The sequence below is a fragment of the Limnohabitans sp. Bal53 genome, assembly GCF_003063355.1.
In the GTDB taxonomy this organism is placed as follows: Bacteria; Pseudomonadota; Gammaproteobacteria; order Burkholderiales; family Burkholderiaceae_C; genus Limnohabitans_A.
Genome location: NZ_NESH01000007.1, coordinates 57,153 through 111,585, shown reverse-complemented (window position 1 = coordinate 111,585; position 54,433 = coordinate 57,153). Strand labels below are relative to the sequence as shown.

Here is a 54,433-nt window from a genome sequence, read left to right as displayed (position 1 = left end):
CGCCAGCGAGACGCCGTAGTTCAACGCGTCACCGGCGAAATCAATGGCGTCGGCGAGCAGGGACAATGAGCCCGACCTGAAGCCTGCGCCCAGTTCGACCAGGAACATGGCGGCATTGACGATGAGTGCCACCCACAGCACGCGGCGGTAGCGTGCCAGGTTGACGATTTGACCGGGGGCGGGGCATTCGTGTTCACAACAGTTGGAAGACATGGAAACTCCTTCAGAATGCTGTATTGAAAACCCTGGAGCCACTTCAGGGTCAAGCCCTTGTCCCAGTTGAACAGAGAAGACTTCATGCGCATCAAAGCACTCGCCCATGCCACAGGTGTGGAGGTGGACACCATTCGGTACTACGAAAAACAAGGCCTCTTGCCCGCGCCGGCTCGCCACGGTAACGGCTATCGCGACTACGCGAGAACCCACCTGGAACGCCTGGCTTTCATTCGCCATTGTCGAGCGCTTGAGATGCCGCTTGCTGACATTCGCCGACTGTTGACTGCGCTGGACGCGCCGGGCGAGCCGCACCCGGATGTGGACGGTCTGGTCCAGGGACAGATCGATAAAGTCAGGGCACGTCTCCAGAGTATGCGAGCGCTGGAGAAACAACTGGTGCTACTCAAGGCCAGTTGTGGCCGTTGTGACACCGATGGCACAGACTGCGGCATCCTCAAGGAATTGGTGGCGGCCGCCCATGGCGAGGCCTGCGCGTGCCATCCCCATCTTGCGCGCTGACCGACCATGACCACTTTTTTGCTTTACGTCGCCACCGCGTTGGCCGAGATCGTTGGTTGTTATCTGCCCTGGTTGTGGCTGCGCCAAGGAGGCTCAGTTTGGTTGCTGCTGCCGGCAGTGGTCAGTCTGGCGCTGTTCGCCTGGCTGCTCACCTTGCATGGTGCGGCCACGGGGCGGGTGTACGCGGCCTATGGTGGCGTGTACATCGGCGCAGCCATCGCGTGGCTGTGGGTGGTGGATGGTGTCCGACCTTCAGCCTTGGCCGATGTGAACAACCCGGAAAAGTACGAAAGTCAATGGCCCGCCAATGCTGGCTACGGTGCCGGCAAGCGCCCGCGCTCGGCCACCATCGTCATCACCAAAAACGACGGCGGTTTGATCGGGGCATAAATTTGGTTTGCGTGGATTGAAGCCCGCTTCGGCGGGCTTTTTTGGTTGAATATTTCCTGGTCTCGCCTTTAACCCCCGATGTAGCTCATCTCAGGCTTCGGTATGGCAGCCCTGTCGGGAAGTTCGGCCCATGGTGTTCGCAGTTGCGAATAGCGATCTGAACGCCGTTGCCACACAGTGGCGATTTCCCTGGCGAGTTGTTCATCTTCTGCTGTGGCCGCGCTTCTAAGAAGCTGGCGCAGATCGAAGCCTTGTCCTGCGAAGAGGCAGGTGAACAGGCGACCTTCAGTGGACAGTCTGGCACGATTGCAATCACCGCAGAATGCCTGGGTGACGCTGCTGATGACGCCGATCTCGCCCAGAGATGGAAGGTATTGACCGTTTGGCCCTGCATAGCCCCAGCGTTGCGCGGTTTCGCCCGCAGCGCTGGCGGGGAGGTGAACCAGGGGCATGTGTTCGGCGATAGTGCGCACCACTTCTTCGCTGGGCAGCACAGCGTCCATGTTCCAGCCGTTGGTGGAGCCCACGTCCATGAATTCGATGAAGCGCAGCGCCACGCCAGTGCCCTGAAAGTAGCGCGCCATCGGCAACACTTCGTGGTCGTTAACGCCGCGCTTGACCACCATGTTGACCTTGATATTGGTGATGCCGCTGGCTTGCGCTGCTTCGATGCCTTCCAGTACCTTGGCCACCGGAAAGTCCACATCGTTCATGCGCTTGAACACCCGGTCGTCCAGTGCGTCCAGACTGACTGTGACGCGGTTCAGTCCTGCGGCTTTGAGCGCCTTGGCTTTGCGGGCCAGCAGGGAGCCGTTGGTCGTCATCGTCAGGTCGATCGCCTCACCCTGAGAGGTACGCAGTTCGGCCAGTTGGATCAGGAGCGCTTCCAGGTTTTTGCGCAACAGCGGCTCACCCCCGGTCAAACGGATCTTCCTGACGCCCAGGGCGACAAACTGCCGAGCCACCCGGGTGACTTCTTCGAAACTGAGCAGCGACGAATGGGGGAGGTAGGGGTAGTCGGATCCAAACACCTCTTTGGGCATGCAGTAGGCGCAACGAAAGTTGCAGCGGTCGGTCACGCTGATGCGCAGATCGCGCAAGGGTCGTTGAAGCCGATCTTGGACATTTCCTGTCGGCAACGGATCCGCGAAGGACTGTGCCGACTGCTGTTGGGCGTACTGGCGATGGTCTATCAGGGGGAACACCCGTGCAAGCAATGGCTCACCCATGGCACGGCACCAGTTGGGAAACCGAGGGACCTTGTGTCTGCAAAAGCGTGGAGGTCACAGCGTGCTCACAAAGCTGTTCACTTCGGGGTGCAGTCTCTGGGTCTTGCGTTTGGAGACGGTGCCGATATTGAGAAAGCAGACCGCTTCTTCGCCCGCATCAAGACCAAACAGCTGGCGCATGCGAGGGGACTGCATCGCCTGCCCACTGGTGAGGCTGCTGCCGAAACCCTGCCCATGTGCCATCAACAGCATGTTCTGCACGGCCGCGCCCACCGACACCATGCGTTCCAGCGCGGGAATGGGCGGCTCGCAGGCGCCCAGCCTGGCTACCACGAGCATCAGCAACGGAGCACGGTGCGCCTTCTCGCGGGCGGTCTCTATCTGTTCCAGCGTGGCACCGGTGTCGCGGTCCACCAGCGCCAGCGCGAAGACTTCGGCCAGCAAGGCGCGTTTGTCCGCCGGCACGATGACAAACCGCCAAGGTCGGACCAACCCGTGGTCGGGCGCGGAGGCCGCGCTGCGGAAAATCGGCTCCAGCTGCGAAACGTTGGGGCCGGGCTCCACCAGGCGTTTCGGTGAAATGTTCTGGCGGGACGTGATCCAGGCCTCGGCCAGGTGGTCAATCGACGCATTGCGTTTCAGCGGATTGGTCGGCGGGGGCCAGGTCATGGGCATGGATGAAGCAGCGCGCATGGTGATCTCCTGTCTTCTAGGTCAGCAAAAAGGGTGGCCGAAGCCACCCTTTCTTCAAACGCTCAAACGAACCGGCGGTCCTTGAACGAGATCGACTTCTTGTAGTCGTCCACGCTGCCCACGCGCTTGACGCCGCCCCAGGTGCCCTTGTAGTACGGCACCACGTTGCGGTCCACCCAGGAGGTCACCACGTCACCAGCCACGCCCTTGATGTAGCCGAATAGCATGAAGGTCTGCCCCGGCTTGATCGCCTTGAGCGGGTAGGCCATGGCGTAGGTGCTGCCGAAGTCGTTGTAGATCTCGACCACGTCACCTGCCGCTACACCCAGTGCCTTGGCATCGTCCGGGTTCATCTCGATGTAGGCCATCGGATAACGGTCGCGCACGAAGCTGTTGTATTGGTCGTGGTAGGCGGTCTGCCAGACCTCGTTGGCGCGGCCCTGGTTGATCCAGAACTTGTACTTGGCCTTCTGATCCGCCACCATCTTGGGCAGGCCGTTCCACGGCGCTGGCTTGAATTGAGCCTTGCCGTCGCCGGTGCTGAACTTGCCATCGGCGTATTCCATCTCGGTGCCGATCAGCTTGCCGTCCTTGACCTCCTTGATCGGTAGCTGCACGCCGTTGTTGCCTGCCTTGCGCAGCAGTTCGTAGGTGGCCAGGTAGCCGGTGGGGCCACCCTGGCTATCAATAGGTTCCACGCCGGGGCGGCCCGCGCGGCGGAAGCCGTCGTTGAAGGCGTCTTCTTCGGTCTTCCAGTTGAAGCCGTCGAAGCGCTTGGCCATGTCCGCCTTGCCGTCTTTCTGGTACATCGCCTTCAAGGTATTGGCGATGTCGGCGGCGATCAGGCAGTCGGGCTTGGCCGAACCGGGCGGGTCCATGAATTTTTCAGACAAACGCATGCGACGCTCGCCGTTCATGGAGGTCAGGTTCATTTCACCCGGGTGGGTGGCCGGAAACAGCAGGTGTGCGTCGTCAGCGAGCTGCGTGGGGTAGAGATTCATGGCTGCCACGAACATGCCGCCCTGGTTCTTGCAGGCGTTGTAAATCACCTCCACCATTTGTTCAACGCTGGCTCCACGGGCGCGGGCCATGGCCTCGTCCACGATCTTGGCGCGCTTGCTCAGCACCATGCGGTGCTGCTCTGCATTCAGCGTGGTCTGGTAGGGGTTGGTGCCCCACAGTGTGTACATCAGGCCCTTGCCGTTGATGACTTCCTGGTCCAGGTAGATCTTGCCCTTGCCCGGATACGGCGGGCGTGTGTAGCCCTCCTGGTGACCGCCCAGGCGGCACACGCCGGTGCCACGGCGCCCGACGTTCTCGGTTGCCAGCACCAGACTGACCAGCGCACTCTGGATGACGTAGTTGTCATTGCCCCAAATGATGCCCTTCTCGTACGGGTGGAAGGTGCGCGGGCGGTGGCCGCTGGCCTTGGGTTTGTAGGCCCAGTCGGCGGCCTGCTGGATCTGGGCCACGGTCAGGCCTGTGGCCTTGGCGCCGTCTTCCAGGCTCATGTGGTTGGTCTTGACCGCATCGTCAAATCCGCTCGTGTGTTGGGCGATGAACTCCTTGGCGGTCCAGCCCTGTTGCACCACGTAGGTGAACAGCGTGTTGAACAGTGCGGTGTCGGTGCCGGGCTGGATGTCCAGGTGCAGCACGTTTTCTTTGCCCGCTACCTGCTCGCAGATGGCGACCGTGGCCGAGCGGCGTGGGTCCACGATGATGACCTTGGCTGCAGCGGCCGACTCGCCCGGAAACCACTTCTTCTTTTTGTCCACCGTGGAGCCGGAGAGGTTGGCCACCCAATGGTTCAGGAAGTAGTTGGTCTGGGTCTCATAAGGGTTGGCGCCGGTGACCAGAATGCAGTCGGCGAGCTGGGCGTCTTCATAGCTGTTGTTCAGCTCGCCCACGCCCATATCCCGGGTGGCGTGGCACTCGGAGTTGTAGGCCGGTCGGTTGTGGATGCGCACCATCTGGGTCTTCAGTGCGCTGAACATCAGCTTGCCGGTACCCCAGGTGTTCTCGAATCCACCACCCGCACCGCCGTGGTCGAAGCAGTCGTAGAACAAGCCGTCCGGGCCATCGGTGTCGAGGATCTTTTTGGTCAGGCCGGCGTACAGTGCCAGGGCCTGTTCCCAGCTGGTGTCCAACCATTGGTCGCCGCGTTTCACGCGCGGATTCTTCAGGCGCTCGCGCCCTAGGCCGTCGTGTGTGTACATATAGCTGGCCATCTTGCCGCCGCGGGTGCTGGAGAGGCCGCTGTTCACTGAGCACTCCTTGTCAGGAACGATCATGATGTTCCACTTCTTGCCGCCCTTGTCGGTGATGGTGTTGGTCATCGCCCGGGTCAAGGTGGTGGCGAAGGGAGGCAGCTGGGTGCGGAAGTCCAGGCCCAGTGCGTTCTGGTCCGGGGCGCGGCCGCCTTCGGTGTTGTGGTCCCACTTGTAGGCGTGGTAGCCACATCCGACGATGCAGAAGTGGCAGGTCATGTTAGTCTTTTGCGCGTCCTTCGGGGGCAGCGCGATGCGGTCATTGATCTGGGTGGTCATGCTGCTCTCCTTACAGGATGTTGGACTGGCGGCCGTAGATCAGACCGTCGACACCGACGGCGTGCACGCTGTCGGTCTTGGCGTCGTATTCCAGCAGGATGCGCGGCAGGTCTTCGGTGGCCTGGCCGGTCACCATCTGACCGCTGTTTTCGGGATCGAAGATGGAGAAGTGACAACCGCATTTGAAGGTCCTGGTGCCTGGCTCGTAGCTCACTGGGCAGCCCATATGTGTGCAGTACGAGCTGTAGGCCACGATGTCGCTGTTGGGACCAACGCCGCCGGGTACTGGCGAACCCATTCGAATGGCCAGACATGGCGAGCTGTCGTCGGGGTAGGCAAAACTCACCGCCTGGTTCAGCGGCAGCCCCTTGATCGAACCGACCGCCTTCTTTGGGTAGGGCAGGGTTGTTTTACCGGGCGCAGGCGGGGTGGCAGCACTGGCGTTGCGGATGGGAATGATCACCGAACCAGCTACGGCCGCAGCGGCGCCACCGGACTTCAGAAAGAAGCGGCGGCCAATTTTGACGTCGTCCATGTTGTCTCCTAATTTTGAACAAAAGGCGACACCTTTATGCAATGGCCGTGCCAAGACTGAAACCTTTTAAAAACAAGGGCTTGCACACTCAGGGTTTGTTCTATGGGTGGTTTTCGTAACCTTGTCAAAAATCAAGGTTACGAAAACGTAACGCAGGAATGCCCGTGAATCGAAGACGTTGTCTGACCACATGCCTTTGCGGCGCAGCCACGGCCGCGGTGTCCTTGCCGAGCTGGGGGGCGGACCGGCTGCGCATCGGTCTCACGCCCGTGATCCTGGCCGATCAGGTGGCATTCCTGTCGCGCTGGGGGCGCTACCTGAGCAGCCGGGTTGGTATCGAGGTCGAGTTCGTGGCCCGCGAGTCTTACCAGAGCATTCTGGACCTGCTGTTCTCGGGACAGGTCGACGCAGCCTGGATCTGTGGCTATCCCTTCGTGCGCTTCGAAAGTGAGCTGTCCCTGCTCGCCGTCCCGCTGTACCAGGGGCAACCGTACTACCAGGCCTATCTGATCCGCTCGAAGACGCCTGCCCCGGAGGTGCAGGGCTGGGCCGACCTAAAAGGGCGGGTACTGGCCTATTCCGACCCTCTGTCCAACTCGGGCTGGTTGGTGGCGCAGGCGCAGCTGGCCAAAGCCGGTGTCTCCACACGCGATCTCAAGCGGGGCTTCTTCACCCATGGGCACCGCAACGTGGCCGAAGCCGTTGCGGCACGGCTGGCGCAGGCCGGCTCCATCGACGGCTATGTGTGGGAGACCATGCGCGCTCAGGGCATGCCTGCTATTGCCAAGACCGAGGTCATTTGGAAATCAGAGCCCTTCGGATTTCCTCCGCTGGTCGTTCGACGGGAGCAAGAGCGTCCCCAGATGCAAACGCTGCGCCGGGCGTTGTTGCGCATGGGCGACGACGAGGTCGGCCGGGACCTGTTGTCATCCCTGAACCTGACCGGCTTCGCGCCTGGTGAAGCCAGCCTCTTCGACTCGATTCGCCGGCAAGCTCAGCAGGTGCCCGGCAGCGGGGTGGGGGGCTGATGCTCCGGCGTTTGCCCTACCGGGTCCAGATTCCGCTGGGACTTTCCCTGGCCGTGCTGCTGGCGGCCCTGCTGGTCACGGCCATTACCGCGCGGGTCCAGGCGAACAACGCTCGCCGCGACACCCTGTCTCTGCTGGACCGTGCCGTGGTTCTGGTCATTGCCCAGGTGCGTCCTCTGTTGGCGGCCGACGACACCTGGCGGGTGTTCGCGTTGTTGCGCGACACGGCCCAACTTGTGCCGGGTGCGGACGTCGAACTGGCCAGACTTGCCATCCTCGCTCCGGATGGCAGTGTATTTGCCGCTTCGGATCCGGTGAAGCTGGCGACCGGGCAGCAGGTGCTGGGTGAGCCATGGCGCGAGCAGCCTATGCTGTTGGCGATGGAGGTCGATCGGCGGCAACAGCTGGATTTGCCCGATGGTTCGGTGGTGCTGCTGGACCCCATCCGCAGCGAGGACGGCCAGACACTGGGCTTCGTGTTCACCGAAGTGGAGTCGGCCGCATTTGCGCCGGACTGGTCATCGCTGGCGCGTACTGCGCTGATTAGCATTGTGCTGGCCGTCACCTTGCTCGGGCCGCTGGGATGGTGGGTGGGCAAGCGAATGGCCCGCCCCGTAGGCCTGCTGGTGGCGGTGATCGAGCGCATCGGTCGTGACGATCGAAGCGTGTTGCGCGACGAAGTGCCCAAGACCACAGACCCTGAACTGAGTCGCATCGGCGATGCGGTTGAGCAGCTGATGGGTGAACTCGAACGCCGCAAGGCGGCAGAGGAGCGTGCCCTGTCGGCAGAACGCCTGGCTGCCGTAGGCAAGATGACCGCCGCCGTCGCGCACGAGATCAACAACCCCCTGGCCGGCATGCTGACCGCCACCCAGACGCTGCGCCTGCACGGCGGCACAGAGACGATCCGTTTACGAACCATCGACCTACTCGACCGTGGTCTGCAGCAGATCCGCACCACCGTGGCTGCTCTGTTGCCGCAGGCCCGCATCGAAGACCGGCCGCTGGAGCCGGGCGACCTGGAAGACATCGTGACGCTGGTGAAGGGCACGGCCGACAAGCAGAGCGTTGTGATTCGATTCCAGGTCGAGGTTGAATCTGCGCTTCGTGTGCCATCAGCGCCGCTGCGTCAGGTCATGCTCAACCTGTTGCTCAACGCGATCAAGGCGGCGGGGGACAACGGCACGGTGTTGGCTCGGTTGCAGGCCGACGAAACCCGGGTGCGGTTCTGTATCAGCAACAGCGGTCCTTTGCTGAGCCAAGAGCGTTTCAAGCGCACGTTGGCCGCCGAGAGTGGCAAAGACCCGCGCGGCTTCGGCCTGTGGGTGTGCCAAGAACTGGCCAGTCACCTGCGAGGTCGGTTCGAGCTCGACACCTTCGAAACACAACACACCTGCCTCCTGTTCGAAGTGCCGAACCGGGAGGCGCCAGAAAGCCAGTCATGACCACTATTTTGTTGATCGAAGACGACCCCATCATGGGCGAATCATTGTTGCAACGATTCGAGCTGGAGGGCCTGCAAGTGACCTGGTGCCGCCGGCTCAGCGAGGCGCGCGAAGCGCTCGACACGCTGCCTTCGGCCGTCGTCAGTGATGTCCGACTGCCCGACGGACTGGCGACTGAATGGTTCGTGGCTTTGCCGGCCACCGTGCGGGCATTGCCGTGGTTCTTTCTGACCGGGTACGGGAGCGTCAACGATGCCGTGGCGGCGGTTCGTGCCGGCGCACGGGAGTACCTCACCAAGCCCTTCGATATCGAAAGTCTCATTTTCAAGATCCGTACCGCCGCGAACCTGTCGGTCGCCCACGATGACGAGGCACTTCTCGGCGTGTCCGTGGCCATGCGCCGTGTGGAGGCCATATTGCACAAGGTGGCCGTCCAGAAGGTGTCGGTGCTGCTGACCGGAGAATCCGGCGTGGGCAAGGAGGTGGCGGCTCAACTCATCCACAGCCTGGATCCCAAGGCAGTCAAGGGTGCGTTCGTGGCGGTGAATTGTGCGGCGATTCCTGAAACCATGCTGGAGGCGGAGTTCTTTGGCTACGAAAAGGGCGCATTTTCTGGAGCCGTGCGCACGCACAAAGGATATCTGGAGCGCGCTCACAATGGCACCCTGTTCCTGGACGAGGTGGGCGAATTGCCGGCCAGCATGCAGGCCAAATTGCTGCGCGCATTGCAGGAAAAGTGCTTCTTTCGCATTGGGGCGGAGCGCACCACCCAAAGCGACTTTCGCATCCTGGCCGCCACCAACCGCGACCTGTATGCGGACATGAACGCGGGCACCTTCCGGGAAGACCTCTTCTATCGGCTGGCGGTCATCAAAATCGAGCTACCGCCGCTGCGCGAGCGGCCGGAAGACATCCGCTGGCTGACCGAGAAGCTGCTGGCACAAATCGTGGTGGAGCAGGGGCGCCCTCTGGCCATGTCCGAACCCTTCTTGCGCGACCTGATGCGTCGGGAGTGGCGCGGCAATGTACGGGAGCTCCGTTCGTTCCTGGAGGAAACAGTGGTGCTCAGCGACGGAGGGCTGCTGGATTTGCCTGACGGTCACGCTTCAAGTTCACAGCAGGCCGCCGAAGCTTCAGAAGGTGGGATCGTGTCGTTGCAGCGCGTGGTCGAGAAGGTGGAGCGTTCGCACATTCAGAAGGCTTTGCAGCATTGTGACGGCAGCGTTGGAAAGACCGCCGACGTGCTGGGCATCAGCCGCAAGACACTGTGGGAAAAAATGAAGAAGCTGGCCATCCAGTCCTGAATAGGCGGGGCGTGGATTCAATGGAATGGGATGAATCACTTGAGACAATGCTCGGCAACAATGGGCACGCATTGGAATTGCAACCAGATTGAACGATAGGCACGCTATGAACAACTTACTGCTCCTGTGGGCGCGGCATGAAACCGAGGTTCGCCGCTGGCTTCTTTCGCGTGCGCCCGCTGCGCAAGAGGTCGACGACATATTGCAGGATGTGTTCTTGAAGGCCCTGCGGCAAGGTGCTGGGCTCGAGCAGGTCGAGCACCCCCGAGCCTGGCTTTTTGAGGTGGCGCGAAACACATTGACAGACCGGTTGCGGGTTGGCGCGCGCCAAGTGCCCCTGCCGGACGACATTGAACAACTGGCGTTGCCCGAAGTTGCCGTCGACAGCGTCGATGCACTCGCACAGGCTTGTCTGCCCAGAGTGCTGGATGAACTCGATGCCCAGGACCGAGAAGCCATCGAATTGTGTGACTTGCAGGGCATGGACCAGGCGACCTATGCCCTCAGTCAGAATATTTCCCTTTCTGCAGCCAAATCGCGCATCCAGCGAGCGAGAAAAAGGATGCGTGAACGCATGACGGTGGCTTGTCAGGTCCGCTTTGACGACGCCGGTCACGTGAGCGATTTTGTCCCGAGAAGCTCTTCGATCTCTGGCGCTGGCTGAGGCTCAATGGCGCCTTTGGGCGAAGCCTGCGACTGATTCCGGGAGGGATTTTCTCTGGAGCAAGAGGCCTGCCGCGTGCCGTTGCCATTGCCGTGGTGGTCCTTCACCAACTTTTTTTGTTGAAGTCTGCGTCCTTTTGCGTACCGCATCGTCTTCTGCGGTATGAACACCTCGACTACTCCCTTGCCTTCGCTGAGTTGGCCGCTTCGTCAACCCGTTTGGTTTCTCACTCTGGCTGCGCTCGTTTGGCTCGGCCTGTACCAGACTTTGTTGCCTGGATCGGAAGCAATGGTCGCCGCTTTGCCTGTGGAGCGCGACAGTCATCTGGGCGGCGCGCTGCAGTTTTTCCTCTATGACACACCCAAGGTCTTGATGTTGTTGACCGGTGTGGTGTTTGTCATGGGCATGGTCAACAGCTATTTCACGCCTGAGCGCACCCGCGCATTGCTGGCGGGGCGCACCGAAGGCGTGGCCAATGTGATGGCCGCATCGTTGGGGATCGTCACGCCTTTCTGCTCCTGCTCGGCCGTGCCGCTGTTCATCGGCTTCGTGCAGGCGGGCGTGCCGCTGGGTGTGACTTTTTCTTTCCTGATTTCCGCGCCCATGGTCAACGAGGTAGCGCTGGCGCTGCTGTTCGGCATGTTCGGCTGGAAGATCGCCGCGCTCTACCTGGGCCTGGGCATGTCGGTGGCCATCGTGGCAGGCTGGATCATCGGCCGGCTGAAGATGGAGGCGCACCTGGAAGACTGGGTGCGCGACATGCCCAAGATGTCGGCCGGTTTTGAAGCGGCCGAAACCACGCTGGCCGACCGTGTGCAGGCCGGTTTTGCCTCTGTGCGCGAGATCGTGGGCAAGGTCTGGCCCTACATCCTGGCCGGTATCGCCATCGGTGCTGGCATTCACGGCTGGGTGCCGCAGGACTTCATGGCCAGCTTCATGGGCAAGGACGCCTGGTGGTCGGTACCGCTGGCGGTGCTGATCGGTGTGCCCATGTATACCAATGCGGCCGGTGTCATCCCGATCGTGCAGGCCCTGCTGGCCAAGGGCGCAGCGCTGGGCACGGTGCTGGCTTTCATGATGAGCGTGATCGCATTGTCGCTGCCCGAAATGGTCATCTTGCGCAAGGTGCTCAAGATCCGGCTCATTGCCACCTTTGTGGGCGTGGTCGCCACCGGCATCCTGATCGTGGGGTTTGTGTTCAACGCTGTGTTGTGACCGACCTCTGTGCCCACCGACCGTTGCAACAACGAAGGAGACACATGACAACTGCACCGAATCGGGCCACTTGGCGACCACTCTTCCTGGGCGCCCTGGTGGCGTTCGCGCCGCTGTGGGCCAAAGCGCAAACCGCCGACTCGGTGTTCAAGACCGTGAAAGTGGGCGAACGTGCCTACGCGCTGGTGGGGGAACTGACGCAGCGTTCACCGAGCAACCTGGGCAACAACATGACCGGTGGCTTCATCGTGGCCGACGACGGTGTGGTGGTCATCGACTCAGGGGGGTCCAAAGCCGGGGCCGAAGTCATCGTGCAGGCTGTGCGTGCGGTGACGGACAAGCATATTCTTTGGGTGGTCAACTCCGGTGGGCAGGACCATCGGTGGCTGGGCAACGACCACTTTCAGAAGGTGGTGGGCGCACGGGTGATCGCGTCCGATGCAGGCAAACAGGACCAGAAAGCGCGCACCTTTCAGCAATTGGACATGGCGCAGCGCAACGTGGGCGAGCGTTTTGCAGGCACCGTGGCTGCCTACCCCGACGAGACCTTTTCTCGCCGTTACCGGCTACCGGTGAAGGGCGTGCAGATAGACCTGATTGACGTGGGCGGCGCTCACACCCCTGCTGATCTCATCGTGTGGTTGCCGCAGGAGCGCATCGCCTTTGCGGGTGACGTGGTGTTCCACGAGCGTTTGCTGGGCATCCAGCCTGGCCTGGGTCTGAAATGGATCGCTGCGCTGAAGCTGCTGCGCGACGACCTGAAACCACTGATCGTGGTGCCCGGCCATGGGCGACCCGGTCCGCCTGAGAGGGTGATTCCCGATAGCCTGGGTTACCTGGAAATGTTGCGCGACGGCGCGAAGAATGCATTCAAAGCCGGCGCATTTGATCCAGTGGAGGCCGCGTCTGCCATCGATCAGTCGGCCTTTTCTGACCTGGAGCGCACCGTGCACTACGTGTCGCGTGTCGGTCTGGACTATGTCAAGAAGCGCATTCTGGAAGATGCCGAGGGCCGCAAAGCCCTATGGGAGCAGCTGCAGTTTGCGTTGGACGGCGAGCCTGATCCGTGGTTTGACTTCGAGGAGGCGGCAGTGGATACGCGCCAGTTTGAAGCACTGCCGTCTTGATGGGGGCTGTTGCACCATATTATTGGTAAAATAGGCCTCTATCCCCCGTGAACACTGCGTATGCAGCTACAAAAGGAATAGCAAAATGAATGAATGGACCACCATCTGCCGCGTTGAAGACATCCCCGTTCTGGGCTCACGGCGCGTGGCGCGCACCCAGGGATTGGACGTGGCCGTATTCCGCAACGACAACAACGAAGTCTTCGCCCTGCTGGACCGCTGCCCGCACAAGGGCGGACCCTTGTCACAGGGCATTGTGTTTGGCACCAGCGTGGCCTGCCCGCTGCACAACTGGACCATTGGCCTGTGCACTGGTCAGGCCGCAGCTCCGGACGAAGGCTGCACGCCGAAATTTGCGGTCAAAGTAGAAGATGGACAGGTGTCGCTTAATGCCGCCGAGCTGGCGTGTCACGCCATTGACGAGACACGCCCCGTGGCCGGACCCAAGACCAGCTCCGATTGCGCAGCCGCCTGACACTGCGACAACTCTTTGCGAGCCCCCCACCGCCATGACCGTACTGCGGCAGACCCAATCGACTTGCCCGTATCCGCCAGGTCATGGACGGCACACAGCCCTAGGCCATGTCACTCTGGTCGGCACATCAACTCATGAATTTGGACTACCTTGAAGCGGGTATTGGCGGCCGACCGGGTTGATTTCGCCCAGCACCTTGCAGTACTCAGCCACCGCCGCCACGCCTGTGCCAGCAGCGGGAACAACGACGGCACTTGTGACAACCGCGCCTGTGGTGGGCATGCCAATGGCTTGTGGCGCAATCGCGATACCGTTCAGCCCGGCGCAGGCGGTCGGGCTTGAGGGTGGCGCGGGCAAATTGCTGGCACAGCCGGCCGCAGTCAGTGCGGCAAAGGTTGCGGCCACATAAGCCGCGCTTCGTTTCATTGAAAATTTCATGGTGTATCCGGTGTATTGGCGTCAAACCGAAACCCGAAATTAACACAAGCAAGGCGACGAAAACGAGGGGCAAACCCTTAAACCGGGAGTGTGTTGTCAAACTTTGCCCATGACTGGTTCGAGCCCCAAGCCAAGCGTCTAACTTTTCACCAGCAGAGTGACAGCGCCGACTGCAAAATCTACGAAAGTGCTGGAAAAATTGTAATTTACAATTTTTGGTCAATTACACGAAATATTACACGTTCAAAATTTTCACTCATAAGTCATTGATTTATATAGGTATTCCACGAGCCTGGATTTCTGTTAATCCGTAGGTCCCTGGTTCGAGCCCAGGTTGAGGAGCCACTCGGTTCATGACGAGAAAACTGCCAGGAGTGGTAGTTCAGTTGGTTAGAATACCGGCCTGTCACGCCGGGGGTCGCGGGTTCGAGTCCCGTCCACTCCGCCAAAGTGATGTTTGCGGGAATAGCTCAGTTGGTAGAGCGCAACCTTGCCAAGGTTGAGGTCGCGAGTTCGAGCCTCGTTTCCCGCTCCAGATCAAGCCCCTCAGGTTTCGGCCTGAGGGGCTTTGTTTTTGGGCTGAGCCTTTTGGATTCAAGCGTCGTGCAACACGCCACCCACCTCTTGCATGGCACCGCTGCGCGTCAGCTCGGCCAGCATCATGTCCAGCCAAGTCTGGAGGCTGTGGTCTTGGCCAAAGCGCTGGTGGAGCTCGCGCATGTAGGGCACCTTGGTGGCCCAGTCGCTGAATTCGGCACGCGAGATTTGGCCCCATTCGAGCAATTTGAATTTGAGCAGGACCTTGGTTCCGTAGCGTGCATGTCGCTCGGGGTTTTGCGCAAAGCTTTCGAGTTTGCTGCGGGCCAGGGCCAGTGCAGGAGCCACTTCGGTGAAGACCGCGCCGTGTCCCGGGATGATGGTGGCCGGATCGAGTTGCTCGATCAGGTCCAGTGTTTTTGCCACCTCGTCAAAGGCGGCCACGCCCGCCAATTCGGGAAACACCACACCAAAGCCGTTTTGCCAGAGCGCATCGGCCGACATCAGCAGGCGGTGTTCGGGCGCAAACAAGATCACCGAGTGCGGGTCATGTCCGGGAGCGGCATGCACTTGCCAGTCCATGTCGGCCCAGCGGTGGGTACTGCCCGGATGCAGCAAACCGGTGAAGGCAAAGGCGGGGCAGTTCTGGCCAGTGGGTTGGTAGCTCAGCTCGTCCTCGCGCCAATGCTGCACAGCCAGTGACAGGCCCGGCGGGATCCAGGTTTTCAGGGCCGGGTAATGCGCTTGCAGGGCCTGGTTGCCGCCGCAGTGGTCGCTGTGCAGGTGGGTGTTGGCCAGTTGGTCCAGCGTTCGGCCCTGCAGGGCGTGCTGCACCAGGGCCAGGGTTTGGGCCTGGTGGGTGACGTAGCCGCTGTCGACCAAGGTGGTGCTTTGCGCGTCCGTCAGCAGCACATTGTTGGCCGACAGCCAGCCGCGTTCGAACACGCGCACGCCTGGCGGCAATGTGCAGGATGAGCTCATTTGGCGCTGCGCAGCTCGCGGCGCAGGATTTTGCCCACGTTGGATTTGGGCAGCTCGTCGCGGAACTCGATGTATTTGGGGCGCTTGTAGCCAGTGAGTTTGTCTTGGCAAAAACGTGACACGGCTTCTTCCGTCAGCATCGGGTCGTTGCGCACCACAAACACCTTGATGGTTTCGCCTTGCATGCTGTCGGGGATGCCGACGGCCGCGCACTCGACCACGCCAGGGCAGGTCGAGATCAGGTTTTCCAGCTCGCTGGGAAAGACGTTGAAGCCGCTGACGATGATCATGTCCTTTTTGCGGTCCACGATGCGGGTGAAGCCTTGCTCGTCCATGATGCCGATGTCGCCGGTGCGCATGAAGCCATCGGCGGTGAAGGTCTTGGCGTTTTCGGCGGGCTGGTTGTAGTAACCGGTCATGACGTTGGGGCCGCGAATGCAGATTTCACCGGAGCTGCCGATGGGCAGGCTTTGGCCATCGTCGTCCTTGATCGCGATGTCGATGCCCGGCAGGGGCAGGCCGATGTTCCCGCTGAAGGTTTTTTGTGTGACCGGGTTGTTGGTGCCAATCGCGCAGGTCTCGCTCATGCCCCAGCCCTCGATCATGGCGCTGCCTGTGGCTTTTTGCCAGTGATGGGCCGTGCCTTCGGAGGCGGCCATACCGCCAGCCTGGGTGAGCTTGAGCGAGGAGAAATTGATGGTCTTGAACATCGGGTGCTGCATCAGCGCGTTGAACAGCGTGTTCACCCCAGGCAGGACGTGAAAGGGGCGCTGTTTGAGGACTTCGATGAACTTGGCAAAGTCGCGCGGGTTGGGCACCAGCGTGATGAAAGAGCCTTGTCGAATGGCCAACACGCACAGCGTCAAGGCGAAGATGTGGTACAGCGGGAGCGCTGCCACGTTGTTCACCTTGCGCAAGTCGGGGATGTCGGCCAGGGCTGGCGAGAACCAGCCTTCGGCCTGCAAGATGGCCGCCACCACGTTGCGGTGGGTCAGCACTGCGCCTTTGGACAAACCGGTGGTGCCGCCTGTGTATTGCAAGAAAGCGATGTCGTCCATGCTTTGCGCTGTGGGGCGCAAGTTCAGGGCGCGACCTTGGGCAATGGCTTTGTTGAACGGGGTGACGGTTCGCCCACCGCTCAGGGGCAGTTCGAACGGGGGCACCATTTTGGCCAGGTGGCGCACGGCAAAGCTCAACCAGCGGCCGTTGATCGGACCCAACAAATCGCCAATCGAGGCCAGCGCGACATGCTGCACCGCGGTGCGCTCGATCACGTCCTGCAAGGTGGCCGCGAAGTTTTCCAGAATCACGATGGCCGTGGCCCCGGAATCCTTGAGTTGGTGCTCGAGCTCGCGCGCAGTGTAGAGAGGGTTGACGTTCACGCAGGTGTAGCCGGCCCGCAAAATGGCCGCCATGGTGACCGCAAACTGGGGCAGGTTGGGCAGCATGATGGCCACTCGGCTGCCGGGCTCCAAGCCTTTGTTTTGCAGCCAGGCTCCCAGCGCGGTGGACAACTCGTCGAGCTGCTTGTAGCTCATCCATCGGTTCATGCAGACCGAAAACGGGCTGTTGCCGTGCTCGCGGAAAGAGCGCTCCAACAAGTCGGTGAGGCTTTTGTACTGAGTGGTGTCGATGTCGTGAGGCACACCGGGCGGATAATTCTTGAGCCAGATACGTTCCATGCGCTTGTCTCCTGTAGAGCTGCATTGTCACCAGCTCCCGCAGTGGCCAACACAGGGCAAGTCCTGAGTGGTGGGCTTGGCGGTCTCACAGGCGACAAAACCTGTGTGGTTCAGGGCCAGGCAAATCGGTGCAAAATGGGGTTAACCCTAGGCGTCGACATGAACTCCCCTTCTGACACGCGTACCAACCGATTCACTTCGCGGCTTCGCCAGCTTTGGCGAAGCGTGTTTGACGCAGCCCATAAAGGGCCGTCAGCAGCAGGGGGCCGCAAGAGTTTCAGCTGGGTGCCTATCCGCTCGCTCTCACCGCGTCATAAGCCGCGCATCGTGCGGCATTTGCAGGCCCTGCCCACCCAAGACCGTTATCTGCGCTTTGGCTACGCCGCCACCGACGAGCAAATTGACCGCTATGTGCAGGGCCTGAACTTTGTGCGAGACGAGATTTTTGGGGTTTTCAATCGCCGCCTGGAGCTGGTGGCCATGGCGCACTTGGCCTATTCGGTCGACCCGCAATGGGCCACTTGCGCCGAGTTTGGCGTGTCGGTCTCGCCTCGCCAGCGTGGCAAGGGCCTGGGGGCCAAACTGTTTGGCCATGCGGTGATGCACGCGCGCAACCAGGGGGTGAACCTGTTGTTCATCCATGCGCTGAGCGAAAACGTGGCCATGCTCAAGATCGCGCGCCACGCCGGTGCCGCCGTCCAGCGCGATGGCAGCGAGAGCGAGGCTTATCTGTCATTGCCGCAAGCGACACTGGACAGCCAGCTCAGTGGTCTGATGCAAGAGCAAATGGCCGAGTTGGACTACCAGCTCAAAATGCAGGCCCACCAATTCCGCCAGTGGTTGGCCACGGTGCAAGAAATCCGCCAGGGCGTGCGCGATGCCCGCCACACCTCGCGCGGGCCTTGAGCGATTGGGGTGACGGCCGTACGCAGGCGGGGCGTCGGTGGCCTGTCATCCAAATCCGCTATCCTTGGCATTTGTTCACTACAGCATGTCCTGCCAGCCTAGACCGTGTCTGACCCTTACCCTGCGCGCCACGCCGAGCGCGAAGACAAGCGGAGTTTTCTGCAAAAACTGGCGGAATTCATCCATCCCGGACCCGATTCGGCCGATGAGCTGATCGAGACCCTGGCCGAGGCCGAGGACAACCAGATCATCAACGCAGAGAGTCGATTGATGCTCGAGGGCGTGATCCGCATGGCCGACATGACCGCAGGCGATGTGATGCTGGCCGCCCCGCGCATGGACCTGCTTGACATCGAAGACCCCATGGACGAGTTGCTGCACCAGGTGATCGACACTGGGCATTCACGCTTTCCGGTCTACGAGGGTGAGCGCGACAACATCATCGGCATCTTGCTGGCCAAAGACCTGCTCAAACTGCAGCGTGCGCCCGAGTTGAATATCCGCGCATTGCTCCGCCCGGCGGTTTTTGTGCCTGAGAGCAAAGGCCTGAACGATCTGCTGCGGCAGTTCCGTGACAACCGCAACCACTTGGCCATCGTGATCGACGAATATGGCCGCACGGCCGGGCTGATCACCATCGAGGATGTGCTGGAACAAATCGTGGGCGAGATCGAGGACGAGTTCGATATCGCCGACGATGCGGGCGATATTTTTGGCTTGCCCGACCGCAGCTTTCGGGTCAGCGGCGACACCGCCATCGAGCGCGTGGACGAAGCTTTTGGCGTGGATTTGAGGCAAGCGCGGCAGGCCGAGGACGAACACGCTTTCGACACCCTGGGTGGCTTGATTGCCCATGAGATGGGCCACGTCCCGCACCGTGGCGAAAGCTTCGAACTGGCGGGCTTGCGCTTTGTCGTCTTGCACACGCGTGCCGGCGCGGTGCGCTGGTTCAAGGTGTCGCCCTTGCCCGCGCCAGGCGCAGACCAGCCCAGCAGCTCGGGCAGCATGCCTGTCCCCGGATCCACTGCATGAGCAGCCTGCGGCCAAGCGGGCTGGGTTGGCAGACGGTTTGGCCCGCATTGGCTGGTGCCGCACAAGCTGCGTCCATCGCCTGGCCGGGCAGTGGGCAGGCTTTGGGTTGGTTGCAGGTTTTGAGTTTGACGCTGTTGGCGGCAGGCTTGGCGCGTCTTGCTCACGCCTCTTTCTCTCGGGGCCGTGAGGCCCATCCCCTCAAACGAGCGGCCTGGTTTGGTGGCGTGTTTGCCACGGCCTGGTTGGCCGGCAGTTTTTGGTGGCTGTATGTGTCGATGCACCAAGTGGGGGGCTTGCCCGCACCTTTGGCTGTGCTGGCCGTGCTGGCGCTGGCTGCGGCGCTGGCGCTGTATTACGCCGCTGCGTCGGCGGTGTGGGTCAGCCTGGCGGTTGGCCTGGTGACCAAGCGGCCGGGTTGGGCCAGCGTTTTGTTTGCGGCGGTATGGACTTTGGCCGAACTCATGCGCGGGCGATGGCTCACGGGTTTTCCGTGGGGGGCCGGGGGTTATGCCCATGTGGACGGCACTTTGGTCGCCTTTGCGCCTTGGGTGGGGGTGTACGGCATGGGGGCTGTGGCCGCCTGGCTGGCCATGCGCCTGGCGCTGGCAGGGTGGCGCTTGCGGGCGCTCAAGCCGCTGATCGGCGTGGGGTTGGCTGCTTGGGCTTTGCAGGCCTTTGGGCCGGTGTTCACCACATCGGCGGGCACAGCGCAGGTGCAATTGCTGCAGGCCAATATTTCTCAGACCGACAAGTTCCAGGCCGCTAGTGGCGTGCGAGATGCCCTGCAGTGGTACGACGCGCAGTTACGCGCCAGTCAGCAGCCCCTGGTGGTGGCCCCCGAGACCGCGATTCCCTTGCTGCCGCGCCATTTGCCAGAGGGCTATTGGTCTGACTTGCAGACCCATTTTGCGCAGCCGGATCGACCGCTGGCCTTGGTGGGCGTGCCTTTGGGCAGCCTGGACGAGGGCTATAGCAACTCGGTGGTGGCGCTGGGGCCGCAGGGCGTTGCCCCCTACCGCTATGACAAGTCGCACTTGGTGCCCTTTGGCGAGTTCATGCCGCCGGGTTTTGCGTGGTTCATCCGCATGATGAACATCCCTTTGGGCGATTTCAAATCGGGCGGCTGGGACCAGGCTTCGCTGGCCTGGCAAGGCCAGCGCCTGGCCCCCAACGTGTGTTACGAAGACCTGTTTGGCGAGGAATTGGCCCTGCGTTTCAAAGACCCGAGCACCGCGCCCACAGCCTTGGTGAATGTGAGCAACATTGCCTGGTTTGGCGACACGCTGGCAGTGGACCAGCACCTGAACATCTCGCGTTTGCGCGCCATGGAGTTGGGCCGCCCCATGCTGCGCGCCACCAACACAGGGGCGACCGCCATCATCGACCACACCGGCCGCGTGACCGACCAGTTGCCCCGCTTCACCCGGGGCAGCCTGACGGGCGCTTTTGAAGGGCGTCACGGCCTCACGCCCTTTGCCCGTTGGGCCAGTGCCTGGGGTTTGGGCCCCCTGTGGGCGCTGTGCTGTGCGGTGGTGGCTTGGGCTTTTTGGCAGCGGCAAAGGCCGTAAAATCAAGGGTTCGCGCAAAACTTGCGCCCATCCCTAACCCTGGCCAGCTCGCTGCTGGCAATGCTTCGGCCATGTTGACCTTCCAACAAATCATCCTCAAATTGCAGCAGTACTGGGACGCCCAGGGCTGCGCACTGCTCCAGCCCTACGACATGGAAGTCGGTGCGGGCACCAGCCACACCGCCACGTTCTTGCGCGCCATCGGTCCCGAGCCGTGGAAGGCCGCCTATGTGCAGCCCAGCCGCCGCCCCAAAGATGGCCGATATGGCGAAAACCCCAACCGCTTGCAGCACTACTACCAATACCAAGTGGTCCTCAAGCCCGCACCGGCCAATATCTTGGAGCTGTACCTGGGTTCGCTCGAAGCACTGGGTTTTGACCTGAAGAAAAACGACATCCGCTTTGTCGAAGACGATTGGGAAAACCCGACCTTGGGTGCTTGGGGTCTGGGCTGGGAAGTCTGGCTCAACGGCATGGAAGTGACCCAGTTCACCTATTTCCAGCAAGTGGGCGGCATTGACTGCAAGCCGATCACCGGCGAGATCACCTACGGCCTGGAGCGCCTGGCCATGTATTTGCAGGGCGTGGACAACGTCTACAACCTGCAGTGGACCGATGGTTTGACCTACGGCGATGTGTACAAACAAAACGAGGTCGAGCAATCGACCTACAACTTCGAGCACAGCGATGCCGAGTTCTTGTTCACTGCTTTTGGCGCGCACGAAAAGCAGGCCCAGCACCTCATGGGTGCACAGCTGGCACTGCCCGCTTATGAGCAAGTGCTCAAAGCTGCGCACACCTTCAACCTGCTGGACGCGCGTGGCGCGATCAGCGTGACCGAGCGCGCCGCCTACATCGGCCGCATCCGCAACCTGGCCCGCAGCGTGGCCCAGAGCTATTACGAAAGCCGCGAACGTCTGGACTTCCCGATGGCTCCGCGTGAATGGGTTGCCCAAATGCCCAAGAAAGCCGCGTGAGGGAGAACGACATGACAACACAAAATTTGCTGGTTGAACTGTTTGTAGAAGAGCTGCCGCCCAAGGCGCTCAACAAGTTGGGTGCGGCCTTTTCGGGCGTGCTGGCCGAACAACTCAAGGCACAGGGCCTGGCCGCTGCCGACGCGGTGGTGACGGCCTTCGCCTCGCCTCGCCGCTTGGCCGCCCATGTGACGGGCGTGGCCGATCAAGCCGCCGACAAGGCCGTGCAGCAAAAGCTGATGCCTGTGGCCGTGGGCCTGGACGCCGCTGGCAACGCGACACCTGCGTTGCTGAAAAAACTGCAAGCGCTGGGCGCTGACGTGAGCGACCCGGCTGCTGCCGTGGCGGCGCTCAAACGCGCACCCGACGGCAAGGCAGAAGCACTGTTCTACGACAGCCTGCTCAAAGGCGCATCGCTGCAAGCCGGTTTGCAAAAAGCCTTGGAAGAAGCGCTGGCCAAGTTGCCCATCCCCAAAGTCATGCAGTACCAGCTGGAAACCGATTGCGAGCTGCCAGGCTGGAGCAGCGTGAATTTTGTGCGCCCGGCGCACAGCCTGATCGCCTTGCATGGTGCCACCGTGGTTCCGGTCAAGGCGCTGGGCCTGACGGCAGGCAACAGCACCCAAGGCCACCGCTTTGAGGCCAAGGTCTCGCCCGTGGTGTTGTCGCACGCTGACCAATACGACGACGTGCTCAAGCGCGACGGCTCGGTGATCGCCAGCTTTGCCGAGCGACGCGCCGAGATCGTGCTCCAGCTGCAAGCGGCGGCTGCGAAAGTGGGTGGTGGTTGCCAGCCGATTGAGGATGACGCCCTGCTGGACGAAGTGACCGCCCTGGTCGAGCGCCCCAACGTGCTGACCTGCCAGTTCGAGACCGAGTTCTTGGGCGTGCCGCAAGAGTGCCTGATCCTCACGATGAAGGCCAACCAGAAATACTTCCCGTTGATCGATGCGTCGGGCAAGTTGACGAACCGTTTTTTGGTGGTGAGCAACATCACCCCCGACGACGCGTCGTTTGTGATCGGTGGCAACGAGCGCGTGGTGCGCCCGCGCCTGGCCGATGCCAAATTCTTCTTCGACCAAGACCGCAAAAAGACGCTCGAATCGCGCGTCGAAGGCCTGTCCAAAGTGGTCTACCACAACAAGCTCGGCACCCAAGGCGAGCGCATGGCGCGGGTTTGCGCCATTGCCAAAGCCATCGGCCAGCAAGTGGGCGGCGATGCGCTGGCGCAGCAAGCCGAGCAGGCAGCCCGCCTGGCCAAGACCGATTTGCTGACCGACATGGTGGGCGAGTTCCCCGAGTTGCAGGGCATCATGGGCGGCTACTACGCCCGCCACGACGGCCTGTCCACCGAAGTGGCCGAGGCCATTGAAGACCACTACAAACCGCGCTTTGCGGGCGACGACTTGCCGCGCAACAACGTTGGCCTGGTGGTGGCTTTGGCCGACAAGCTTGAAACCTTGGTCGGTATGTTCGGCATTGGCAATGTGCCTACCGGTGACAAAGACCCGTTCGCGTTGCGCCGCCACGCCTTGGGCGTGATCCGCATGCTGATTGAAAAAGACGTGGCGCTGGGCTTGCCCGAATTGCTGGCCCTGTCGATGCCCGTGTTCGGCGACAAGATTTCGGGCAACGCAGAGGCGCTGATCGACTTCATTTACGACCGCCTGGCGGGCAGCCTGCGCGAGCAAGGCTTCAGCGCGCAAGAGGTCGATGCCGTCATGGCCCTGCGCCCGGCTCGTCTGGGCCAGGTCAACCAGTTCCTGTCGGCCGTGCGCGCCTTCGCTGCACTGCCCGAAAGCCCCGCTTTGGCCGCAGCCAACAAGCGCATTGGCAACATCCTGAAAAAAGCCGGCGAAGTGGATGCGCATGTCAACCCTGCTTTGCTGCAGGAAGAGGCCGAGAAAAACCTCTACGCCGTGATGCAAAAGTTTGTTCCCGAATCCGAGGCGCAGTTCAAAGCCGGTGACTACACCGCCAGCCTGCAGACCCTGGCCGCGCTGCGCGCCCCGGTCGATGCCTTCTTTGACGACGTGATGGTCAACGCCGAAGAAATGGACCTGCGGCTGAACCGCCAGGGTCTGCTGAAAAGTCTGCATGTGGCCATGAACCGCGTGGCCGACCTGTCGCGTTTGGCGGCCTGATCGGCCGACCCGAGACCGGTCCCTCAACGAGCGCGCATGAACACCCATTTGAAACTTGTCATCCTCGACCGCGACGGCACCATCAACCGCACGGGTGACGAGTTCGTCAAATCGCCGGACGAGTGGCAACCCTTGCCCGGGGCGCTGGAGGCGATCAGCCGCCTGAACCACGCGGGTTTTCATGTGGTGCTGGCCACCAACGAGTCGGGTCTGGGGCGCGGTCTGTTTGACATGGCCGCCTTCAACGCCGTGCACAGCCACCTGATCAAGAAACTGTCGGCTGTGGGCGGGCGCATCGATGCCTTCTTCTATTGCCCCCACTCGGCCGATGAGGGTTGCGGTTGCCGCAAACCTTGGCCGGGTCTTTTCTCGCAAATTGCCGAGCGTTATGGCGTGGACTTGACCGGCGTGCCCTGCATTGGCAACAGCCTGAGTGACATGCAGGTGGCCGAAGTGGCGGGTTGTGTGCCGCACATGGTGCTGAGCGGGCGGCACCCCGAATGGCTGGGGCAGGCTTTGCCGCTGGGTTTCCCTGCCGGCACACAGGTGCATGCCGATTTGGCCGCTTGTGTCGATCATTTGCTGAGCTCTGAATCGGGCTCGCGTTCACCTTTGACAACGTCGCCAACATGAATTTCATTCGCTCTCTGGTCCATGTGTTGTGGATGGCCATCACCGTCATCCCTTGGGCCCTGTTTGTGGTGCTGATTTCTTACTTCGTCAGCAGCACGCGGCTGTACTGGATTTGTGTGGGCTGGCTGCGCTTGGCAGTGAACAGCGGCACCTGGATTTTGGGTATCAAGAACCGCATCCAGGGCCTGGAAAACTTGCCTTTGGGTACCAAGGACCCTGCGGTCTTGTTGGTCAAGCACCAGTCGACCTGGGAGACCTTTGTGATGCCTGCGATCATGCCGCACCCGCTGGCCTATGTGTTCAAGAAAGAGTTGCTGAGCGTGCCCTTTTTTGGCTGGGCCATGGGGCGTCTGGACATGATCCACATCGACCGCAAGCAGCGCTCACGTGCCTTTGCCAAGGTGGTGCAGCAAGGCCGCCGCCTCATGCAAGAAGGTGTTTGGGTCATCATGTTCCCCGAAGGCACACGCATCCCGCGTGGTCAAAAGGGCGAGTACAAAAGCGGCGGCGCGCGCTTGGCCATCGCCGCTGGGGTGCCCGTCATCCCGATTGCCGTGACCTCGGCGCGCTGCTGGCCCACGCGGGCTTTTGTCAAAAAGCCGGGTGTCGTGGACATCTCGATTGGCCGCGCCATTGCGAGCGAAGGCCGCAGCGCCGACGAACTCATGCGCGAAGTTGAGACCTGGATCGAGTCCGAAATGCACCGCCTCGACCCTGAGGCCTACCCCGAGGCGCACTCTGAGGCACACCCTCGGGCCGCCGCCGCTGCCTCCGGTCATTGAGCCAAGTGCGGGCCAGCATGCGCGCGCCTTTGCAGTTTGTGCTGGACTTTTTCACCGGGGGTGACCCGGTCCAGCCCACAAGCAGTCCTCCATCCACCGCTTTGACCCCACCCGCAATGGACGCGCAGTCTGTCGCGCCAACCCCGCATACCGCGACAGCCCCGAGCTCAGGCGACTCAAAAGGCGCTTTGCCCCAGCCGCAAGCCAGCCCTTGGGGCTTCACCCACCCCGCGGCCAACCGCCATGCCCAGTTGCAAGGCGTCACGGTGTCTTACCGTTTTGAACGCTCCCGGCGCAAGAGCATTGGTTTTGTGGTGGGGGCGGATGGCCTGGTGGTGCGTGCGCCAGGCTGGGTGCCGCTGCGCGAGGTGGACGCGGCGGTGCAGGAAAAAGGCACCTGGATTGTGGCCAAGCTGCAGCAACTCAAAGAGCGACAGACCGAGCAGTTTCAAAAAGCCATCGAGTGGCGGCATGGGGCCGAGGTGCCGTATCTGGGCCGCACGGTGCAGCTGTGTGTGATGGAGCGCGGTGTGGGCCGCGTGCAGGGGCAGGACATCCCGCCCGATCGGTTGTTGCCGGTGACAGTGCCGCCGGGTGCCAGCGTGACGCAGGTGCGTGATGCCGCGCAGGTGTGGCTGAAAAAACAAGCCAAGGTCTTGTTTGAACAGCGTTTGACGCATTTCGCGCCGCAATTGGGCGTGCACTGGCAAAAGCTTAGCCTGTCGAGCGCCAGCACGCGCTGGGGCAGCGCCCGCAACGATGGGCACATCCGCCTGAACTGGCGACTGATTCACCTGCCCATCAGCCAGATCGACTACGTGGTGGTGCACGAGCTGGCCCACCTGCGCGAGATGAACCACAGCCCACGATTTTGGGAAACCGTGGGTGAGGTCATGCCCGACTACGCCCAGCGCCGCAAAGCCTTGCGCCAGGCCCCGGTGGACTTGAAAGAAGATTGAGGCAGGCTTGGCCTGAAGGTGCGTGCCTAGGGGTGGGTGCTGAACCGGATCACGCCATCGGCCCCACGTTCGCGGCGCATCTGGCCGGACAGCCACAGCAGGTTCAGGTGTGCCACGGCTTCGCCCAGGGCGAAGGTGGTCTGGTGAACATCGAGGGAGCGTTTGAACAGCACGGGCAAGAGCTCGTGGGCGCAGCACGCTTGCGCACGGCAGGCTTGAAGCAGCTCGGCCAGGCGCTCGGCGTGGTGCAACTTAAGTTGCGCAATGCGGGTGGTTGCGCCTAGAAACGGCCGCCCGTGCGAGGGCAGCACCAAGGTGGTGCCCGGCAGGTGAGCCATTTTTTCCAGCGAATCGAGGAACCACTGCAGCGGGTTGCCATCGGGCTCCATGGCATAGACGCTGACGTTGGTGGAAATCGACGGCAGCAGCATGTCACCGCTGATCAGCAACTGCTGCTGGTCATCGAGCAAAGCCATGTGTTCGGGCGAGTGGCCGTAACCGCTGATGCACTGCCAAACACGTTCGCCGATGCGCACCTGCATGCCCGCCATCAAACGCACATAAGCGCCAGGGATCTGCGGCACCATGCTGGGGTAATAGCCCACCCGCGCCTGCACCTGGGCCAGCTCTTCGGGTTGCTGCCAACCGTGTGCTTTGAAAAAGGCCACCGTGGGCGCGCCCCCAAAATTGGACAGCCCGCTGCAAGCGAGCAGGGCCGACTGGTACTCGCTGGTGCTCATCCACAGTGGCGCTTGCCAGCGCTCGCACATCCAGTGCGCCAGGCCCATGTGGTCCGGGTGCATGTGGGTGGCCAGCACGCGCAAGATGGGCAAGCCCTGCAGCACCTGCGCCTCTACGCCCTGCCAGGCTTGGCGGGTCGCCGGGTTGTCGATGCCGCAGTCCACCGCCGTCCAGCCCTCGCGCAGCACGTCCGGCTGGGCGGGGTCGGGCAGTCGGTCGCGCAGCAGCCACAGGTTGATGTGGTTGAGCGCAAAGGGCAGCCCCATTCGCAACCAGAAAACACCGGGGGCCACCTCGATGGCCGCACCCGTGGCGGGCAGCTGCTCGCCCAATGGGTAGTGCAAAGTGGGGCCGTCGACGCGGGCGCTGGAAGTGGACATCACGCGGTCTGGGGGCAAGGTGGACATGCGTCAGGGGCTTTGGGTTAGCATTCGAACATTTGACGTTGACGTTAACGTCAAAGATGAATTTTCATTTTAGGGGCGGGTTTTTTGCAGGCCTGTCCCGGTTGCGCAAGCTCAGGGGACCCCACACCATGGCGAACACCTTCTCGATCAGCGATTTGGCCCAGGAATTTGACCTGACCACCCGCGCGATCCGCTTTTACGAAGACATGGGCCTGCTCGAACCTGAGCGCTCCGGCCCGGGTGGGCGCAACCGCGTGTATTCCTCGCGAGACCGCACCCGCCTCAAACTCACCTTGCGGGCCAAGCGGCTGGGCCTGTCGCTCAACGAGGCCAAAGACCTGATTGACATGTACGACAGCCCCCGCGACACGGTGCCGCAGCTGAAAAAATTCCTCGTGGTGCTGGCCGAACACCGCCAGCAACTTGAGTCGCAGCTGGCCGACCTGGAGGCCACCTTGGACGAGGTCAAAACCCACGAAAAAGAAACCCGCAGTTTGCTGAACAAGGCCAACAAGGCGGGTGTTGGCGCCTGAAAGCGTGGCCAGATGGCCGCTGGTTTTGATTGACGTTGACGTAAACGTCAATTACAGTTCGACATGACCTTAACCACCGGATGTGATGTGACTTTAGCCCTGACTCCCCATGAACGTGTTGCCCAGAGTTTGGCCCGTCAGGGCATGATGAACCACTTGGGCGTGCGCCTGCTGTCAGCCACGGCAGGTCAGGTCGAACTGGCCATGCCGTACAGCGACAAGGTGACCCAGCAGCAGGGCGGCTTTCATGGCGGAGCCATGGGCGCATTGGCCGACATTGCGGGTGGTTATGCTGCCTTGACGGTGGCCCCCGAAGGCATGGAGGTCACCACGGTGGAGTACAAAATCAACTTCCTCGCCAGCTTTCAGGGTGGCGAGATTCACGCCATTGGTCGCGTCACCAAGGCGGGCAAGCGCATCATCGTGACCACCGCCGAGCTGGTGCACATCGATGGCAGCGGCAAGCGCTCGGACTGCGCCTTGATGCAGCAAACCCTCGTGCCTGTGACCAAGACCTATTGATGTACGGCGTTTGGTACCCAACGCATAGCCCCCAAAGGAGAAACCATGAACAACTTGCCCGGCCTGAATTTCCAACTCGGTGAAGACATCGATGCCCTGCGCGACGCCGTGCGCGACTTTGCCCAAGCCGAAATCGCCCCTCGCGCTGCTGAGATTGACCGCAACGACCAGTTCCCCATGGGCCTGTGGCGCAAGATGGGCGACTTGGGTGTGCTGGGCATCACCGTGGGTGAGGAATACGGCGGCGCGAACATGGGCTACCTGGCGCACATGATCGCGATGGAAGAAATCTCCCGCGCCTCGGCCAGCGTAGGCCTGAGCTACGGCGCGCACTCCAATTTGTGCGTCAACCAGATCAAGCGCAACGGCACGCCCGAGCAGCGCGCCAAGCACCTGCCCAAGCTCATCAGTGGTGAGCACGTTGGTGCCTTGGCCATGTCGGAGCCCGGTGCGGGTTCTGACGTGCTGAGCATGAAGCTCAAGGCCGAAGACAAAGGCGGCTACTACTTGCTCAACGGCTCCAAGATGTGGATCACCAACGGCCCTGACGCCGACACCCTGGTGGTGTACGCCAAGAGCGAGCCCGAGTTGGGCGCGCGCGGTGTCACCGCCTTTTTGATCGAAAAGGGCATGAAGGGTTTTTCGATCGCACAAAAGCTCGACAAGCTGGGCATGCGCGGCAGCCACACCGGCGAGCTGGTGTTCAACAACGTCGAAGTGCCCGAGGCCAATATTTTGGGCGGCCTGAACAACGGCGCCAAGGTGCTGATGAGTGGCCTGGACTACGAACGCGCTGTGCTCACCGGTGGCCCGCTGGGCATCATGCAGGCCGTCATGGACAACGTGATCCCCTACATCCACGACCGCAAGCAGTTTGGGCAAAGCATTGGCGAGTTTCAGCTCATCCAGGGCAAAGTGGCGGACATGTACACCGTGCTGCAAGCCGGTCGCAGCTTTGCCTATACCGTGGCCAAGAACCTCGACCTGCTGGGCGCTGAGCATGTGCGCCAAGTGCGCAAGGACTGCGCCTCGGTCATCCTCTGGACCGCCGAAAAAGCCACTTGGATGGCGGGCGAAGGCGTGCAGATTTTTGGTGGCAACGGCTACATCAACGAATACCCGCTGGGCCGTTTGTGGCGTGACGCCAAGTTGTACGAAATCGGTGCGGGCACGAGCGAAATTCGCCGCATGCTGATCGGCCGCGAGTTGTTTGCCGAAACCTGCTGAGCAGGCGTGTCATCCTGCGGTAGGCCAGTCCAGCGACAATCCCACCATGACCACATCACTGCAAAACCTTCTGGACAACAACCGCCAATGGTCGGCGCGCATGGTGCGCGACGACCCGGAATTTTTCACCCGCCTGGCCAACCAGCAATCGCCCAAATACTTATGGATCGGCTGTTCCGACAGTCGCGTACCCGCCAACCAGATCACCGGGCTGGACCCGGGTGAGGTGTTTGTCCACCGCAACGTGGCCAACGTGGTGGTGCACTCCGACCTGAACGCGTTGTCGGTCATCCAGTACGCGGTCGACGCCCTCAAGGTCGAGCACATCATGGTGGTGGGCCATTACGGTTGTGGTGGCGTCTTGGCCACACTGCGGGGCATGCGTGTGGGCCTGGCCGACAACTGGCTGCGCCATGTGCACGATGTCAAGGTGCGCCACCGTCGCCGCTTGGACCACCTGCCCGTGTTGGTGCAGGAAGACGCCTTGTGTGAGATGAATGTCATTGAGCAGGTGGGCAATGTGGCCCTGACCAACGTGGTGCAAGACGCTTGGGCGCGAGGTCAAAAGCTGAGCGTGCACGGCTGGTGCTATGGCATCAAAGACGGCCTGGCCAAGGACCTGGGCGTGAGCATGAGCGGCGCGCACGAAGTGGTCGACGTGTTCCGAAGCGCATTCAAACGCTATCCCCGCGGCAGTCTGTGAAGGCTGGTACGGACCAACGCGCTCTAGATCCTCAGGCTTATTTGTTTCGCTGATTCCCAGTTCTAAAGTAGATTTCTTTTTGATTTTCTGGAGAAAACCATGTCCGACCCCATCGTCATCGTCAGCGCTGCCCGCACTCCCATGGGCAGCTTCCAAGGCGACTTTTCTGCGCTGGCCGCCCACGACCTGGGTGGTGCCGCCATCAAAGCCGCCGTTGAGCGCGCAGGCATCAGCCCTGAGCTGGTCACCGAAGTGCTGTTTGGCAACTGCCTGATGGCCGGTCAGGGCCAGGCGCCAGCGCGTCAGGCGGGCTTCAAGGGCGGTTTGCCCAAGAGCGCGGGCGCGGTCACTTTGTCCAAAATGTGCGGCTCGGGCATGCGCGCGGCCATGTTCGCGCACGACATGCTGGTGGCCGGCACACACGATGTGTTGGTGGCCGGTGGCATGGAAAGCATGACCAACGCGCCCTACCTCATGCTCAAGGGCCGTGGCGGCTACCGCATGGGCCACGACCGCATTTTTGACCACATGATGCTCGACGGCCTGGAAGACGCTTACGAGCCCGGCCGCAGCATGGGCACCTTTGGTGAAGACTGCGCGGCCAAGTACAGCTTCACCCGTGCCGAGCAAGACCACTTTGCCACCACCAGCGTGCAGCGCGCCAAGGCCGCCACCGAGTCGGGTGCCTTTGCCACCGAGATCACGCCCGTGACGGTGAAAGACCGCAGCTGCGAACGCGTGGTGTCCATCGACGAAGGCCCGGGCAAAGTCAAGCTCGACAAGATCACCAGCCTCAAGCCCGCCTTCAAGAAAGACGGCACCATCACCGCCGCCAGCAGCTCGTCCATCAACGACGGCGCGGCGGCCATGGTGCTGATGCGCGAGAGCACGGCCGCCAAATTGGGTTGCAAGCCCCTGGCCCGCATCGTGAGCCACGCCACCCACGCACAAGAGCCCGAGTGGTTTGCCACAGCACCGGTGGGTGCGACCCAAAAGGCGCTGGCCAAAGCGGGCTGGAAGGTCGAAGACGTGGACCTGTGGGAAGTCAACGAAGCCTTTGCCGTGGTGCCCATGGCGCTCATGAAAGAGCTGAACGTGTCGCATGACAAGGTCAACGTGAACGGCGGCGCTTGCGCCTTGGGTCACCCCATTGGCGCATCCGGAGCCCGCATCATGGTCACGCTGATCCATGCGCTCAAGGCCCGAGGCCTCAAGAAGGGCCTGGCCACGCTGTGCATCGGTGGTGGCGAAGGCACGGCCGTGGCGCTGGAGTTGGTGTAATTTCAAGGCAGGAGCGGTCTCTGTACGCGCTATTGAATGCCCGTCTTTCGCGGCCGGAGGCCGCTCCTACAAAAAAATACCCATGACCACCATTCTTCTCATCGGCGCATCGCGCGGCATCGGGTTTGAACTGGCCAGCCAGTTCATCGCAGACGGCTGGCGTGTGATCGCGACAGCGCGCAGCGATGAGGGGCTTGAACGCCTGAAGGCCTTGGGCGCACAAACCCTGCGCCTCGATGTAGCCAACCCGGCCAGCAACTCAGGCCTGGCCTGGCAGCTCGACGGCGAGAAGATTGATATCGCCGTTTACGTGGCAGGCGCGATGGACCGCAACAGCGCCAGCACACCCCCCACCCGCGACAGCTTTGACGCGGTGATGCACACCAACGTGATGGGTGCGATGCAGGTCATCCCCCAGATCGTGCCCATGGTGCAAGAGACACGCGGCGTGATCGCCTGCATCAGCTCCATCATGGGCAGCCAGCAAGAAACCACGAGCGGCAACGCCGCGCTTTACCGCGTGAGCAAGGCCGCCCTCAACATGGTGGTGCGTTGCACCCAGGCCGAGCAGCCAGACATCACCGTGCTGGCCATCCACCCCGGCTGGGTGCAGACCGACATGGGCGGACCCACAGCACCGCTGACAAGCGAGCAAAGTGCGAGCAGCCTGCGCCAGACGCTGAGCCACGTCCTTGAACAACGCGACCCGAAACACCGTGGTGCATTTTTGAACCATGACGGCAGCACCCTGCCTTGGTGACCCGATAAAGAAAGACCGACATGCTGCTGAGCCCCGACCAGGAAATGATCCGTGACGCCGTGCGTGACTTTGCACAGCGTGAGCTGTGGCCCCACGCCGCCGAGTGGGACAAGAAGCACCACTTTCCCAAAGAAGCGCACAAGGGCCTGGCCGAGCTGGGGGCGTACGGCATTTGTGTGCCCGAGGAGCTGGGCGGCGCAGGTCTGGACTATCTGACGCTGGCGCTGGTGCTCGAAGAAATCGCAGCCGGTGACGGCGGTGTCAGCACCACCATCAGCGTGACCAACTGCCCCGTGAACGCCATCTTGATGATGTACGGCAACGCCGCGCAAAAAGCGCAGTGGCTCACGCCGCTGGCCCAAGGCCAGATGCTGGGTGCGTTTTGCCTGACCGAGCCGCATGTGGGCTCGGACGCCTCGGCCTTGCGCACCACGGCCGTGAAAGACGGCGACGAGTACGTGATCAACGGCGTCAAGCAGTTCATCACCAGCGGCCAGCATGGCGACGTGGCGGTGGTGATTGCGGTGACCGACAAGGGTGCGGGCAAGAAAGGCATGAGCGCCTTTTTGGTACCCACCAGCGCCCCGGGTTATGTGGTGGCGCGCTTGGAAGACAAGCTGGGCCAGCACAGCAGCGACACCGCGCAGATCAACTTCGACAACTGCCGCATCCCTGCCGAGAACCTGATCGGCCAGGAGGGCGAGGGCTACAAGATTGCCCTGTCGTCTTTGGAGGGTGGGCGCATCGGCATTGCCGCGCAGAGTCTGGGTATGGCCCGCAGCGCGCTCGATGTGGCGATTGACTACGCCAAGCAGCGCGAGAGCTTTGGCACGTCCATCCTCAACCACCAGGCGGTGGGTTTTCGTTTGGCCGACTGCGCCACACAACTCGAAGCGGCGCGCCAGCTGATTTGGCATGCAGCCAGTTTGCGCGATGCGGGTCGCCCCTGTCTGAAAGAAGCGGCCATGGCCAAGCTGTTTGCCAGCGAAGTGGCCGAAAAAGTCTGCTCCGCCGCCATCCAGACGCTGGGCGGCTACGGCTATGTGAGCGACTTTCCGGTCGAGCGCATTTACCGCGATGTGCGTGTGTGCCAGATCTACGAAGGCACCAGCGACGTGCAGAAAATCATCATCCAGCGCGCGCTTTGAGCGCCCAAATAGCCCTTTTGAGCCACCGCTCACGTATCATCCCGGCCCATGAACATCATCATCCTAGGCGCTGGCCGTGTGGGCGAAAGCGTCGCTGAAAGCCTGGTTTCCGAGCAAAACGACATCACCGTCATCGACCAGGACCCGGCTCGCCTGCGGCTGCTCGAAGAGCGCCTGGACCTGCGCGGCGTGGTGGGCAATGGCATTCAACCGTCTGTCCTGCGTGAGGCCGGTGCCAAAGATGCCGACATGGTGATTGCCTGCGCTGCGGCCGACGAGTCGAATCTGGTGGTTTGCAAGATCGCCCACGATGTCTTCAACGTGCCCACCACCATCGCCCGCCTGCGTTCGCCCGAGTTCAACGAGGGCGACGAGTTGCTGGGCAAGTCCGGCTTTGCGGTGGACCATGTGATCTGCCCCGAAGAGTCGGTGATGCGCTACATCGAGCAGCTCATTGAGTACCCCGAGGCCTTGCAGGTGCTTGAATTTGCCGACGGCCGCGTCAGCCTGATTGTGGTGCGTGCGGCGGCCGACAGCCTGCTGGTGAACCACACCATCGCCGAGTTTCGCGACCGCTTGCCGCATGCCGAGATGCGCGTGGTGGCCCTTTACAGGCAAGACGCGCTGGTGGACGCCTTGCCCGAGACCCGTATCCTGCCTGGCGACGAGGTCTTTGTGCTGGCCGACACCCGCAAGATCCGCATCGTGCTGGCCGGCATCCACAAAACCGACCAACCCGTGCAGCGCCTGATGTTGGCTGGTGGCGGCAAAGTGGGCTTGCGTCTGGCGCGCAACCTGGCCGACACCTACCATGTGAAGCTGATCGAGCGCGACAAAAAGCGTTGCGAATACCTGGCCAGCCAGTTGCCATCGAGCACCCTGATCCTCAACGGCGACGGCGCTGACGAAGACCTGCTGCACGAAGAGAACGTGGGTGAGATGGATGTGTTTTTGGCGCTGACCAGCGACGACGAGGACAACATCATGTCGGCCATGCTGGCCAAGCGCATGGGCGCGCGCCGCGTCATGGCCCTGATCAACCGCCGCGCTTATGCCGACATGATGCAAGGCAGCACCATCGACATCGCGATCTCACCCGCGCAAACCGTCATTGGTGAGTTGCTGGCGCACCTGCGTCGAGGCGACGTGGCGGCGGTGCACAGCCTGCGCCGGGGCGCGGCAGAAGCCCTGGAGGGCATTGCCCGCGGCGACATCAAGACCTCCAAGCTGGTTGGGCGGCGTGTCGAGGAAATCAAGCTCCCCAAGGGCGTGAGCATGGGGGCCATTGTGCGCGGTGAGGGCAAAAAATCCGAAGTGCTCATGCCGCACCACGACACCCTGATCGAAGCCGACGACCACATCATCTTGTTCATTCCCAACAAGCGCGATGTGCGTGCGGTGGAAAAACTCTTTCAGGTCAGCGCGACCTTCTTTGGCTGATGTACAAGACTTTTTTCCCCGTGCTGTCACTGATGGCGCGCATCCTGATCGCGTTTTCGGTCACCTTTTTGGTGCCCGGCATCTGGGCTTGGTTTGAAGACCACCACGACCTGCAGTGGATCTGGCTGGCCGGTTTTGGCCTGACCGCTGCCAGCGGCTTGGTGCTGGCGGCCATCACCCAGCGCCATCGGCGCGAATTGCTGGCCAAAGACGGCTTCTTGTTGGTCAACCTGGTGTGGTTGGTGCTGCCCGCTTATTCGGCTTTGCCACTCATGTTTTTGGTGCCCGAGATCACTTGGTTCAAGGCCTACTTTGAAGCCATGAGCGCCTTGACCGCCACCGGGGCCACGGCCTTGTCGGGGCTTGACCATTTGCCGGTGTCGGTCAACATCTGGCGCTGCTTTTTGCAGCTGATCGGTGGCCTGGGCATCATGCTGCTGGTGGTGGCGGTGCTGCCCATGCTGGGTCTGGGTGGCATGCAGTTGTACAAAGCCGAAACGCCGGGTCCCATGAAAGACACCAAGTTCACCCCCCGCATTGCCGAGACGGCGCGGGGCTTGTGGGGCGTGTACTTTTTGTTTTCGGGGGCGTGCCTGCTGGCTTACCGCTGGGCTGGCATGAGTTGGGCCGATGCCTTCATGCACATGTGCACCACCATGGGTCTGGGCGGTTTTTCGTCGTACGACGCCAGCTTTGGGCACTTCAATTCACCCACGATCGAGTGGGTCGCCATCGTGTTCATGACCTTGGCGGGCATCAGCTTTGTGCGCTACTTTGTGGTTTTGCGCAGCCGCTCCATCCTGCCCATCAGCAACGATCGCGAGATCCGCACGTACTTGGGTGTCCTGTTGGCCTCGACCTTGTTGGTGATGGGTTTGCTGCTGGTCCATGGTGTTTACGACGACGGGCTCGAGGCCTTGCGCATCAGTGCTTTCCATGTGGTGTCTTTGGCCACCACCACCGGCTATGCCGCCACCGATTACGCGCAGTGGCCGGTGTTTGCCCCGATCTTGTTGATGTTTTTGGGCTGCTTTGCATCGTGCGCTGGCTCCACGGGCGGCGGCATCAAGATGGTGCGCATGGTGTTGTTGATCAAGCAGGCCCGGCGTGAGTTGGTGCGCATCATCCACCCCCGTGTCATCAACCCGGTCACCTTGGGCGGCGCTGTGATCCCCATGTCGGTCATGACGGCGGTGTTGGGCTTCATGCTCATTTATGGCGGTGCCACCATGGGCCTGAGCATGCTGCTCTTGCTCAGTGGCATGGACATCGTGACCGCATTCTCGGCCGTCATTGCCACCGTGAACAACATCGGCCCCGGCTTGGGTCAGGTGGGCCCTTCCGGCAACTTCGGTGGCCTGAATCCTTTTCAGTTGAGCGTCTTGAGTTTTGCCATGCTGCTGGGCCGACTGGAGCTGCTGTCGGTACTGGTCTTGTTCAGCTCGCACTTCTGGCGCAAATAAAACTGACTTTTTTCACGTCAAAACAAGGAGACACGCATGCCCATCACCAAAGGATTCCAAGCCCTCGTTGACGAGGCCATGGCCCAGGTCATCACCCACAGCGTGGCCGAGGTGCAAGCGCGTCTGGCCGACCCTTCTGTGCAAATCGTGGACATTCGCGACCCACGTGAGCTCGAGCGCGAAGGCACCGTGCCCGGCGCTTTGCTCGCGCCTCGGGGCATGCTCGAATTCTGGGTGGACCCAGCCTCGCCCTACTTCAAACCCGTGTTCGCAGACGAGAGCAAGCAGTTCATCTTGTTTTGCGGCGCAGGCTGGCGCAGCGCCTTGGCCACCAAAACCCTGCAAGACATGGGCATGACCAATGTGGCCCACATCGACGGCGGTTTTGCAGCCTGGAAAAAAGCAGCGGCGCCCATCGTCACCATGGAACAACACAAAGCTGAAAGCGCTGCGCGCAAAAGTGCGTGATGGCGGTGCCATGCCCCTGCGGCCGCATCACCCCCAAAGGCCAAGCGCTGAACTTGGACACTTGCTGCGGCCCGTACCACGCCAACCAGAACGCCCCCGACGCCGAGCGTCTCATGCGCTCGCGCTACAGCGCCTTTGTGCGGGGTGACGTGCCCTATTTGCTGGCCACCTGTCACAGCAGCCAGCGCCCTGCCGAGCTGACGCTTGAAACAGGAGGCAAGTGGTTGGGTTTGGAAATCAAACAGCACCGCGTCACTGGTGCTGACACCGCTGAGGTTGAATTTGTCGCGCGCTTTCGGGTGGCCGGTAAAGCGGTGCGCCAGCACGAACGCAGCCGCTTTGTGCGCGAGCATGGGCGCTGGTTTTATGTCGACGGCGATGTGCTCTGAGCGGGCACTTCGTAGAGCTCTAGCGGCAATCCGTCCGGGTCGGCAAAAAACACGAATCGTTGTCCCGTGTATTCATCGGTGCGAATGTCTTCGACCGAAACGCCTTGTCCCTGCAGGTGCAGCGCCCACTCGCTGACGCTGGTTACGGCAAATGCCAGGTGGCGCAAACCTTGCGCTTCGGGATAGCTTGGGCGCGGTGGCGCGCCCTTGAAAGAAAACAACTCGATTTGACCGCCATCTGGCAAGGCCAGATCCAGTTTCCAGGAGTCACGCGCTGCACGGAAGTTTTCAGCCAAAATTTTCAGGCCCAACACATGCGTGTAAAAGCGTTTGGAGTGTTCGTAATCCGAGCAGATGATGGCCGCATGGTGGATGCGCAGCAGATTGGGCATGGTGAGCGTTTTGGCAGTCTTTCAGAGCCCCTAGTTTGCCTTGAAGCCATGGCTTTATGATCAATGCCATGAACTTTGAAGCCATTTTGTTTGACTGCGACGGCGTGCTGGTGGACAGCGAAGCCATCACCTGCGGCGTGCTGCGTGACATGTTTGAAGAGCAAGGCTGGCGCATGACGCTGGCCGAGTGCATGCAGCGCTTTGTGGGTCACACCGTCAAAAGCCAACGCACCACCATCGAAGCCCACACCGGTCAGCCGCTCACCGATGCGTGGCTGGAACAGTTTTATGCCCTTCGCAACGAGCGCTTGACGCAAAGCATCACCGCCATCGAAGGGGTGCACGAAGCCGTGGCACACCTGCATGATCACTGCCAGGGGCGCATTGCGGTGGCATCGGGCGCAGACCGCTTCAAGGTCGAGATGATGCTCAAGCAAGTCGGGCTGATCCACTTTTTTGAAGGCCGGATTTTCAGCGGCCACGAAATGCCGCGCAGCAAGCCGCACCCGGATGTGTACTTGGCCGCAGCCGCGCATTTGCAGATTGACCCGGCGCGCTGCCTGGTGGTGGAGGACACCACCGTGGGCATCACGGCGGGTGTGGCTGCGGGGGCCACGGTGTGGGCTTATGCCGCGCCGCCGGCCGAGCATGCGCCTTTGATACAGGCAGGGGCCAAGCGGGTGTTCTCGTCGATGGCTGAGCTTCGTCTGACTTGGCCTCAGCATTGAAGGCAACCTATGTACCGCCCACCTGAGTTTCTCAAAGCTGTCCAAAAAGAGTTGGCCGACTGGCGGATGTGGTCAGATCGGCTTGTGGTGTTGTTGTTCGCGGGGCTGGCGGGGCTGACTGTGGTGGTCTTCACTTGGCTGTCTGAGCACGCCTTGGCCACTTTTTTTGTGGCGTACCAGAAATGGTTTTGGTGGCCATTGTTGTGGACGCCGCTGTTGACCATGGCCATTGTGTTCGTGACCCGGCGCTTTGCGGCGGGTACAGCTGGCTCGGGCATACCTCAGGTGATGGCCGCTTTGTCGGTCGAGACGCCGCCACTTTGCCGGTCGCTTTATGTGTCATTGAAATTGAGCCTCATGAAGGTGGCGCTCACCGCATCGGGCTTGTTGGCAGGTTTGTCGTTGGGGCGTGAGGGACCTTCGGTGCAAATCGCTGCAGGTGTCATGCACAGTGCACGCCGTTGGTTGTCGCCCAACTCCCCTATCAAAGACTCGGGCTTGATCCTGGCGGGCGGTGCAGCGGGTATAGCCGCTGCTTTTAACACCCCATTGGGGGGCGTGATGTTTGCGATCGAAGAACTGTCTCGCCGTCCGGAAGACCGTCGCAGTGGCTTGTTGATGGCGGCCATCATTCTGGCCGGCTTGATGGCCGTGTCGGCGTATGGCAACAAGTCTCACTTTGGTGAAATTCGCGTCGACCAGATCAGCTTTGCGTTGCTGTTGCCCGGGATGGTGGTGGCGGTGCTGAGTGGCATTTTTGGAGGCATGTTTGCCCGGCTGTTGATCTACTCGCTGCACAACACCTCCAGCCACTGGGTTCATGCATTTCGTCGTTCTTCACCCATTTGGTTTGCGGGGGGCTGTGGTTTGTTGATTGCCATCATTGGCTTAAGCACCCAAGGGGCGACTTTCGGCAGCGGGTACGCCCACACCCGAGCCATGCTCGAAAACACCGACGATGTCTCAAGCCTGTATGTGCTGTTGAAGTTGGTAGTGACCTGGCTCACCACCTGGGCAGGCGTGCCTGCTGGCATCTTTGCGCCTGCGCTCGCCATCGGAGCGGCACTCGGCAACGACCTGGCCATGCTCATGCAATACCCCAACGCCCCCACCCTGATAGCGCTGGGCATGGCGGGTTTTTTGGCGGCGGTGACACAAGCCCCCTTGACTGCTTTCATCATCGTGATGGAGATGGTCACAGGTCATGAATTGGTGCTCAGTTTGATGGCCAGCGCCCTGATTGCCAGCGGCATATCACGCTTGATCAGTCAGCCGCTTTACGCTGCGTTGACCCATTCACAATTGGGACGTTTGCCGGGAAAAGCACCGGGTCAGGTTTGAGCAGGCGCACCTGAACGCATGCAGGGTCGTGCTCTTGTCAGGTCTGGTTCCGAAATTCTTCGGGCGTCTGCCCCGTCCAACCCTTAAAAGCCCGCATGAAACTCTTCTCGTTCTGAAACCCCACTTCGGCCGCGATCTGTTTGATGGAGCGCAGCGTGCGAAGCAGCAGGTCGGTGGCCAGGTCTCGGCGCACCGCGTCTTTGAGCTGTTGCAAGCTCGCGCCTTCTTCCTTGAGTTGTCGGTGCAGGGTGCGCGGTGACAGGTTGAGCCAAGCGGCCAGGTCGTCGGCGTTGCGGCTGTGTTCGGGGTGTTCGGCCAGGGTCTGGCGCACTTTTTCCACCAGCAAGCGGTCGCGCCGGTAAGGCCGCACCGTGAGCAACAGAGCGCGCTGCAGCATGCGTTGCAGGGCGGCTTCGTCGCGGCGTACCGGCAGGCTCAGGTAACCCGCATCGAACTGCAGGCTGTGCATGTGCGCGTTGAACTGGGTAGGGCCGTCAAACAGCACGCGGTAACTGTCGGCATGGGGCGGCGGGGCAAAACGCAGGGTGGTTTGTTGCAAGGGGATGCGTGAATCCGTCAGCCAACAGGCCACACCCAAAGCGTTGCGCAGCACCGAGACCACGGCAAATTCCTGCAAAGCGCCCAGTCCGCCTTGTTCGGTCAATTGCAGGTGCGCCACACCCTCTTCGGTGCTGACTTGCAAGAGGATGTCCTCAGTCAACAGGCCGTGGTGTCGGCACCAGCGCTGCATGGCCACGCCCAAAGTGGGGGCGGTCAGGGAGGCGCGCACCAGCATGCCGTAACTGCCCCAGGGCAGGCGGCGGCTGAACCAGCCCAGGGCTTCGTCGTCCAGCTCGCGCATGGCGGTGGCCGACAACCATTCCATTTGCAGAGCAGTGATCCGGGCCTCGGGGCGCTCTAAGGATTCTGGCGCAATTTGTGCCTCGGTCAAGGCGGGCAGCGGGTCCATGCCGCGCTGGGTGTACGCCTGAACAATGGCTTTGACAAAAGCCATGGGTGTCTCGGCGCGACCCGTGATGGTCGGTCGTAATGGTGCAGGTGGCTGGGGGTTCATGGGTCTTGAAATTGTGGCACGATTTGCAACCCATTTGACACCCTCAGGCCGGGCGCAAGTCTTAAGCTGGCAGGCATTGCCCCATAGGCGCAGCGGTTACCGTGTGCCCGGGGCCGCAGCCAAGGAAGACACATGACCGTTTTACACTCCCAACTGAACCCGCGTTCTGCCGACTTTCAAACCAATGCTGCTGCCATGCGCAACCTGGTCGATGACCTGCGCGCCCACTTGGAGCGTGTGGCCCAAGGCGGTGGCGAAGCCGCACGCGCCAAGCACACCGCCCGGGGCAAGCTGCTGCCGCGTGACCGGGTGCAGATGCTGCTCGACCCCGGCACGCCTTTTCTGGAAGTTGCGCCCTTGGCGGCTTTGAACATGTACAACAACGACGCGCCCAGCTCGGGCGTGATCGTGGGCATTGGCCGCGTGAGTGGGGTGGACTGCATGATCGTGTGCAACGACGCCACGGTGAAGGGCGGCACCTATTACCCGCTCACGGTGAAAAAGCATTTGCGCGCGCAAGAGATCGCTCAGCAAAACCACCTGCCTTGCATCTATTTGGTCGATTCGGGTGGCGCCAACTTGCCCAACCAAGACGAAGTCTTCCCCGATCGCGACCACTTCGGCCGCATCTTTTTCAACCAGGCCAACATGAGTGCGCAAGGCATTGCGCAAATCGCGGTGGTCATGGGCAGTTGCACGGCGGGTGGCGCTTATGTGCCCGCCATGAGCGACGAAACCATCATCGTCAAGAACCAGGGCACCATCTTTTTGGGCGGCCCGCCTTTGGTCAAAGCGGCCACGGGCGAGGTGGTGAGTGCCGAAGATTTGGGCGGTGGTGATGTGCACACGCGCCTCTCGGGCGTGGCCGATCATTTGGCGCAAAACGATGTGCACGCGCTGGCGCTGGCGCGTCAGGCTGTGAAAAACCTGAACGCGCAAAAGGCCCCCAACATCGCCACACACGCGCCCGTGCCGCCCAAGTTCGACGCGCAAGAGCTGTATGGCGTGATTCCCACGGATACGCGCAAGCCCTTTGATGTGCGTGAAATCATCGCCCGCATCGTTGACGGCTCGGAGTTCGACGAATTCAAATCGCGCTTTGGCACCACGCTGATTTGCGGCTTTGCCCGCATCGAAGGCATGCCGGTGGGCATCATCGCCAACAACGGCATTTTGTTCAGCGAGTCGGCGCTCAAAGGCGCGCACTTCATCGAGCTGTGCTGCCAGCGCAAGATTCCGTTGGTTTTCTTGCAGAACATCACCGGCTTCATGGTCGGGCGCAAATACGAAAACGAAGGCATTGCTCGCAATGGCGCCAAGATGGTCACGGCCGTGGCCACCGCTGCAGTGCCCAAGTTCACCATCATCATCGGCGGCAGCTTTGGCGCCGGCAACTACGGCATGTGCGGCCGCGCCTACAGCCCCCGTTTCTTGTGGATGTGGCCCAACGCCCGCATCTCCGTGATGGGCGGCGAGCAAGCCGCGAGCGTCTTGGCCACTGTCAAGCGCGATGGCATTGAGGGCAAGGGCGGCCAGTGGAGCGCGGACGAAGAAGCTGCATTCAAAGCCCCCATCAAAGAGCAGTACGAAGTGCAGGGTCACCCTTACTACGCCACCGCCCGACTGTGGGACGACGGCATCATCGACCCGGCAGACACCCGCCGCGTGCTGGCCTTGGGTTTGAGCGCATCGCTGAACGCCCCGATACCCGAGACGAAATTTGGACTTTTCCGCATGTGATGTGTATGATTTTGTAAATCCATACACATTCAAGAGGTTTCAAAGTGCGCACCAACATCGTGATCGACGACAAGCTCATGGCCGACGTCATGGCCTCGGGTGATTTCAAGACCAAGAAGGACGCGGTCGAAGAGGGCTTGCGATTACTCAAGCGCAAAAAGGCTTATGCAGCTTTGTTGGCCGCCCGTGGCACCTTGTTTTGGGACGACTCCGACGAGGCCTGGGCCAAGGCGCGCGAAGAAAGGCAAGTTGCAGAGACTGTGCAAGAACCTGCTGCGACTTATGCGGTCAAGCCCGCTGTTAAGGCTCGGAAATCCCAAGCTGGTGCTGAAACCAAGCTGCGTGGGAAAGGCAAGCCAGCATGATTTTGGTGGACTCCAGCGTGCTGATCGATCATTTTCGAGGCACGATCAACGCACAGACCCAACAGTTAGAACGCTGGCTCACTGGGGAAGATGGGCCGCCCGACATTGGTGTCGCCGATCTGGTTATTTTTGAAGTGGTTCGAGGCTTCTCCACGGCGAGTGCCCAGGCCCGAGTGCGCGACCTCCTGTTGAACTTGGAAGTGGTGGAAATTGGTGGCCTCGAGAACGCCCTGCAGGCGGCCACGCTCTATCAACGCTTGCGCCAATCTGGCCGCACTGTGCACAGTCCCATCGACGTGCTGCTGGCCAGCTATTGCATGACCCACGGCCACACGCTGTTGCACCGTGACGCGGACTTTGAATTCCTCAAAACTTTAGGAGGACTGGAGACATGGCCACAATGAACACATCCACCTGGCACAGCCACTTCAACCTGCAAGCGCGTTACCACGTCTGGGTCACGCACCGCCTTCTTGAGGCGATCTCGCGCGTGTCCGATTCAGACTATCGGCGCGACGTGGGCCTGTTTTTCAAAAGCATCCACGGCACGCTGAACCACATGCTGTTGGCCGAGCACCTGCTTTGGTATGCGCGTTTTGCCAAAGGCGCATCGCCCGTGCTGGCGCTGGACGCCGAGGTTGAACCCCACCGCGAACGCCTGGCGCAGGCGCTCAAGGGCGGATCGGCCAACTGGACACCATTGATCGCCAGCTGGAGCGCCGAGCGTTTTGATGGCCAGCTGGACTACCGGACGAGCCAAGGTGCCCCCCTTTCCTTGCCGTTTGCGGCCACCTTGTCGCATGTGTTCAACCACGCCACCCACCACCGTGGCCAGATCACGGTGGCGCTCACCGCCATGGGCCAACCTTGCCCGGAGCTGGACATGGTTTATTTCCTATTGGCAGAACAGGCGCCCAAAGCATGAGCACAGCACTGAAAATTTCAACCCATGGCGGCGTGCACACCATCACACTGTCCCGCCCCGATGTCCGCAACGCGTTCAACGACGAAGTCATCGCCGAGCTGAAAAACGCTTTTCTGGCAGTGGCCCAAGACAGCGCAGTGCGCTGTGTGGTGCTGGCCGCAGAGGGCCCAGCTTTTTGCGCAGGCGCAGACTTGAACTGGATGCGCCGCATGGCCGACTACACCCGGGACGAAAACCTGGCCGACGCGGGCGAGTTGGCCGCCATGCTGCGTGCGATTTATGAATGCCCCCAGCCGACCATCGCCCGCGTGCAAGGCGATGTGTACGCGGGCGGCATGGGCCTGGTGGCGGCGTGTGACATGGCGGTGAGTGTGGACACGGCACAGTATTGTTTGAGTGAGGTCAAGCTGGGGCTGATCCCCGCCACCATCAGCCCCTATGTGATCCGTGCCATGGGCGCGCGTGCGGCGCACCGCTACTTTTTGACGGCCGAGCGCTTTCATGCAGCCGATGCGCACCGCATCGGTCTGGTGCACGAGGTGGTGATGGCCGATGCGCTGGACGCCAAAGTAGCCGAGCTGACACAAGCGCTGGTGAACGCCAGCCCCAACGCCGTGCGCGCTTGTAAAAAGCTGGTGCAAGACGTGGCCGAACGCGAGATCAACGACGCGTTGGTGGCGCAAACGGTGGCAGGCATCGCCGATATCCGTGCCAGCGCTGAAGGCAAAGAGGGTGTGCAGTCCTTTTTGCAAAAACGCAAACCGTCATGGTCCTTGTGATGCTGCCCCAAAGTTTGTTGTCAAGCAGTCTTATGTCATCGCGAGGCACGAAGCGATCCACAGTGGAGCCGCGAGGCATGGATTGCCACGCTGCGCTCGCAATGACGGGGGACGCGTCGTTAAGTATCAGGATGTTATCAAGCTTCTTGATGTCATCGCGAGGCACGAAGCGAACCACAGTGGACCCGCGAGGCATGGATTGCCGCGCTGCGCTCGCAATGACGGGGAATGCGGTGTTAAGGACCAGGGATGCGTCGTTAAGTACGAGGGCGTTATCAAGCACCTTGACGTCATCGCGAGGTACGAAGCGATCCATATTGCGGCTGCAGCCTTTTAAGGAGTTATGAATGTTCAAAAAAATCTTGATCGCTAACCGTGGCGAAATCGCCTGTCGAGTGGCCGCTACTGCGCGCCGAATGGGCATCCAGACCGTGGCGGTGTATTCAGATGCCGACGCCAGCGCCAAGCATGTGCAGGCGTGTGACGAAGCCGTGCATGTCGGCGGCTCGGCCCCCAAGGACAGCTATTTGCGCTGGGAGCGCATTTTGCAATCGGCCAAAGACTCGGGTGCTGAGGCCGTGCACCCCGGCTATGGATTTTTGAGCGAGAACGAAGACTTTGCCAAGGCCTGTGCCGCTGCAGGTCTGGTGTTCATTGGCCCGCCCGCATCGGCCATTTTGGCGATGGGCCTCAAGGCCGAATCCAAGCGTTTGATGGAAGCCGCCGGTGTGCCACTGGTACCCGGTTACCACGGCACTGACCAGGACCCGGCGCTGCTGCAACGCGAAGCCGATCGCATCGGTTACCCCGCCCTCATCAAAGCCAGTGCAGGTGGCGGTGGCAAAGGCATGCGCGTGGTGGAAAAGTCCGAAGACTTCGCCGCTGCCTTGGCCAGTTGCCAGCGCGAAGCGATCAACAGCTTTGGCAGCGACGCGGTGCTGATCGAAAAGTACGTGCAGCGCCCGCGCCACATCGAGATCCAGGTGTTTGGTGACACGCAAGGCAACTGCGTGTACCTGTTTGAGCGCGACTGCTCGGTGCAGCGCCGCCACCAAAAGGTGCTCGAAGAAGCCCCCGCCCCCGGCATGACCGAGGCCCTGCGTGCACAAATGGGCGCGGCCGCTGTGGCGGCTGCCAAGGCGGTGAACTACGTGGGCGCGGGCACGGTGGAGTTCATCGTTGAACAAACGGCGTATGACCAGCCCGAATCCATGAAGTTTTTCTTCATGGAGATGAACACCCGCTTGCAGGTCGAGCACCCGGTGACCGAAGCCATTACCGGGCTGGATCTGGTGGAGTGGCAACTGCGTGTGGCCAGTGGCGAGCCGTTGCCGCTTCAGCAAAACGAGATCCGCATGACAGGCCATGCCATCGAGGCGCGCCTTTGCGCCGAGAACCCCGACAACAATTTCTTGCCCGCCACCGGCACTTTGCAGGTCTACCGCAAGCCGCAAGCCAGCAGCTTTGAAAGAAGCACGGTGCGCATCGACGACGGCGTGCGCGAAGGCGACACCATCAGCCCGTTTTACGACTCCATGGTGGCCAAGCTCATCGTGCACGGCGACACCCGCGAGCAAGCGCTGGCCCGGCTGAACACGGCTTTGGCGCAAACCCACATCGTGGGCCTGAACACCAATGTGCAGTTCTTGCGCCATGTGGTGCGCAGCGAGGCATTTGCCACCGCCAAGCTCGACACCGCGCTCATCCAGCGCGAAGCCGCTGTGCTGTTCAAACAAGAAACCGTGGGCTTGGCCGCAGCCGTGGCCGCCGTGGTGGCCCACACTTTGCACGCCGAAAAAGCCTTGCAGGGGGCAGACCCCTTCAGCCGCCGCGATGGCTGGCAGTCGCACGGCCTGGCGCAGCGCCGCTTTGAGTTTGTCTGGCAAGACCAGCCGCGTTCAGCCCGTCTGAACTACCTGCACGACGGCGCTCTGAGTCTTTCACTGGAAGGCGATAACGCCAGCGCTGCCGTGCTGACATTTGCCGCCCATGGCGCAGGCCTTTGGGTGCAGTGGGGCAGCACGCCCCGCTGCTTCAGTCAACTCGATTGGCAAGGCGAGACCGCGCACATTTTTACGCCACAAGGCGCGACCCGCATTACCGTGCTCGACCCCCTGGCGCACGCGGGCGAAGCTGCGCAAGAAGGCGGTCGCCTCACGGCCCCCATGCCGGGCAAGGTGGTGTCCTTTGCCGTCAAGGCGGGCGACAAGGTCAAAGCCGGTCAGCCTTTGGCCGTGATGGAAGCCATGAAAATGGAGCACACCATCAGTGCGCCCAAAGACGGCGTGGTGGCCGAGCTGCTGTACGCGCCGGGAGACCAAGTCGCCGACGGGGCAGAGCTGCTCAAGTTGGGCTGACAAAATCGGGCCATGAACATCACCATTTGCTTTGACAAGCTCGACCCCGCGCCCTGGGTGCAGGGTCTGCAACAAGCCTTTCCAGAGGCCTCGGTGTCTGCTTGGGCACCTGGCGCACCTCCCGCCGATCACGCTATCGTGTGGGCGCCGCCTCAGCAGTTCATCGACGAACAACCGGGTCTGCAAACCCTGTTCAACATCGGCGCAGGTGTGGACGCTTTGCTGCAGCTGAAACTGCCGCCAGCGCTGAAGGTGGTGCGTCTGGACGACGCGGGCATGTCGGTGCAAATGGCCGAATACGTGTGCCATGCGGTGATCCGGCATTTTCGGGAGTTCGACGGCTACGACGCCGACACGCAAGCGGGCAAATGGTCCTACCGCAAACCCCGCAGTCGCGCCGATTTCGCGGTGGGCGTGATGGGCCTGGGCGTTTTGGGTGAGCGCGTGGCCAAAGCGCTGCAGGTGTTTGATTTTCCGGTCAACGGCTACAGCCGCAGTCCCAAAGACCTGCCCGGCATCCGCTGCTTCAGCGGGGCGCAGAGCCTGCCCGAATTCCTGGCCGCTACGCGCGTGCTGGTCAACCTGATGCCGCTCACGGCAGAGACCGAAAACATCTTGAACAAAGACACGCTATCGCAACTGCAAAAAGGCGGTTATGTGATCAACGTGGCCCGTGGCAAACACCTGGTGGACGAAGACCTGCTAGCCCTGATCGACAGCGGGCACTTGGCCGGGGCCACGCTGGACGTGTTCCGCATCGAGCCACTGCCCGCCGACCATGTGTTCTGGCAACACCCGAAAATCACCGTCACGCCGCACACCTCGGCCCGCACCCTGCGCGAAGAAAGCATCGCGCAAATCGTGGACAAAATGCAGGCGCTGCAGCGCGGCGAGCCCATCCGTGGCGTGGTGGACCACCAGCGCGGTTATTGAACATCCAGACAATCCCATGACCCTTCCTTCCCGCGTTCAACTCATCGACGTCGGCCCCCGTGACGGTTTGCAAAACGAAAAGCAGCCAGTTCCGGCCGAGGTCAAAATTGGTTTGGTGCACCGCCTGCAGGCGGCGGGCCTCACCGAGATCGAGGTCACCAGTTTTGTGTCCCCGAAGTGGGTGCCGCAGATGGCCGACAACGCGGTCGTGATGGCGGGCATAGCGCGCCAAGCCGGCGTGCGCTACTCGGTGCTCACGCCCAACATGGTCGGATTTCAGGCAGCAGTCGCATCGAAGCCCGACGAGATCGTGGTTTTTGGTGCCGCCAGCCAAGCCTTCAGCCAGAAGAACATCAACTGCTCGATCGAAGAAAGCATGGAGCGTTTTGCGCCCGTGGTGCAAGCGGCCTTGGCGGCTGGCATTGCCGTTCGCGGGGCCATGAGCTGCACGGTTGGCTGCCCTTATGAGGGCGAAGTCTCACCGGCCAGCGTGGCCCACCTGGCGGGTTTGATGAAGCAGATCGGCGTGCAGCGTGTGGACGTGGCCGACACCATTGGCACTGGCACGCCGCTCAAGGTGCAGCGTGCCATCGAGGCCGCGCTGCAGCACTTCGACATCGACCACATCTGCGGCCATTTTCACGACACCTACGGCCAAGCGCTCGCCAACACGCTGGCGGCGCTGCAAATGGGGGTGTGGAACTTCCAGTCGTCGGTAGCAGGCTTGGGCGGATGCCCTTATGCCAAGGGTGCCACGGGCAACGTGGCCACTGAAGACGTGGTGTACATGCTGCACGGCATGGGCATTGAGACGGGCATTGACCTGGACAAGCTGGTGGATGCGGGGGCCTTCATCAGCGACTTTTTGGGCCGCCAACCCAACTCGAATGTGGCCAAGGCCTTGTTGACCAAGCGGGCGGGTTGAGTGGGCGGGGACAGGGCGTGTGCCACGCCCATCGCCCACGGGGTGGGCTCCTACGAGGAGCGCACCCACGCGCAGGACGTTTGCCGCGCCTATAGCCCACGGGTCGGCTCCTACGCAGGCCCAAGCCCTCGGGCCTCCATCAAGGCCAGTTGCTTGCTGACTGACCTTTGTCAGCTTGGGCCGCATCTTCTTGCATGGCGAGCGTCAGCGCCGCCGTCAGTTCGTCAAAGTGCGTGATCTCGGTCACCCCCGCGATGGTTTTGAGGCGGGGTGATTTGGGCTCAATCATCCAGGCCCGGTCGGCTTGACTGAGCATGTCCACGTCGTTGTCGTTGTCGCCCATGGCCCAGATGGTGTCAAAGCGCGGCTGAATGTCTTCGCAGCGAAATTGCACCAGCACATGGTGCTTGGAAATGCCGATGCGGGCGGCGGCCGGTTCTGTCGCGTTCGGGTCGGGCAAAAAGGCGCTGTTGATGCTCAATTCGCCTGTGCACACATCGCCTTGAAACTGCACCGTGTGCGCCAGCGCGAAGTCGGCAAAGATGCGTTTGCGCAGCACTTCTGCAGCGACAAAATAACTGTCGGACACCACGCCCACCATGAAACCGGCCCTCTTGAAGGCCTTCACGCACTCGATCACGCCCGGCCGGATGGGCATGGCCTTGGCCACGGCTTCGAATTTTTGGCGGTGCACAAATCGGAAAATTTGCGCGATGTTGGCGCTGCGTGTGAGCGCGTCTGGGTTGGCAGCATCCAGGTGCTTGTTCAGCTCATCGACCTGGCCTGTGGCCTGCGCCAGCAAGGTGGCGAAGCGGCTGGTGGTCACCGTGCCATCCATGTCCAGCAGCAACAGTTTTGTGCGGTTTTTCTGGCGCGTGATGGCGTAGTCCCACGAAGCGGTGGCCTGGCGCTGGCTTTCGTACATGGCGGTGATTTGTTCCACATGCAAGCGGCCCGATTCGCGGGCGCGGCTGTAGATCACACGCGAGACCTCGTTGGCCATCGATGTCAGGTCCAACAGTGGCTGGCTGTCGTGCTCCAGGTGGCCAATGTCCACCTCGGTGAGATTGGCGTTGGCGCGCCAAGCGTCGATCAGCAAGCCAATGTCCACGCCGTAGCCGTCTTCGAACGTGAGTTGCTGCAGCAGTGACTTGCGTGCCGCAATGATGCCGCCCAGGGGCTGGTTGAAGTGCGCCAGTTCCGGGAAAAATACCTTGAGCATGGGCTTGGCGGTGAGCTCGGTCACGCGACCGCCGCCCCGGCCAAACCGCGCTTTCACAAACTCGGCTTGGCCTGCAATCAGGGGGCGGGCCAGGTCGCTGATGATGCCGCTGCGCAGGCCTTTGAGGTCACCGTCGAGGTAAACCAGGATTTCGCTTTGCGCCACCCGCGCCCCATCGGCCATGGACGCACCCTTGCCCAGCAAACTGCTGGTGATCACGCGCGCGCCGGCTTCGCGGGCCAGGCTCACGGTGTTGTCGATCGAGCTGTCGTCCACCACGATCACTTCGGCGGTGGCCGAATCGCTCAGGGCGTAACGCACCACATCGGCGATGCGTTTTTGCTCGTTCAAAGCGGGGATGATGACGCTGACACAGGGCCCCAGAGGCGCCTCCAGACGCAGCGGTTCAGGTGTGGGCGCTGCCTGCATGGGCGTGGCCGTGTCCAGCTTTTGCCAATTGCCCAGGCGGCGGCCTAGCCAATGCTGCAGGCCTTGCCATGCCCTTTGCCATGTGCGTTGCCAAATGTTCATGGTGTTCACCTTTCGGGTTGATGCAAGCTGGGCGGCGCAGGCGCTGATGACCCGGTGCGTCGCTTTGTGCGACGCGGCCGCTGGCTGCGTGATGAACCTGAAGACTCAGGAGCGGGCCTGCCCGTGGGCGGCCCAATAAGGGCAAAAGGCTGCCCATCGAGGCTTCATTTTACATTTGAGCAAATGCAATCGCTTGAAAGGCCCGGCGTAAGGTGGGTTGTCACTTTGTCACCAAGGTGCCAGCGAGCACTGGCCAGTCGTCAAAGCAGCAGGTTCAAAAGGTATTGAACCGTCAATCTAGGCGAGCAAGTGAGCCAAGACAGGTCCAGTTCTCAGTTTCCAAGGGCAGCAAAGACGCGAGGCGAGCTTCGATCCCCGGCCCTCGGCCATCGTGGCCAGTCGCTCACATCATCGCGATGGGGGTGTGTGCGGCTTTCTCGTCCACTTCCAGGCGGTTGATCAGCGCCGACAGGTTGTGCTCCAGTTGCAGCAGTGTCACTTCGTCCATGTGCTGCAAAGCGTGGGGCAGGACGCCGGCAAAGGGGCCGGGTATTTTTTTGAGCAACTTCAGTCCCTCGGGCAGCACATACAGCTCCACCACGCGGCGGTCGGCGCTGGATTTTTCACTGTGCAGCAGCCCGCTTTTGATGAGCGAGCGCACCAAGTTGCTGGTGGTTGACTGGTGGATGTCCATCAGCTCGGCCAGTTTCGTTACACCCAGGCCTTGGTGTTGTGACACCAGGCTCAGGGCCCAGACCTGCGCGCCGCCAATGCCGGATTGTTTTTCCATGGTCTGGAAATGGCGCCTGACGGTGTTGAAAATCAATCTGAATTGCCGCAATACCCGGGCAGCGTGGTCATCCAAAGCAGGGTGTTCGCCGGGATCAGGCGATGTGCGCGGTGCAGAGAGGGGGGGCATGATGGCAAGCAGTTTGGAGTCTGCGAAGCATACGCCAAAGCGCCCCTGTCACATGGGCTCAACGACCAAAAAAAAGGGAGGCAAGCCTCCCTGAAGCCTTGTTCTGGCGTTGAAAAGGCCTGATTATTATATTGGTACAAATGAAATGGGTTGACGGGGAAAACCCTAGGGTGCCTCCAATGGGGTGTTGGACGACGTCCAAGTCGTGGCTGCACGCAGCTGCCCCACAACGCGCCGGGGCATGCACTTGCACGCACAATAGCAGCTTGTTTTTTTCAACAGCCAGTGCAGTGTCACCCAAATGAATGGATCCGAACATCAGGTTTTGCCCGAGGGCGTGCAGCGTGTGAAGGCGGCTTTGCAAGCTGCAGGCCACGCGCACAAACCGGTCATGCTCGACGGCGCTGCCCGCACCGCACAAGAAGCTGCCGACAGCCTGGGCGTGCAACTGGGGCAAATCGCCAAGAGCGTGATTTTCAAACGCAAGGAAGATGGCGTGGCCGTGCTGGTGGTGACCTCGGGCGACCGGCGCGTCGATGAAAAGAAAGTGGCGGCCCGAGTGGGCAAGTTGGGTCGGGCCGACGCCGATTTTGTGAAAGCCCACACGGGCTTCAGCATTGGCGGTGTCTCACCTGTGGCGCACTTGCATCCCCCGCTCACCTTGCTCGACCAGGACCTGTGGCGCTTCGATGAAATTTGGGCCGCCGCCGGGCATCCTCATGGGGTGTTTCGTTTGAGCCCACAAGACTTGCCAGGTTTGACCGGTGCCAGCGCAGCCGATGTGGTGCAGGACAGCACCGATACCCCAGTGAAGACGGCGCTCGTGGCCTCGCCACCGGCCCAGGAGGCAACATGAATGCCCGCATGAAACAGCTCGCGCACCGAGCCGCGCAGGTGCTGGCCAAGCCCGAGCCGCATGTGCCTTCGCCGTGTGTGTCGGTGTGCGTGATGGACCCTCAGAGCGCGACGTGTTCGGGCTGCTGGCGCAGCCTCGAGGAAATTGGTGCATGGAGTCGCATGTCCGATGAGGCCAAGCGCCTGGTCTGGCAGCGCATTCAGCAGCGCATCGTTTTTTAGATCCCTCAGGTCCGGCAAAACCTTGGCGGGCCTGGGCTCAGGCCGCCGTCGCTGCGTTGCGGTCCACCACGATCAGCACGTTGCAAGGCGACTCCTCCACCAGCGACTTGGCGGTGGAGCCGCTCCACCAGCGGCGCAGCAGGTTGGGTTCGTGCTTGTGACCGACTACGATCAGGTCGGCCCCCACGCGCTCGGCAAAACCCGACAGCTCGCGAATCACCTCGCCCTTGAGCACCTCGCCTTGCACCGCATAACCCATGGCTTGCAAGGCTTGCACGCCCTGAGCCAGTTGCTCTTTGAGGGTTTCTTCCAAAGGGCCGTTGTCGGCCGAGGTGTAGTAACCCATCTCCATCGAACCCACGTCCAGCGGATTGGGGGCCACCGCCACCAAGGTCAGGCGGGGCTGGCCCCAATGCGCCAGTTCCTTGAGTTCCACCAGCGCTTTTTGGCCGCTGCCCGAACCGTCATAGGCCAAGATGATGTGCTTGTACATGGGGGTCTCCTTGAATGGCAGGAAGTGACTCTGGCCCGGTGTGGACTGTGTGGTCACCTATTTGTGCAAATGCATTCTACGGACAAGCCGGCCCGCGCAAGTTGGTGTTGACCCTATAGACTTGGGTCAAGATCAAGGCGTAAAGCGAGACACCCCACACCGGCAGGCCCTCATGAAAACCATCGATTTCTATCTTGATTTCATCTCTCCCTATGCATGGCTCGGGTTTGACGCCCTGCCCCGGGCTTTGGAGGGCATCAGCCACCGCGTGGTGCACAAGCCGGTGCTGTTTGCCGCCATGCTCAAGCACCACGGACAGCTCGGTCCGGCGGAAATCCCTGCCAAGCGCGACTGGACGTACCGGCAGGTGCTGTGGCTGGCTCGCCAGCAGGGCACCCCCTTGCAGCTGCCCACCCAGCACCCCTTCAACCCATTGGGTTTGTTGCGCCTGGCCACCGCGTGCGACGTCGATGGTGAGCCCAGCCGTTATGTGTGCGAGAAAATTTTCCGCCACGTCTGGTGCACGGGGCAGGACGCGGCCGACCCGGAGCGCCTGGCGGCGCTGACAGCCGAATTGGCACCGGCCCAAGACCCCGGCAGCGCCCAGGTCAAGCAGGCTTTGCAAACGCACGCCCAAAAGGCGATTGCAGAGGGGGTGTTTGGCGTGCCCAGTTGGGTGGTTGACGGCCGTGTGTTTTGGGGGCAAGACGCGCTGCCCATGCTGCGGGCTTACTTGCTGGGGGACGCCTGGTTTGACGGACCAGATTGGCAAGCCCCGGCACACTGCGCTGCAGGCGTGCGGCGTTGATGGTCAAACAGGCTTGTTCTTGTCTGAGGCCAAGGCCTCTTGCGCGGCCTGCGCCTCCCAGCGGTTCATCAGCACCGCATAAACAGCCACGATCGCGATGAACACCAGAACCGAGCCTTGTGCGGCCATCCAGAAATAAAAGGGTGAGCCCAGCACATCGAAAGTCAGTTCGCGGACAAAAAGCGAGGGGCCGAAACTCGCCAGCAACCACACACCCAACAAAACAGCCGTCAAGCGTTTTTGGCGCGAACGCAAAGCAGGCGATGGTGTGGGCAAGTCGAGCATGCGCTGAGCTTAGATAAAAAACAGGCCGGTCAGGCCTCAGTGTTTACCCTCAAGTGGTGCGTGCCGCATGTGTCAGACACGTGTCACGCCAAGCGCATCGTGGTTTTGTGCGTTCTAACATGCTGGTACTTACCCTTGGTTTGGGGCTGGAAGGCGTTTCAGCAATTCTTCTGTAAGGAAGCGTCGACACAGTGCGGCCTGTGCAGTCTGGAAATCTTTTGTTTCAGACACGCAATACGTGGCGGTTGACCCCGCCGAAATCACATAAGCATCACATTAGGAGATGACTTTCATGACAACTGATAGCAACGCAAAGGCCTACTGGTCGGCGACGCTGGGCTTGCTGACCAAGGTTTTGGTCATCTGGTTCCTGTGTTCGTATGGCGCAGGCATCTTGTTCGCACCCGCACTCAACAGCATCCAACTCGGCG

At 61.5% G+C, this 54,433-nt stretch carries 55 protein-coding genes, 2 tRNA genes and 3 pseudogenes (2 of these 60 only partly in view); 45 read left to right on the top strand and 15 right to left on the bottom strand.

Features of this window, described 5'->3' with window-relative positions:
* On the bottom strand, positions 1–213 hold the start of the coding sequence (locus tag B9Z50_RS16245; protein ID WP_108365793.1) for a cation transporter. The gene continues 459 nt to the left of window position 1, outside the view; the window shows 213 of its 672 coding nt (coding positions 1–213); its start codon is at positions 211–213; the stop codon falls past the left edge of the window.
* A gap of 84 nt (positions 214–297) precedes the next feature.
* On the opposite strand from B9Z50_RS16245, the gene B9Z50_RS16240 reads away from it, so the two are divergent.
* Together B9Z50_RS16240 and B9Z50_RS18115 are read left to right on the top strand one after the other, a co-directional pair.
* Entirely contained in the window at positions 298–735 is a 438-nt protein-coding gene (locus B9Z50_RS16240) for a Cd(II)/Pb(II)-responsive transcriptional regulator (protein WP_108365830.1), read from the top strand.
* 6 nt (positions 736–741) lie between these two features.
* Positions 742–990: pseudogene (locus B9Z50_RS18115) on the top strand (YnfA family protein); the annotation flags it as partial.
* 203 nt (positions 991–1,193) lie between these two features.
* Here B9Z50_RS18115 and moaA read toward each other — a convergent pair.
* From moaA to B9Z50_RS16215, 4 genes are all read right to left on the bottom strand, one after another.
* A complete protein-coding gene (gene moaA / locus B9Z50_RS16230; RefSeq protein WP_370463094.1) occupies positions 1,194–2,342 on the bottom strand; it encodes a GTP 3',8-cyclase MoaA in 1,149 nt (382 codons plus the stop codon).
* Between the two features lie 66 nt (positions 2,343–2,408).
* On the bottom strand, positions 2,409–3,047 hold the full coding sequence (locus B9Z50_RS16225) for a nitroreductase (RefSeq protein WP_233249916.1): 639 nt from the start codon (positions 3,045–3,047) through the stop codon (positions 2,409–2,411).
* 62 nt (positions 3,048–3,109) lie between these two features.
* The gene (locus tag B9Z50_RS16220) at positions 3,110–5,593 is read right to left on the bottom strand and encodes an arsenate reductase (azurin) large subunit (protein ID WP_108365790.1); all 2,484 of its coding nucleotides are present in this window, start codon (positions 5,591–5,593) and stop codon (positions 3,110–3,112) included.
* Positions 5,594–5,603: 10 nt separating this feature from the next.
* The gene (locus tag B9Z50_RS16215; RefSeq protein WP_108365789.1) at positions 5,604–6,128 is read right to left on the bottom strand and encodes an arsenate reductase (azurin) small subunit; all 525 of its coding nucleotides are present in this window, start codon (positions 6,126–6,128) and stop codon (positions 5,604–5,606) included.
* Positions 6,129–6,292: 164 nt separating this feature from the next.
* Here B9Z50_RS16215 and B9Z50_RS16210 point away from each other — a divergent pair, with 164 nt between their 5' ends.
* The 8 genes and pseudogenes from B9Z50_RS16210 to nirD all read left to right on the top strand — a co-directional run bounded on the left by B9Z50_RS16210 (position 6,293) and on the right by nirD (position 13,386).
* On the top strand, positions 6,293–7,156 hold the full coding sequence (locus B9Z50_RS16210) for a PhnD/SsuA/transferrin family substrate-binding protein (RefSeq protein WP_233249915.1): 864 nt from the start codon (positions 6,293–6,295) through the stop codon (positions 7,154–7,156).
* Positions 7,156–8,601, top strand: a complete 1,446-nt coding sequence (locus B9Z50_RS16205) for an ATP-binding protein (RefSeq protein WP_108365788.1) — start codon at positions 7,156–7,158, stop codon at positions 8,599–8,601. The genes B9Z50_RS16210 and B9Z50_RS16205 overlap by 1 nt, the downstream gene beginning before the upstream one ends.
* Positions 8,598–9,905, top strand: a complete 1,308-nt coding sequence (locus B9Z50_RS16200; RefSeq protein WP_108365787.1) for a sigma-54 dependent transcriptional regulator — start codon at positions 8,598–8,600, stop codon at positions 9,903–9,905. The genes B9Z50_RS16205 and B9Z50_RS16200 overlap by 4 nt, the downstream gene beginning before the upstream one ends.
* A 106-nt stretch (positions 9,906–10,011) precedes the next feature.
* Positions 10,012–10,569 (top strand): sigma-70 family RNA polymerase sigma factor, encoded by a 558-nt coding sequence (locus B9Z50_RS16195; RefSeq protein ID WP_108365786.1) that lies wholly within the window; start codon positions 10,012–10,014, stop codon positions 10,567–10,569.
* Between the two features lie 162 nt (positions 10,570–10,731).
* Positions 10,732–11,784: a permease gene (locus tag B9Z50_RS16190; protein ID WP_108365785.1), complete on the top strand. Its 1,053-nt coding sequence runs from the start codon at positions 10,732–10,734 to the stop codon at positions 11,782–11,784.
* A gap of 44 nt (positions 11,785–11,828) precedes the next feature.
* A pseudogene (locus B9Z50_RS18020) lies at positions 11,829–12,560 on the top strand (MBL fold metallo-hydrolase); the annotation flags it as partial.
* 159 nt (positions 12,561–12,719) lie between these two features.
* Positions 12,720–12,911, top strand: a pseudogene (locus B9Z50_RS17820) (hypothetical protein); the annotation flags it as partial.
* Positions 12,912–12,996: 85 nt separating this feature from the next.
* Complete coding sequence (gene nirD, locus B9Z50_RS16180; RefSeq protein ID WP_108365783.1) at positions 12,997–13,386, top strand: nitrite reductase small subunit NirD; 390 nt, start codon at positions 12,997–12,999, stop codon at positions 13,384–13,386.
* Positions 13,387–13,518: 132 nt separating this feature from the next.
* Here nirD and B9Z50_RS16175 read toward each other — a convergent pair whose 3' ends face one another.
* Positions 13,519–13,824, bottom strand: a complete 306-nt coding sequence (locus B9Z50_RS16175) for a hypothetical protein (protein WP_146183230.1) — start codon at positions 13,822–13,824, stop codon at positions 13,519–13,521.
* Positions 13,825–14,195: 371 nt separating this feature from the next.
* Here B9Z50_RS16175 and B9Z50_RS16170 point away from each other — a divergent pair.
* Positions 14,196–14,272: transfer RNA gene (locus B9Z50_RS16170), tRNA-Asp, on the top strand.
* 11 nt (positions 14,273–14,283) lie between these two features.
* Positions 14,284–14,359, top strand: a tRNA-Gly gene (locus B9Z50_RS16165).
* Positions 14,360–14,418: 59 nt separating this feature from the next.
* On the opposite strand, the gene B9Z50_RS16160 is transcribed toward B9Z50_RS16165, so the two are convergent.
* Both B9Z50_RS16160 and B9Z50_RS16155 read right to left on the bottom strand, forming a co-directional pair.
* On the bottom strand, positions 14,419–15,342 hold the full coding sequence (locus tag B9Z50_RS16160) for an MBL fold metallo-hydrolase (protein ID WP_108365781.1): 924 nt from the start codon (positions 15,340–15,342) through the stop codon (positions 14,419–14,421).
* Positions 15,339–17,024: an AMP-binding protein gene (locus B9Z50_RS16155; protein WP_108365780.1), complete on the bottom strand. Its 1,686-nt coding sequence runs from the start codon at positions 17,022–17,024 to the stop codon at positions 15,339–15,341. The genes B9Z50_RS16160 and B9Z50_RS16155 overlap by 4 nt, the downstream gene beginning before the upstream one ends.
* 159 nt (positions 17,025–17,183) lie before the next feature.
* On the opposite strand from B9Z50_RS16155, the gene B9Z50_RS16150 reads away from it, so the two are divergent.
* The 8 genes from B9Z50_RS16150 to B9Z50_RS16115 all read left to right on the top strand — a co-directional run bounded on the left by B9Z50_RS16150 (position 17,184) and on the right by B9Z50_RS16115 (position 26,025).
* A complete protein-coding gene (locus B9Z50_RS16150; RefSeq protein ID WP_108365779.1) occupies positions 17,184–17,930 on the top strand; it encodes a GNAT family N-acetyltransferase in 747 nt (248 codons plus the stop codon).
* Between the two features lie 105 nt (positions 17,931–18,035).
* Positions 18,036–18,962, top strand: coding sequence for an HlyC/CorC family transporter (locus B9Z50_RS16145; RefSeq protein ID WP_108365778.1), 927 nt, complete (start codon positions 18,036–18,038; stop codon positions 18,960–18,962).
* Positions 18,959–20,530: an apolipoprotein N-acyltransferase gene (gene lnt / locus B9Z50_RS16140; RefSeq protein ID WP_108365777.1), complete on the top strand. Its 1,572-nt coding sequence runs from the start codon at positions 18,959–18,961 to the stop codon at positions 20,528–20,530. Before B9Z50_RS16145 ends, lnt begins: the two co-directional genes overlap by 4 nt.
* Before the next feature lie 71 nt (positions 20,531–20,601).
* Positions 20,602–21,507, top strand: a complete 906-nt coding sequence (glyQ, locus tag B9Z50_RS16135) for a glycine--tRNA ligase subunit alpha (RefSeq protein WP_108365776.1) — start codon at positions 20,602–20,604, stop codon at positions 21,505–21,507.
* A gap of 11 nt (positions 21,508–21,518) precedes the next feature.
* Entirely contained in the window at positions 21,519–23,651 is a 2,133-nt protein-coding gene (gene glyS / locus B9Z50_RS16130) for a glycine--tRNA ligase subunit beta (RefSeq protein WP_108365827.1), read from the top strand.
* A gap of 36 nt (positions 23,652–23,687) precedes the next feature.
* Positions 23,688–24,284 (top strand): D-glycero-beta-D-manno-heptose 1,7-bisphosphate 7-phosphatase, encoded by a 597-nt coding sequence (gene gmhB / locus B9Z50_RS16125; protein ID WP_108365775.1) that lies wholly within the window; start codon positions 23,688–23,690, stop codon positions 24,282–24,284.
* On the top strand, positions 24,281–25,066 hold the full coding sequence (locus tag B9Z50_RS16120) for a 1-acyl-sn-glycerol-3-phosphate acyltransferase (RefSeq protein WP_108365774.1): 786 nt from the start codon (positions 24,281–24,283) through the stop codon (positions 25,064–25,066). Before gmhB ends, B9Z50_RS16120 begins: the two co-directional genes overlap by 4 nt.
* 17 nt (positions 25,067–25,083) lie before the next feature.
* Positions 25,084–26,025 (top strand): M48 family metallopeptidase, encoded by a 942-nt coding sequence (locus B9Z50_RS16115; protein ID WP_108365773.1) that lies wholly within the window; start codon positions 25,084–25,086, stop codon positions 26,023–26,025.
* A 26-nt stretch (positions 26,026–26,051) separates the two neighbouring features.
* Here B9Z50_RS16115 and B9Z50_RS16110 read toward each other — a convergent pair whose 3' ends face one another.
* Positions 26,052–27,173, bottom strand: a complete 1,122-nt coding sequence (locus B9Z50_RS16110) for an MBL fold metallo-hydrolase (RefSeq protein WP_108365772.1) — start codon at positions 27,171–27,173, stop codon at positions 26,052–26,054.
* 128 nt (positions 27,174–27,301) lie between these two features.
* Here B9Z50_RS16110 and B9Z50_RS16105 point away from each other — a divergent pair, with 128 nt between their 5' ends.
* The 11 genes from B9Z50_RS16105 (at position 27,302) to B9Z50_RS16055 (ending at position 37,107) form a co-directional block, all read left to right on the top strand.
* Positions 27,302–27,706, top strand: coding sequence for a MerR family DNA-binding transcriptional regulator (locus tag B9Z50_RS16105; protein ID WP_108365826.1), 405 nt, complete (start codon positions 27,302–27,304; stop codon positions 27,704–27,706).
* Positions 27,707–27,769: 63 nt separating this feature from the next.
* Positions 27,770–28,228, top strand: coding sequence for a PaaI family thioesterase (locus tag B9Z50_RS16100; RefSeq protein WP_108365771.1), 459 nt, complete (start codon positions 27,770–27,772; stop codon positions 28,226–28,228).
* 45 nt (positions 28,229–28,273) lie between these two features.
* The gene (locus tag B9Z50_RS16095; RefSeq protein ID WP_108365770.1) at positions 28,274–29,455 is read left to right on the top strand and encodes an isovaleryl-CoA dehydrogenase; all 1,182 of its coding nucleotides are present in this window, start codon (positions 28,274–28,276) and stop codon (positions 29,453–29,455) included.
* A 46-nt stretch (positions 29,456–29,501) separates the two neighbouring features.
* A complete protein-coding gene (gene can, locus B9Z50_RS16090; RefSeq protein WP_108365769.1) occupies positions 29,502–30,158 on the top strand; it encodes a carbonate dehydratase in 657 nt (218 codons plus the stop codon).
* A 99-nt stretch (positions 30,159–30,257) separates the two neighbouring features.
* Positions 30,258–31,439, top strand: a complete 1,182-nt coding sequence (locus B9Z50_RS16085) for an acetyl-CoA C-acyltransferase (RefSeq protein WP_108365768.1) — start codon at positions 30,258–30,260, stop codon at positions 31,437–31,439.
* An 82-nt stretch (positions 31,440–31,521) separates the two neighbouring features.
* Positions 31,522–32,199: an SDR family oxidoreductase gene (locus tag B9Z50_RS16080; protein ID WP_108365767.1), complete on the top strand. Its 678-nt coding sequence runs from the start codon at positions 31,522–31,524 to the stop codon at positions 32,197–32,199.
* 20 nt (positions 32,200–32,219) lie between these two features.
* Complete coding sequence (locus B9Z50_RS16075; protein WP_108365766.1) at positions 32,220–33,347, top strand: acyl-CoA dehydrogenase family protein; 1,128 nt, start codon at positions 32,220–32,222, stop codon at positions 33,345–33,347.
* Between the two features lie 48 nt (positions 33,348–33,395).
* Positions 33,396–34,787, top strand: coding sequence for a Trk system potassium transporter TrkA (trkA, locus tag B9Z50_RS16070; RefSeq protein WP_108365765.1), 1,392 nt, complete (start codon positions 33,396–33,398; stop codon positions 34,785–34,787).
* The gene (locus B9Z50_RS16065; RefSeq protein WP_108365764.1) at positions 34,787–36,250 is read left to right on the top strand and encodes a TrkH family potassium uptake protein; all 1,464 of its coding nucleotides are present in this window, start codon (positions 34,787–34,789) and stop codon (positions 36,248–36,250) included. Before trkA ends, B9Z50_RS16065 begins: the two co-directional genes overlap by 1 nt.
* 36 nt (positions 36,251–36,286) lie before the next feature.
* Positions 36,287–36,718 carry a rhodanese-like domain-containing protein gene (locus tag B9Z50_RS16060; RefSeq protein WP_108365763.1) on the top strand — a complete coding sequence of 144 codons (432 nt, stop codon included), beginning with the start codon at positions 36,287–36,289 and terminating at the stop codon, positions 36,716–36,718.
* Entirely contained in the window at positions 36,718–37,107 is a 390-nt protein-coding gene (locus B9Z50_RS16055; protein ID WP_108365762.1) for a YchJ family protein, read from the top strand. Before B9Z50_RS16060 ends, B9Z50_RS16055 begins: the two co-directional genes overlap by 1 nt.
* Here the strand turns inward: B9Z50_RS16055 and B9Z50_RS16050 are convergent.
* A complete protein-coding gene (locus tag B9Z50_RS16050) occupies positions 37,083–37,499 on the bottom strand; it encodes a VOC family protein (protein ID WP_108365761.1) in 417 nt (138 codons plus the stop codon). The genes B9Z50_RS16055 and B9Z50_RS16050 overlap by 25 nt on opposite strands.
* Before the next feature lie 68 nt (positions 37,500–37,567).
* On the opposite strand from B9Z50_RS16050, the gene B9Z50_RS16045 reads away from it, so the two are divergent.
* The gene (locus B9Z50_RS16045) at positions 37,568–38,227 is read left to right on the top strand and encodes an HAD family phosphatase (RefSeq protein ID WP_108365825.1); all 660 of its coding nucleotides are present in this window, start codon (positions 37,568–37,570) and stop codon (positions 38,225–38,227) included.
* A 9-nt stretch (positions 38,228–38,236) separates the two neighbouring features.
* Positions 38,237–39,568, top strand: a complete 1,332-nt coding sequence (locus B9Z50_RS16040; RefSeq protein ID WP_108365760.1) for a chloride channel protein — start codon at positions 38,237–38,239, stop codon at positions 39,566–39,568.
* 37 nt (positions 39,569–39,605) lie between these two features.
* Here B9Z50_RS16040 and B9Z50_RS16035 read toward each other — a convergent pair whose 3' ends face one another.
* Positions 39,606–40,643, bottom strand: a complete 1,038-nt coding sequence (locus B9Z50_RS16035; protein WP_108365759.1) for an AraC family transcriptional regulator — start codon at positions 40,641–40,643, stop codon at positions 39,606–39,608.
* A 132-nt stretch (positions 40,644–40,775) separates the two neighbouring features.
* On the opposite strand from B9Z50_RS16035, the gene B9Z50_RS16030 reads away from it, so the two are divergent.
* From B9Z50_RS16030 to B9Z50_RS15990, 8 genes are all read left to right on the top strand, one after another.
* Positions 40,776–42,383 carry a carboxyl transferase domain-containing protein gene (locus B9Z50_RS16030; protein ID WP_108365758.1) on the top strand — a complete coding sequence of 536 codons (1,608 nt, stop codon included), beginning with the start codon at positions 40,776–40,778 and terminating at the stop codon, positions 42,381–42,383.
* A 44-nt stretch (positions 42,384–42,427) separates the two neighbouring features.
* Complete coding sequence (locus B9Z50_RS16025; RefSeq protein WP_108365757.1) at positions 42,428–42,748, top strand: type II toxin-antitoxin system VapB family antitoxin; 321 nt, start codon at positions 42,428–42,430, stop codon at positions 42,746–42,748.
* A complete protein-coding gene (locus tag B9Z50_RS16020; RefSeq protein ID WP_108365756.1) occupies positions 42,745–43,152 on the top strand; it encodes a PIN domain-containing protein in 408 nt (135 codons plus the stop codon). The genes B9Z50_RS16025 and B9Z50_RS16020 overlap by 4 nt, the downstream gene beginning before the upstream one ends.
* Positions 43,149–43,673: a DinB family protein gene (locus tag B9Z50_RS16015; RefSeq protein WP_108365755.1), complete on the top strand. Its 525-nt coding sequence runs from the start codon at positions 43,149–43,151 to the stop codon at positions 43,671–43,673. Before B9Z50_RS16020 ends, B9Z50_RS16015 begins: the two co-directional genes overlap by 4 nt.
* The gene (locus B9Z50_RS16010; protein WP_108365754.1) at positions 43,670–44,452 is read left to right on the top strand and encodes an enoyl-CoA hydratase/isomerase family protein; all 783 of its coding nucleotides are present in this window, start codon (positions 43,670–43,672) and stop codon (positions 44,450–44,452) included. The genes B9Z50_RS16015 and B9Z50_RS16010 overlap by 4 nt, the downstream gene beginning before the upstream one ends.
* A gap of 347 nt (positions 44,453–44,799) precedes the next feature.
* Positions 44,800–46,809, top strand: a complete 2,010-nt coding sequence (locus B9Z50_RS16000) for an acetyl/propionyl/methylcrotonyl-CoA carboxylase subunit alpha (RefSeq protein WP_108365752.1) — start codon at positions 44,800–44,802, stop codon at positions 46,807–46,809.
* 12 nt (positions 46,810–46,821) lie between these two features.
* Positions 46,822–47,742 (top strand): glyoxylate/hydroxypyruvate reductase A, encoded by a 921-nt coding sequence (locus B9Z50_RS15995; protein ID WP_108365751.1) that lies wholly within the window; start codon positions 46,822–46,824, stop codon positions 47,740–47,742.
* 16 nt (positions 47,743–47,758) lie between these two features.
* On the top strand, positions 47,759–48,667 hold the full coding sequence (locus B9Z50_RS15990; RefSeq protein ID WP_108365750.1) for a hydroxymethylglutaryl-CoA lyase: 909 nt from the start codon (positions 47,759–47,761) through the stop codon (positions 48,665–48,667).
* 139 nt (positions 48,668–48,806) lie between these two features.
* Here the strand turns inward: B9Z50_RS15990 and B9Z50_RS15985 are convergent, their stop codons facing one another.
* Together B9Z50_RS15985 and B9Z50_RS15980 are read right to left on the bottom strand one after the other, a co-directional pair.
* Complete coding sequence (locus tag B9Z50_RS15985) at positions 48,807–50,420, bottom strand: glycosyltransferase (RefSeq protein WP_108365749.1); 1,614 nt, start codon at positions 50,418–50,420, stop codon at positions 48,807–48,809.
* A gap of 403 nt (positions 50,421–50,823) precedes the next feature.
* Positions 50,824–51,210 (bottom strand): MarR family winged helix-turn-helix transcriptional regulator, encoded by a 387-nt coding sequence (locus B9Z50_RS15980; protein ID WP_233249913.1) that lies wholly within the window; start codon positions 51,208–51,210, stop codon positions 50,824–50,826.
* Positions 51,211–51,640: 430 nt separating this feature from the next.
* Between B9Z50_RS15980 and B9Z50_RS15975 the strand changes: the two genes are divergently transcribed.
* Positions 51,641–52,195 (top strand): YbaK/EbsC family protein, encoded by a 555-nt coding sequence (locus tag B9Z50_RS15975; RefSeq protein ID WP_108365747.1) that lies wholly within the window; start codon positions 51,641–51,643, stop codon positions 52,193–52,195.
* On the top strand, positions 52,192–52,416 hold the full coding sequence (locus B9Z50_RS15970) for a DUF1289 domain-containing protein (protein WP_108365746.1): 225 nt from the start codon (positions 52,192–52,194) through the stop codon (positions 52,414–52,416). Before B9Z50_RS15975 ends, B9Z50_RS15970 begins: the two co-directional genes overlap by 4 nt.
* A 37-nt stretch (positions 52,417–52,453) precedes the next feature.
* On the opposite strand, the gene B9Z50_RS15965 is transcribed toward B9Z50_RS15970, so the two are convergent.
* Positions 52,454–52,909 carry a universal stress protein gene (locus B9Z50_RS15965; protein ID WP_108365745.1) on the bottom strand — a complete coding sequence of 152 codons (456 nt, stop codon included), beginning with the start codon at positions 52,907–52,909 and terminating at the stop codon, positions 52,454–52,456.
* A 172-nt stretch (positions 52,910–53,081) separates the two neighbouring features.
* Here B9Z50_RS15965 and B9Z50_RS15960 point away from each other — a divergent pair, with 172 nt between their 5' ends.
* The gene (locus B9Z50_RS15960; protein ID WP_108365824.1) at positions 53,082–53,717 is read left to right on the top strand and encodes a 2-hydroxychromene-2-carboxylate isomerase; all 636 of its coding nucleotides are present in this window, start codon (positions 53,082–53,084) and stop codon (positions 53,715–53,717) included.
* Positions 53,718–53,720: 3 nt separating this feature from the next.
* On the opposite strand, the gene B9Z50_RS15955 is transcribed toward B9Z50_RS15960, so the two are convergent.
* Positions 53,721–54,002, bottom strand: coding sequence for a DUF4212 domain-containing protein (locus tag B9Z50_RS15955; RefSeq protein WP_108365744.1), 282 nt, complete (start codon positions 54,000–54,002; stop codon positions 53,721–53,723).
* A 292-nt stretch (positions 54,003–54,294) separates the two neighbouring features.
* Here B9Z50_RS15955 and B9Z50_RS15950 point away from each other — a divergent pair, with 292 nt between their 5' ends.
* Positions 54,295–54,433, top strand: the 5' portion of a protein-coding gene (locus B9Z50_RS15950) for a DUF4212 domain-containing protein (protein WP_108365743.1). 122 nt of this gene lie beyond the right edge of the window; the window shows 139 of its 261 coding nt (coding positions 1–139); its start codon is at positions 54,295–54,297; its stop codon lies beyond the right edge, outside the window.

Bases quoted from the DNA above. Each gene is read 5' to 3' on its own strand.
- B9Z50_RS16220 (WP_108365790.1), bottom strand. From the start codon at position 5,593: ATGACCACCCAGATCAATGACCGCATCGCGCTGCCCCCGAAGGACGCG.
- B9Z50_RS16050 (WP_108365761.1), bottom strand. From the start codon at position 37,499: ATGCCCAATCTGCTGCGCATCCACCATGCGGCCATCATCTGCTCGGAT.
- B9Z50_RS16200 (WP_108365787.1), top strand. From the start codon at position 8,598: ATGACCACTATTTTGTTGATCGAAGACGACCCCATCATGGGCGAATCA.
- B9Z50_RS16205 (WP_108365788.1), top strand. From the start codon at position 7,156: ATGCTCCGGCGTTTGCCCTACCGGGTCCAGATTCCGCTGGGACTTTCC.
- B9Z50_RS15980 (WP_233249913.1), bottom strand. From the start codon at position 51,210: ATGGAAAAACAATCCGGCATTGGCGGCGCGCAGGTCTGGGCCCTGAGC.
- B9Z50_RS16040 (WP_108365760.1), top strand. From the start codon at position 38,237: ATGTACCGCCCACCTGAGTTTCTCAAAGCTGTCCAAAAAGAGTTGGCC.
- B9Z50_RS15985 (WP_108365749.1), bottom strand. From the start codon at position 50,420: ATGAACATTTGGCAACGCACATGGCAAAGGGCATGGCAAGGCCTGCAG.
- glyS (WP_108365827.1), top strand. From the start codon at position 21,519: ATGACAACACAAAATTTGCTGGTTGAACTGTTTGTAGAAGAGCTGCCG.
- glyQ (WP_108365776.1), top strand. From the start codon at position 20,602: ATGTTGACCTTCCAACAAATCATCCTCAAATTGCAGCAGTACTGGGAC.
- B9Z50_RS15965 (WP_108365745.1), bottom strand. From the start codon at position 52,909: ATGTACAAGCACATCATCTTGGCCTATGACGGTTCGGGCAGCGGCCAA.
- B9Z50_RS16160 (WP_108365781.1), bottom strand. From the start codon at position 15,342: ATGAGCTCATCCTGCACATTGCCGCCAGGCGTGCGCGTGTTCGAACGC.
- gmhB (WP_108365775.1), top strand. From the start codon at position 23,688: ATGAACACCCATTTGAAACTTGTCATCCTCGACCGCGACGGCACCATC.
- B9Z50_RS16110 (WP_108365772.1), bottom strand. From the start codon at position 27,173: ATGTCCACCTTGCCCCCAGACCGCGTGATGTCCACTTCCAGCGCCCGC.
- B9Z50_RS16155 (WP_108365780.1), bottom strand. From the start codon at position 17,024: ATGGAACGTATCTGGCTCAAGAATTATCCGCCCGGTGTGCCTCACGAC.
- B9Z50_RS16240 (WP_108365830.1), top strand. From the start codon at position 298: ATGCGCATCAAAGCACTCGCCCATGCCACAGGTGTGGAGGTGGACACC.
- B9Z50_RS16080 (WP_108365767.1), top strand. From the start codon at position 31,522: ATGACCACCATTCTTCTCATCGGCGCATCGCGCGGCATCGGGTTTGAA.
- B9Z50_RS16120 (WP_108365774.1), top strand. From the start codon at position 24,281: ATGAATTTCATTCGCTCTCTGGTCCATGTGTTGTGGATGGCCATCACC.
- B9Z50_RS16000 (WP_108365752.1), top strand. From the start codon at position 44,800: ATGTTCAAAAAAATCTTGATCGCTAACCGTGGCGAAATCGCCTGTCGA.
- B9Z50_RS16045 (WP_108365825.1), top strand. From the start codon at position 37,568: ATGAACTTTGAAGCCATTTTGTTTGACTGCGACGGCGTGCTGGTGGAC.
- B9Z50_RS16150 (WP_108365779.1), top strand. From the start codon at position 17,184: ATGAACTCCCCTTCTGACACGCGTACCAACCGATTCACTTCGCGGCTT.
- B9Z50_RS16100 (WP_108365771.1), top strand. From the start codon at position 27,770: ATGACCTTAACCACCGGATGTGATGTGACTTTAGCCCTGACTCCCCAT.
- B9Z50_RS16055 (WP_108365762.1), top strand. From the start codon at position 36,718: ATGGCGGTGCCATGCCCCTGCGGCCGCATCACCCCCAAAGGCCAAGCG.
- can (WP_108365769.1), top strand. From the start codon at position 29,502: ATGACCACATCACTGCAAAACCTTCTGGACAACAACCGCCAATGGTCG.
- B9Z50_RS16095 (WP_108365770.1), top strand. From the start codon at position 28,274: ATGAACAACTTGCCCGGCCTGAATTTCCAACTCGGTGAAGACATCGAT.
- B9Z50_RS16215 (WP_108365789.1), bottom strand. From the start codon at position 6,128: ATGGACGACGTCAAAATTGGCCGCCGCTTCTTTCTGAAGTCCGGTGGC.
- B9Z50_RS16085 (WP_108365768.1), top strand. From the start codon at position 30,258: ATGTCCGACCCCATCGTCATCGTCAGCGCTGCCCGCACTCCCATGGGC.
- B9Z50_RS16195 (WP_108365786.1), top strand. From the start codon at position 10,012: ATGAACAACTTACTGCTCCTGTGGGCGCGGCATGAAACCGAGGTTCGC.
- B9Z50_RS16030 (WP_108365758.1), top strand. From the start codon at position 40,776: ATGACCGTTTTACACTCCCAACTGAACCCGCGTTCTGCCGACTTTCAA.
- B9Z50_RS16190 (WP_108365785.1), top strand. From the start codon at position 10,732: ATGAACACCTCGACTACTCCCTTGCCTTCGCTGAGTTGGCCGCTTCGT.
- B9Z50_RS16035 (WP_108365759.1), bottom strand. From the start codon at position 40,643: ATGAACCCCCAGCCACCTGCACCATTACGACCGACCATCACGGGTCGC.
- B9Z50_RS15975 (WP_108365747.1), top strand. From the start codon at position 51,641: ATGAATGGATCCGAACATCAGGTTTTGCCCGAGGGCGTGCAGCGTGTG.
- B9Z50_RS16175 (WP_146183230.1), bottom strand. From the start codon at position 13,824: ATGAAATTTTCAATGAAACGAAGCGCGGCTTATGTGGCCGCAACCTTT.
- B9Z50_RS16060 (WP_108365763.1), top strand. From the start codon at position 36,287: ATGCCCATCACCAAAGGATTCCAAGCCCTCGTTGACGAGGCCATGGCC.
- B9Z50_RS15960 (WP_108365824.1), top strand. From the start codon at position 53,082: ATGAAAACCATCGATTTCTATCTTGATTTCATCTCTCCCTATGCATGG.
- B9Z50_RS16225 (WP_233249916.1), bottom strand. From the start codon at position 3,047: ATGCGCGCTGCTTCATCCATGCCCATGACCTGGCCCCCGCCGACCAAT.
- B9Z50_RS16020 (WP_108365756.1), top strand. From the start codon at position 42,745: ATGATTTTGGTGGACTCCAGCGTGCTGATCGATCATTTTCGAGGCACG.
- B9Z50_RS15970 (WP_108365746.1), top strand. From the start codon at position 52,192: ATGAATGCCCGCATGAAACAGCTCGCGCACCGAGCCGCGCAGGTGCTG.
- B9Z50_RS15995 (WP_108365751.1), top strand. From the start codon at position 46,822: ATGAACATCACCATTTGCTTTGACAAGCTCGACCCCGCGCCCTGGGTG.
- B9Z50_RS16015 (WP_108365755.1), top strand. From the start codon at position 43,149: ATGAACACATCCACCTGGCACAGCCACTTCAACCTGCAAGCGCGTTAC.
- B9Z50_RS16075 (WP_108365766.1), top strand. From the start codon at position 32,220: ATGCTGCTGAGCCCCGACCAGGAAATGATCCGTGACGCCGTGCGTGAC.
- nirD (WP_108365783.1), top strand. From the start codon at position 12,997: ATGAATGAATGGACCACCATCTGCCGCGTTGAAGACATCCCCGTTCTG.
- B9Z50_RS16105 (WP_108365826.1), top strand. From the start codon at position 27,302: ATGGCGAACACCTTCTCGATCAGCGATTTGGCCCAGGAATTTGACCTG.
- B9Z50_RS15955 (WP_108365744.1), bottom strand. From the start codon at position 54,002: ATGCTCGACTTGCCCACACCATCGCCTGCTTTGCGTTCGCGCCAAAAA.
- lnt (WP_108365777.1), top strand. From the start codon at position 18,959: ATGAGCAGCCTGCGGCCAAGCGGGCTGGGTTGGCAGACGGTTTGGCCC.
- B9Z50_RS16010 (WP_108365754.1), top strand. From the start codon at position 43,670: ATGAGCACAGCACTGAAAATTTCAACCCATGGCGGCGTGCACACCATC.
- trkA (WP_108365765.1), top strand. From the start codon at position 33,396: ATGAACATCATCATCCTAGGCGCTGGCCGTGTGGGCGAAAGCGTCGCT.
- B9Z50_RS16065 (WP_108365764.1), top strand. From the start codon at position 34,787: ATGTACAAGACTTTTTTCCCCGTGCTGTCACTGATGGCGCGCATCCTG.
- B9Z50_RS16115 (WP_108365773.1), top strand. From the start codon at position 25,084: ATGCGCGCGCCTTTGCAGTTTGTGCTGGACTTTTTCACCGGGGGTGAC.
- B9Z50_RS15990 (WP_108365750.1), top strand. From the start codon at position 47,759: ATGACCCTTCCTTCCCGCGTTCAACTCATCGACGTCGGCCCCCGTGAC.